Source organism: Microbacterium saccharophilum, assembly GCF_007992455.1.
Taxonomy (GTDB): Bacteria; Actinomycetota; Actinomycetes; order Actinomycetales; family Microbacteriaceae; genus Microbacterium; species Microbacterium saccharophilum.
Genome location: NZ_BKAH01000003.1, coordinates 280,869 through 336,678, shown reverse-complemented (window position 1 = coordinate 336,678; position 55,810 = coordinate 280,869). Strand labels below are relative to the sequence as shown.

Genomic DNA, 55,810 nt, shown 5'->3' with positions numbered 1-55,810 from the left:
CTGTGCGGGCAGGGGGCTCTCTTCCACGGCATCCTCCGGTCCTCGTGCGCGACCCATCGTATGCGCGACCGACTCCGCGCGTGTTCAGTCATGACTTAACACAACCGTTACACCGCCTTCATGGCGAGCGCGACCGCGCTCGCTTTACTGGGGCCACACAGTACCTCGCACCGTCCGTCGGCCGTGTCGACGGCGGACCGAACCCGGGAGTCCTTCACATGGCACGATTCCGTCCTCGCATCGCCGCCGCGCTGGCCGTGGCATCCGTCCTCATCCTGTCCGCCTGCAGCTCGGGTGACACGACACCCGCGTCGTCGGATGCCGCCGAGACCGTCACCGTCAAGATCGGCACCCTGCGCGGCCAGCCGCACTTCTACCAGCCGTTCCTCTACGACGACCACGCCGTCGACGGTGTGAAGTTCGAGGTCGTCACGCTCGACACGACGCCCGCCCTGTCCGACGCGCTCGTGTCGGGGTCGATCGACTTCGCCATCTCGGGTGTCACCCCGACGATCTCCTCCATCGCGCAGGGCCGCGACCTCAAGATCATCGCGAGCGCCGCCGACGGCGGATCCGGCTTCATCGGCAACGGCGAGTCGAGCCTCGACGAGCTCGTCGGCAAGAAGATCGGCATCGTCCAGGGTTCGGCCCAGGAGGTCGCCCTCCGCCTGCTGATCGATGAGGCCGGCCTCACCCCCGAGGACTTCGAGCTCTCGGTGATCCCCGTGCCCGAGATGGCGTCGGCGTTCATCGCGGGCGACATCGACGCGTTCATGGGCGTCGAGATCGGCGTCTCGATCGCGAAGAACGCGGGCGGCACCGAGGTCGTCGATCCGTACTCGACGCCCATCGGCAAGGTCAACATCGGCCTGGTCACCACCGGCAAGCTCATCGAGGAGAACCCCGAGCTCGTGCAGAAAGTCGTCGACACGCACGCCGCGACGACCGCCTACATGGCCGACAACATCGAGGAGTGGCTGCCCGGCATGGTCGAGGAGTTCGGCGGTGACGAGGACGTGTTCACGTCGGCGCTGGCGAACTTCTGGCTGCGCTCGGATCTGTCCGACGAGTACGTCGGACAGCTCTCCGCCCTCGCCGAGGCGATGGCCTCGATCGGGCTCATCACCACGACGCCCACGGGCGACGACATCGTGGACACCTCCTTCACCTCGTGATCGCGCGTGCGGGGGCGGCTGCGGCCTCCCCCGCACGCCAGAAGGGCGGCCGCATGGCCACGCAGACGACGGCGCGACCCGTGCGCCGACGCCCTCCCGCGCAACGACCCAATCAGCGCGCACTCCTCACGCGGATCCTCCTCGGGATCCCGATCCCGTTCCTGTTCCTCGTCTTGTGGCAGGTCGGGCGCGACCAGGCGTGGGAGATTCCCCTCATCGGCATCCGGATGGGGTACCTGCCCGCCCCCGGCGACGTCGTCGCGTCGCTGTGGGACTACGCATTCGGGGGCATCCACGACGACGCCTTCTCCGGCGACCTGTGGGTCAACCTCGGGGCGTCGTCGCTGCGGGTGCTCATCGGCTTCCTCATCGCGTCGGTGCTGGCCATCCCCCTCGGCATCCTGATGGGCCGCTACTACAAGATGGACGCGATGTTCGATCCGTTCATCAACCTGTTCCGGCCGATTCCGGCGACGGCGTGGGTGCCCCTCGTCGGCCTCCTCATCGGCTGGGGCGACCAGGCGACGATCTTCCTGATCGCCCTCTCGTCGTTCTTCCCGATCGTGCTCGGCGCGATCAGCGGATCCAAAGAGGTCCCGGGTCGGCTCATCGAGGCCGGGCAGATGCTCGGCGCCAGGCGGTGGGAGATCCTCGGCCAGATCGTCGTGCCCGCCTCGGCGGCAGCCGTCATCAACGGAATGCGCGTCGGGCTCGGGCTCGCCTGGGTCGTGCTCGTGCTCGGCGAGAGCGTCGGCGTCAACGTCGGCCTCGGCTCTGCGATCATCCTCGCCCGCGACGTCGTGCGCACCGACATGATCGTCGTCGGCATGATCGTGATCGGCCTCGCCGGCTTCCTCTCCGACCGCATCCTCGTCGGAGTCTTCCGCCTGCTCACGCGCGGGCGCCCCCTGGTGAAGTGACGGGAGCACAGCACATGACCGATCTGACCACCGCCGACGTCGTCCTGCAGGATCTCGGCAAGCGCTACGGTCCGGAATGGGCCGGCGTGCAGGCCGTCGCCGACGTCGACATCGACATCGCGGCGGGCGAGTTCATCGCCGTCGTCGGCGCATCCGGCTGCGGCAAGAGCACCGTGCTGCGCATCCTCGCCGGATTCGAGCCCGCCACGAGCGGCAGCGTCACCGTCGGCGGGCGGCCCGTGACCGCCCCCGGTCCGGACCGCGGGGTCGTCTTCCAGGACTACGGGCTGTTCCCCTGGCTCACGGTGCGCGAGAACATCGCCTACGGCCCGAAACGGCGGCGCCTGCCGCGCGCACGTGTGCGCGAGCTTGCGGACCGGTTCACCGAGACCGTCGGGCTCAGCCGCTTCGCCGACCGGTACCCGGGCGAGCTGTCCGGCGGCATGCAGCAGCGGGTCGCGATCGCCCGCGTCCTCGCGAACGAGCCGAGCGTGCTGCTGATGGATGAGCCGTTCGGCGCGCTGGATGCGCTGACCCGCTCGGACCTGCAGGCCGAGCTCAAGCGCATCCACCTCGAGACCCGCACAACCGTCGTCTTCGTCACGCACTCGATCGAAGAGGCCGTGTTCCTCGCCGACCGCGTGGTGGTGATGACCGGTGGGGCCTCGCACGGCGTGCCCGGGCACATCGCGCGCATCGTGCCGATCGACCTGCCCGAGCCGCGGGATGTCACGACCCCCGCGTTCAACGCGTACAAGCGCGAGATCTCCGACCTGGTGCACGGCGCAGGCGATCACGCGTGACCCCGGCCGCGGGGCAGCGCCTCACACAGCGACGAGGCGGGGCGGGCTCACGTACTCGCTGCGCTTGCTCGTCTTCAGCCCCATCCGCACCATCGCGGTCGCGAGGCCCACAGCCGACGCGACACCGTCGACCCGGGGCGCTGAGCGCACGTTACGGGGCCGAAACGCCGCGGCGATACGGTCGGTGCATGAGACTCGACGAGTTCAACGCCACCGACCGCGAGACGGCCACGGCGACGGTCGCGGTGTGGGCGGCGGTACCCACGTGGGTCGACGCGGTCGTCGCAGCACGTCCGTACGCCTCGGTCGGCGAGGCTGCCGCGCGCGCCGACGCGCTTGCCCGACGCTGGAGCGACGCCGACCTGGATGCCGCGCTCGCTCACCACCCGCGCATCGGGCAGAAGCCCGCGGGGTCGGGGGCGGAAGCCGCAGCGAGCACCCGCGAGCAGGCGGCGATGGCGACGGCATCCGTGTCGGCGACGGATGCCATGGCACAGGCCAACGCCGACTACGAGGCCCGGTTCGGGCGCGTGTTCCTGATCCGCGCCGCGGGCCGCAGTGCCGAAGAGATGCTCGCCGAAGTGCGCCGCCGCCTGGGCAACGACGACGCCGCGGAGGCCGCCGAGGCGCGCGATCAGCTGCGCCAGATCGCGCTGCTGCGCCTGCGCTCAAGCCTGGAGGACTGACATGAGCCACCTGACGACCCACATCCTCGACGCGACCGCGGGTGTGCCGGCGACGGGCGTCGCGGTGACCCTGGCGGGACCCGACGGCGTCGCCGTCGCGTCGGGACAGACCGACGCCGACGGGCGGCTCGCGCTCGGTCCGGACGTGCTGGAGCCGGGCGACTACTCGCTGAGGTTCGACACCAGGCCGTACTTCGCGGCGCAGGGAGTCGAGACCTTCTACCCGTCGGTGACGGTCGCGTTCACCGTCGCAGACCGTCCGCACTACCACGTGCCGTTGCTGCTGAGCCCGTTCGCGTACTCGACGTATCGCGGGTCGTGACGGCGTAACGCCCCGGTAGCGCGACGAAACCTGACGGTGACACAGCCTCCGTAGCCTGCGGATGTGAAGGTCATCATCGTGGGCGCGGGCATCGGCGGGACGAGCGCGGGGATCGCGCTCGCACGACTCGGACACGAGGTCGTCATCTACGACCGGATGCGTGAGAACAAGCCGGTCGGCGCGGCGCTGTCGCTGTGGTCCAACGGCGTCAAGGTGCTCAACTGGCTCGGCGTCGGCGCCGAAGTCGCCGCCCTCGGCGGCGACATGGCCGACATGGTCTACCTCGAGGGACACACCGGTGAGACGATGTGCGACTTCTCGCTCGCCCCGGTCACGGCGATGGCAGGGCAGAAGCCCTACCCCGTCGCCCGCGCCGACTTGCAAGCGCTGCTGATGGAACGCGTCGGCATGGATCGCATCCACCTCGGGCGCCAGGTGGTCGGCATCGCCGATGACGGCACGAAGGTCACGGTGACGTTCGCCGACGGCACGACCGACACGGGCGACCTGCTGATCGGCGCCGACGGCGCTCGCTCGATCACGCGCGACTACGTGCAGCCCGAGGGCGCACCCGAGATCGTGCGCGAGTACTCCGGGTACACCAACTTCAACGGGCTGATTCCGACGGATGCCGCAGTCGGCCGCGCCACCGCGTGGACGACCTACGTCGCCGACGGCAAGCGCGCGGCGGTCATGCCCGTCGCGGGCGACCGGTTCTACTTCTGGTTCGACGTGCCGCAGCCGGCGGGGCTCGAGTACGACCGCGCCGACGGCGTCGCACCGCTGCGTGCGGCGTTCGACGGGTGGGCTCCCGGCGTGCAGGCACTGGTGGATGCCATCGATCCCGAGGCATCCCTCAATCGCGTCGAGATCTGGGACATCACGCCGTTTTCGACGTGGGCGAAAGGGCGCGTCGCGATCCTCGGCGATGCGGCGCACAACACGGCGCCCGACATCGGGCAGGGCGCGTGCTCGGCGCTCGAGGATGCCTTCGCGCTCGGCATCGCGTTCGCGACGAACACCGTGAGCGTCGAAGACACCCTGAAGCGGTACGAGCAGATGCGCGCGGAGCGCGCGGGCGACCTCGTGCTGCGGGCGCGCAAGCGCGGCTACGAGACGCACGCGTTCGACGTGGACGCCACCGAGGCCTGGTACGAGAGCCTGCGCGGCGCCGACGGTGTTGGCATCATCCGCGGGATCGTGGGCAACATCGACGGCACCCCCGTCGACCTCGGCGGCGGGTTGCGCGCGGTCTGAGCCGCGGGGCGCGGGCGGTGCTCGGCCCGCATCCGTTCATCCGGCCCGTCGTACCGCTACGCGTGCGCGGAAGCGACCCCGAGGGACGGATGAACGCGGGTCGCGGGTCAGAGCCGCTGGGCGATCGCGGCGGCGGCGGTGAGCCACGCGTCGCGGGTGTCGCCCGACAGGGCGTCGAAGTCGATCGGTCCGCCGTCGACGAGGGCCGCGTCGAACGGCACGTGCACGACGGCGGAGGTCACCTGCGCGAAGTGGCGCTCCAGTCGCTCGGCGAGCTTGCGATCGGGCTTCGCCGAGGGGGCCGCGAGGATCGTGACGGCGTCGTCGATCTTGTCGTCGAAGCCCTTCTCGCGCAGCCCGTCGAGCAGCCACGCGGCGCTCGCGGCGGTGTCCTCGCGCACGGTCGAGACGATCACCAGCTGGTCGGCCGCGGCGACGGCGGCGACCCAGTTCGACGCGCGCATGTTGTTGCCGGTGTCGATGATGAGCAGCCGGTAGTAGCGCGAGAGCACCCCGTGCAACCGGTCGAAGGCGGCGGCGTCGATGGTGGAGGATGCCGCGGCATCCTCGTCGGAGGCCAGCACATCGAACCGGGCATCGACCTGCGTGCGGACGTAGGTGTCGAGGGCGGCGAGGCTGGACTGGTCGGGTGTCGTGAACCGGTCGAGGTCCTCGAGCAGGTCGACGGCGGTGCGGTGGTGCGGAGCGTTCTGCGCCCGCCAGCCGAGCGTGCCCCGGGTCTCGTTGTTGTCCCACGCGAGCGTCGCGCCGCCGCGCTGCGTGCCGAAGGTCGCGGCCAGCAGCAGCGTCGAGGTGGTCTTGTGCGCGCCGCCCTTGGGGTTGAGCACGACGATCGTGCGGGGTGCGTCGAGGCGCCGCTGCACGATGCGCTCGCGATCCAGTCGCGACTGCTCGGCCTTTCCGGGGCGCGGCGAGATCGCCCCGCCGGTGGCGCGGCGCACGGCACCCTGCCAGCCCTCGGTGGCCCGTGGCTTCGCGCGGTCGGCGCGGGAGTTGAGCAGGTCTTCGACGGTTGGCGTCGCCCGCTGCGCGGGATCGCGGTGCGCGCTCTCGCGACGCGCGAGGTCACTGCGGGACAGATCGCTGCGGAGGGGTCCGACGGGAGCGGGCTCCGGCTGCGCCGCCACGGAGACCGGCGCGGGCTCCGCGACGGGCTCCGGCTGCATCGCCACGGGTGCGGGCTCCGCGCCGGGCCCCGGCTCCGCAACGGGTGCCGGCTCCGCGACGGGTGCGGGCTCGTCGGCGACCGCGGCGGGCTCGGCGGCGCTGACCGCAGCATCCGCGCTGCTCGCAGCATCCGCGCTGTCCGCAGCATCCGCGCTGTCCGCAGCATCCGCGACGACGGGCACCTCGCCGGTGCGCACGGGGTGGGGCGCCGGGGCCGGCTCGCCGTTCTCGCGCTCGGCCAGGGCCGTGGCCTCGATGAAGGCGCCGTCGGGGTGGACGATCAGCGGCCAGCGCACGTCGCCGTCGACGACGATCGCCGTCACGGGCTCACCGGCCGACGCCGCGAGCTGCCGGATCGACTCGACGATGCGGCCGCGCAGCCCCTCTTCCGTCGAAGCGAAGACCTCGTCGACCTCCCCGGCCACGTGGATGCGGGCGAGCGTGTTCGAGGTGAGGTGAACGAGAGGTTCGGTGGCGGTTCCCACGGGAGCCTTTCTGTCGGGTGCGCTGCCGCTGGAGGCTGCGCTGTCGAGTATCGCATCCGGAGGGACGCGGACCCGGCATCCCCCGCCGCGCGGCCGTCCGGCCTGTCAGACGCGGAAGACGGCGTGCACGGGACCGGCGACCTGCTGGCCGCCGAGCGCCTCGAGCTCCATCAGCACGGCGGTGCCGGCCAGCACGTAGCCGAGCTCGGCGAGCACGGCGCGGCCGGCGCGCAGCGTGCCTCCGGTCGCCAGCACGTCGTCGACGAGCAGCACGCGGGTCCCCTCCGGGAGGTCGGCGGCCATCTCGATCGTTGCCTTCCCGTACTCGAGGTCGTAGGAGACGGATGCCGCGGGACGCGGCAGCTTGCCGGCCTTGCGGATCGGGACGGTGCCGACGCCCGCCGCGACGGCGACGGCCCCCGCGAGCAGGAAGCCGCGCGCCTCGACGCCGGCCACGACGTCGAAGGTGCCGGCGAACGGCTCGATGAGCGCATCCACGACGGCGCGCAGCGCCGCGGCGTCGGCCAGCAGCGGCGAGATGTCGCGGAAGAGGATGCCGGGCTCCGGGAAATCGGGCGTCAGGGCGATGAGGGATTCTGCGCGGGCGAGGGCATCGGAGGGCACCCGCCGAGCTTACGCTCCCGCCGGCGGCCCACCGGGGACGGCACGGCCCGCTGCAAGCGCTTGCAGTAGACTTCCGCGCATGACTTCTCCCCTCACCTCGACCCTCGAGCCCATCGGCGAGAGCCGGCCCGGCTCCGAGTGGTGGCGCACCGCCGTGATCTACCAGATCTACCCCCGCTCGTTCGCCGACGCGGACGGCGACGGCATCGGGGACCTGGCGGGCATCACGGCGCACCTCGACGACCTCGCCGCGCTCGGCGTCGACGCCGTCTGGCTGAGCCCGTTCTACCGCTCCCCGCAGAAGGATGCCGGCTACGACGTCGCCGACTACTGCGACGTCGACCCGCTGTTCGGCACCCTGGCCGACTTCGACGACATGCTCGCCCGCGCGCACGCCCACGGCATCCGCGTCATCGTGGACCTCGTCCCCAACCACAGCTCCGACCAGCACGCCTGGTTCCAGGAGGCCCTCGCCGCGGCCCCGGGCAGCGCCGCCCGCGCCCGCTACATGTTCCGCGACGGGCAGGGCGAGCACGGTGAGCTCCCCCCGAACAACTGGGAGTCCGTCTTCGGCGGCCCGGCCTGGACGCGCGTGCCGGACGGTCAGTGGTACCTGCACCTTTTCGACACGTCGCAGCCCGACTTCGACTGGGCCAATCCCGAGGTGCAGGAGGAGTTCCGCCGCATCCTCCGCTTCTGGCTCGACCGCGGCGTCGACGGGTTCCGGGTCGACGTGGCGCACGGGCTGGTCAAGACCGACGGCCTGCCCGACCACCTGCCGACCGTCGACGCGGACCCCCTCACGGCGGATTCGATGGGCGGCGGCGACGAGGACGTGCCGTACTGGGGCCAGGACGGCGTCCACGAGATCTACCGCGACTGGAACCGCGTCCTCGCCGAGTACGACGGCGACCGGGCCCTCTGCGCCGAGGCGTGGCTCCCGACCGTCGACCGGACGGCCCTGTGGGTGCGCCCCGACGAGATGCACCAGGCGTTCAACTTCCCGTACCTGATGACCGGGTGGGATGCCGCGGAGCTCCGCGAGGTCATCTCGGAATCGCTGCGCGCCTTCCCCGCCGTCGGCGCACCGGCCACCTGGGTGCTCTCCAACCACGACGTCGTGCGGCACGCGTCGCGTCTCGCGCTGACCGCGGAGAACCCCCAGGGTCACGGCATCGGACCGGACTCCCCGGGCCAGCCGATCCCCGAGGTGGGCCTGCGCCGCGCCCGCGCCGCGACGACGATCATGCTGGCGCTGCCCGGCTCGGCGTACGTCTTCCAGGGCGAGGAGCTGGGCCTCCCGGAGGTCATCCACCTCCCGGACGAGACCCGTCAGGACCCGACCTGGTTCCGGACGGACGGCGAGCGCTACGGCCGCGACGGCTGCCGTGTGCCGATCCCCTGGGTCGCCGACGCCCCCGCCTACGGCTTCAGCCCGAGCGGCGCGTCCTGGCTGCCGCAGCCGGAGGAGTGGGCGACGCTCGCGCGCTCCGTTCAGGAGGCCGACCCCGACTCGACCCTGTGGCTGTACCGGAGCCTGCTCGCAACCCGCCGCGCCCACGCACTCGGCACCGGCGCGCTGGAGTGGCTGACCGGTTACGGCGACGACGTCGTCGCGTTCCGCAACGGCGACGTCACGGTCATCGCCAACCTCGGCAGCGAGCCGGTCGACCTGCCGGCCGGCACGCTGCTCGTCGCGAGCGAGGAGTTCGACGGCACGCACCTTCCCGCCGACACCGCGGTCTGGCTCACGGCAGACTGAGCCCCATGGTCGGCATCGACGAGGTGGCCCGCCGCGCGGGGGTCTCGACGGCGACCGTCTCGCGTGCCCTCAGCGGCCGCGGGACGGTCTCCGCCGCCACCCGCGCGCGGGTCCTCGCCGCCGCCGACGAACTCGGCTACGTCGTCTCGGCCGCGGCGTCGAGCCTCGCGACGGGGCGCACCCGCAATGTCGGGGTGCTCGTGCCGCTGCTGGACCGCTGGTTCTACGCCCAGGTGCTGAGCGGCATCGCCACGCGCCTGTCGCCCGAGGGCTACGACCTCACGCTCTACAACCTGCCCGACGCGCATGCGCCGCGCCGCGACGTGCTCGCCCGGTCGCTGCGACGCAACCGCGTGGACGCGGTCATCGCCCTGTCGGTCTTCCTAGACGACGAGGAGGTGGCCGAGCTGCAGCGCCTGGGCAAGCCCGTCATCGCGATCGGCCGGCAGAGCCCGCAGCTGGTCGCCCTCACGGTCGACGACCGCGCCGTCGCGCGGCTCGCGACCGCGCATCTTCTGGAGCTCGGGCACACCGCCGTCGCGCACATCGGCGAGAGCCGCGGCCGGCACGGCGAGGTGCACGTGCCGACGCTGCGGCGCCGCGGATTCGAGCAGGCGATGACGGATGCCGGCATCCCCGTGCACGGCGACCTGCTCGAGCCCGCCGACTTCACGATCGACGGCGGCTATCGCGCCGCGGGGCGGCTCCTCGATCGCGCCGACCGGCCGACGGCGATCTTCGCGGCGTCCGACGAGATGGCCTTCGGGGCGATCTTCGCCGCGCGCGAGCGGGGGCTGCGCGTCCCCGAGGATCTGTCCGTCGTGGGCGTGGACGGACATGAGATGAGCGGCTTCTTCGCCCTCACGACGGTCGACCAGTTCCCGCACGCCCAGGGGGAGCGCGCCGCGGAGGCGGTCCTCGCGGTCCTCCGCTCCGGCGACGCCCCGGAGCCCGCGTCCCTCGCGTTCGAACTCGTGGTCCGGAACTCGACGGCGCGGCCCGCGTAGGCTCGAGGCCATGACGATCGACCTCGAGGCCCTCTACATCGACCTGCATCGCCACCCCGAGCTCTCCTTCCAGGAGACCCGCACGGCCGGCGTGATCACGCGGGAGCTCGAGGCTCTCGGACTCGAATTCGTCGAGGGGCTCGGCAAGACGGGCGTCGCGACGGTCATCCGCAACGGCGACGGGCCGGTCGTGTGGCTGCGCGCCGACATGGACGCCCTCCCGGTGCCGGAGCAGACCGGCCTGGACTACGCGAGCACGGCGCGCGGAACCGACCCCGCCGGCCTCGACGTCCCCGTCATGCACGCGTGCGGGCACGACATGCACGTCACGGCGATGCTGGGCGCCCTCGAGCGCCTCGCCGCGACCCGCGCGGAATGGAGCGGCACGATCGTCGCGGTCTTCCAGCCCGCCGAGGAGTACGGCGCCGGCGCGCAGGCGATGATCGCCGACGGCGTGCTCGATCGCTTCCCGCGGCCCGACGTCGTGCTCGGCCAGCACCTCACGCCGCTCCCCGCCGGTGTGATCGGGGTCCGTCCCGGGACGCAGATGGCGGCCTCCGACGGGCTCACCGTCACGCTCCTCGGCCGCGGCGGCCACGGCTCCCGCCCGCACTCGACGATCGACCCCGTCGTCATGGCGGCCGCGACCGTCATGCGCCTGCAGACCGTCGTGTCCCGCGAGATCGACCCGCGCGAGATGGGCGTCGTGACCGTCGGCTCGATCCACGCGGGCCTCAAGAACAACATCATCCCCGCCGAGGCGAAGCTCGAGCTGAGCCTGCGCTACCCGGACGAGGAGGCGCGCACGAACATCCTCGGCCGCGTGGAGCGGATCATCCGCGCCGAGGCGCAGGCATCCGGCGCGGAGGAGGCCCCCATCATCACGGTCGATCACTCCCTCCCGCCGACCATCAACGACCGCGCCGCCACGGCCCGGCTCACGGCGGCCTTCGACGCGGCGTTCGGCGACGGGACGGTCGTGGACCCCGGCATGTTCACCGGCAGCGAGGACGTCTCGTGGTTCGCCCGAGAGGCGGGCGTGCCGCTCGTCTACTGGTTCTGGGGCGGGGTCGACCCGCAGATGTACGCGGATGCCGTCAGCGCCGGGACCGTGGAGAAGGACATCCCCACCAACCACTCGCCGTTCTTCGCCCCCGTGCTGCACCCCACGATCGAGCGCGGCGTGGACGCGCTCGTCGTCGCCACGCGGGAGTTCCTCGAGGAGGTCTCCGCGTGACCGAACCGCACAGCCCCGACGGCGAGCGCCGCGACAGGACCCCGATCGTGCTCGGCATCATCGCCGGCATCCTCGCGGTCGTCGTGGGCGTGACGCTCACGATCGCCCTCACGCGGGGCGGGCCGTCCCAGGGCGCACCCAGCCCGAGCACGCCGGCGCAGACGACCGCACCGGAGCAGGACCCCGCGCCGTCGGCCGAGCCGACCGACCCGGCCGAGGAGCCGGCGGGCGTGCAGCTGGCGGCCACGGGCTTCGCCCTCGTGGACGACAGCGGCGCCGAGACGTTCGGCTACGGCTGGTCAGACCCGAGCGCGCCGGCGGTCGCCGCCCTCACCGAGGCGTTCGGCGCCGCGCCCGAGCAGCGCACCGAGAAGGGCGACGGCACCCACTATCCGGACTACACCGTGTACCAGTGGCGCGGTTTCGCCCTCTACGACATGGTGCCCATCGACGGCGGCACTCCGCGCGAGGAGTACACGCAGCCGTCGTGGGCCCGCGTGACCGCGAACACGGTGGGGGAGGTCGCGGTGACCGGCGAGTTCGGCATCGAGATCGGGACGACGGTCGACGCGGTGCGGGCCGCCGGACCGGATGCCGAAGTCGACCGGAACGGCGTCACGCGCTACGTCTTCGCCGCCGACCGGTCGTCGATGGCCGGCGGGGTCCCGTCCTACAGCATGATGGCCGACACCGACGGCACCGCCGTCACGGCGATCCTGTACTACTTCTACGCCGAGTTCTGACCGCCCTGTGCGGCTTCCCTCCCCCCGGAAGAGAGCCGCATTGCACGCCGTGGGGCACAGGCGTAATGTCGCCCGCCGTGGCTACCGACATCGGCGAACCGGCCGACGATTCCCCCGTCGTCAAACGCATCCTCATCGGCGATCCCCTCACCAGCGAGACGCTCGACGATCAGCTGCTCCCGAAACGGCGTGCGCTGCCGATCTTCGCCTCCGATGCGCTCTCCTCCGTGGCCTACGCGCCGCAGGAGCTGCTGATGATCCTGCTGATCGGCGGCACGGCGTTCCTGGCCTTCAGCCCGTGGGTCGCCGCGGCCGTCGTGACGCTGCTGGTCGTCGTCGTGCTGAGCTACCGGCAGCTCATCAAGGCGTACCCGTCCGGCGGCGGCGACTACGAGGTCGCCCGCACGAACCTCGGCGAGGTGCCCGGTGTCGTGGTGGCATCCGCCCTGCTCGTGGACTACGTCCTGACGGTCGCGGTGTCGGTGGCATCCGGTGTCGACAACATCATCTCCGCCCTGCCGGGACTGGACCCGTGGCGGGTGGAGTTCGCGGTCGGATTCGTCGTGCTGATCATCGTCGTGAACCTCCGGGGCGTCCGGGAGGCCTCGTCGGCGTTCGCGATCCCCACCTACGTCTTCATCGGGTCCGTCGCCGTCATGATCGTGACGGGTCTCGTCCGCTGGGGTCTCGGCGACGCCCCGGTGGCGGAGAGCGCGCAGTACGCGGTGCAGGCCGAGGACCTCACCCAGGTGGCCGTCATCCTGCTGATCCTGCGCGCGTTCTCCAGCGGCTGCTCCGCTCTCACGGGCGTCGAGGCCGTGTCCAACGGCGTGCCCGCGTTCCGCGAGGACAAGGTGCGCAACGCCCAGACGACGCTCGTCCTCATGGGCTCGATCGCCATCGGGCTCTTCGCCGGGCTCACGCTGCTGGCACTCGTCACCGGCGTCCACTACGCCGAGAACCCGTGCAGCCTGGTCGGGTTCGACTGCACCGCGCCGCAGCCCTCGCTCATGGCGCAGGTCGCCGCCGCGACCTTCGGCGGCGGCTCACTGCCGTTCTTCGTCATCCAGGCGGCGACCGCGTGCGTGCTGCTGCTGGCTGCCAACACGGCGTTCAACGGCTTCCCGCTGCTGGGCTCCGTGCTCGCGCGCGACGGCTACGCCCCCAAGGCGCTCAACACGCGTGGCGACCGCCTCGTCTACTCCAACGGCATGATCCTGCTGGGCCTCGCCGCGATCGCCGTGCTCGTGGTCTTCCAGGCACGGCTGACGACGCTCATCCAGCTCTACATCATCGGCGTGTTCGTCTCGTTCTCGCTCGGCCAGCTGGGGATGGTGCGCCACTGGCGTCGCGAGCTGCGCCTGCTGCCGGCCACGCGGCGGCGGGAGCGGCGCGAGTCCTCCATCGGCCTCGTCATCAACTCGCTGGGCGCGACGTTCACGATCCTCGTGCTGGTCATCGTCACGGTGACGAAGTTCACGCACGGGGCCTGGCTCGTCTTCCTCGCGATTCCGCTCCTGGCCGTCCTCATGGTCGGCGTGAACCGCTACTACCGCGATGTCGAGCACGAGATCACGATGGACGACGAGGTGCGGTTCGGCTCGTCCGGCGATCTCGCCCTGATCCTCGTCAGCCGTCTGCAGAAGCCGGTCGCCAAGGCCGTGGACTACGCGCTGGCCGCGCGCCACGACAAGACGCTCGCGGTGCACGTGGCGGTGACGAAGGAGGACGCCCTCGCGGTGCAGACCGACTGGGAGGTGCATGGGATGCCGATCCCGCTCGTCGTCATCGAGTCGCCGTACCGGCACTACGCGTCGCCGCTCGTCCAGTTCATCGAGAAGTACCGCGAGACGCACGGATCGTCGGTCGTCACCGTCTACCTGCCGCAGTACATGGTCGGCCACTGGTGGGAGTCCCTGCTGCACAACCGCCGCGCGCGGCGCATCGCCCAGCAGCTCCTCATGGTGCACGGCGTGACGGTGACCCTCGTTCCGTGGCTGCTGGACTCGTCCGAGCTCGTCTATGGCCGCCGGTCGCGCCCGCTGCCGGGCGACGACCGCGGCGGCCGGCTCGCGACGTACGGGCTCGTCGCGCACACCGACGAGGAGCCGTAGGCCGTAGCCGCCGGAGCCCGGCGGGCGTGCACGGCGTAGCCTAGAGGGGTGACTTCCGCCCTCCCTCAGACGATCCCCGGTCTGGATGCCGCCGCGCTGCGCGCGGACTTCCCGATCCTGGGCCAGCAGGTGAACGGGCGCCCGCTCATCTATCTCGACTCCGCCGCCACGAGCCAGAAGCCCCGTCAGGTCCTGGACGCCGAGCGGGACTTCCTCACCCACGCGAACTCCGCCGTGCACCGGGGGGCGCACACGCTCGCCGCCGAGGCCACCGATCTCTTCGAGGACGCCCGCGCCACCGTCGCAGGTTTCGTCGGGGCTGCCCCGGAGCAGCTGGTCTGGACGAGCGGCGCGACGATGGGCCTCAACCTCGTCGCCTACGCGATCGGCAACGCGACGCTCGGCCGCGGCGGCGCGTCCTCCGCGCGCTTCGCGCTGCAGCCCGGAGACGAGATCCTCACCACGGCGATCGAGCACCACGCGAACCTCATCCCGTGGCAGGAGCTGGCCGCCCGCACCGGCGCCGTGCTGAAGCACATCCCCGCGCGCGACGACGGGACGCTCGACCTGGACGCCGCGGCATCCCTCATCGGACCACGGACGCGCATCGTCGCCTTCACGCACGTCTCCAACGTCCTCGGCATCGTGAACCCCGTCGCCGAGCTCGTCGCGCTCGCCCGCGAGGTCGGCGCCGTCACGGTGCTGGACGCCTGCCAGTCGGCGCCGCACCTGCCGCTGGATCTCCCGGCCCTCGGGGTCGATCTCGCGGTCTTCAGCGGCCACAAGATGCTGGGACCCTACGGCGTCGGCGGCCTGTACGGTCGCGCCGAGGTCCTCGAAGCCCTCCCGCCGTTCCTCACCGGCGGCTCGATGATCACGACCGTCACCCTCGACGGCGCCGAATACCTCCCGCCGCCCCAGCGGTTCGAGGCGGGCACGCAGCCGGTGGGGCCCGCGATCGGCCTCGCCGCCGCCGTCCGGTACCTCGACGGCGTGGGACTCGGCGCGATCCACGCGCACGAGAGCGCGCTCGCGACGCGCCTGGGCGACGGCCTCCGCCGGATCCCCGGCATCCGCCTCCTCGGCGATGCCGCCGGGGTCGAGCGCGTCGGGCTGTGGTCCTTCGACGTCGACGGCGTGCACGCGCACGATGCCGGACAGTTCCTGGACGCCCGCGGCATCGCGGTGCGCGTGGGCCACCACTGCGCCGCGCCGCTGCACCGGCAGTACGGCATCACGGCATCCGTGCGGGCGAGCGCGGCGCTGTACAACACCGCGGACGAGATCGACGAGCTGCTCGACGCGGTCTCCGGCATCCGCGCCTATTTCGGAGCGGCATCATGAGCGACCTCGACGGCCTGTACCGCGAGCTGATCCTCGATCACTCGAAGCACCCGCAGCACTTCGGCCTCGCCGACCAGGACGGCGCGCACGCCACCTCGCACCAGCGGAATCCGGTGTGCGGCGACGAGATCACGCTGCGCGCGCGGATCACGACCGACGGCGACGCCATCCGCGACGTCACGTGGGAGGGGTCGGGCTGCTCGATCTCGCAGGCGTCGGCGTCGATGCTCTCCGATCTCGTCGAAGGGATGCCGCGCACCGAGGCGCGCACGCTGATCGACGGCTTCCGCGAGGCGCTCCGCTCGCGCGGACAGCTCGAGCTCGACGAGGACGTCTACGGCGACGCGGCCGCCCTCACCGGCGTCTCGAAGTTCTCCGCGCGCGTGAAGTGCGCGATGCTCGCCTGGGTCGCACTGGAAGACGCCCTCGCCCGCGCGTGAGCGCAGGGAGGGCGCCGTCCGCCGTCGTCAGGCGCGGATGACCTGCTCCTCGAGGCGCGCGTAGCTGGCCTCCATGCCGTCGGTCATCCCGGTGGCGAGGATCATGTCGCGCGTGTCCTTGTCCGGGTACTCGATGAGCAGCGTCAGCAGGGTCGCCCCCTCCTCCTCGTAGAGCGTCATGTCGTTGAGGGTCGAGGGTCCGTCCATCCCGATCATCTTCTCGGTCGTCACGGCCCGCCGCGGCGGCTCGCTCAGGAGCGACTCGCCTTCGAAGCCGAAGCCGCTGTCCGGCACGCCGTCCTGCTCCCACACGTACCGGTAGCGGTCGCCGGCCCCCTGGGCGATCTCGCACTCCGTCATCGACCAGCCGTCCGGACCCAGCAGCCACTTCCTCATGAGCTCGGGGTCATGGTGGGCGCGCCACACGACGTCACGGGGACCGTCGATGAGCCGCGTGATCCGCACGTGCGTGTCGTCGAGCAGCTCCGTGCGGGTGCCCTTGCCCTGCGCGTACGCGCGGAGGTCCTGAAGGACCGCGTCGAGCTGGCTGATCGCCTGGCGAGCGCCCTCGACGCCGCCCATCGCCACGATCTGCTCCAGCGCCTCGAGCGAGGTGAAGTACGACACGTTCGTGAGGCGCGAGCCGTCCCCCGCGTCGGCGACCGCGAACGTCATGCGCATGGCGGGGAAGCCGTCCAGCGCCGCGCCGTGCTCATCGACGAACGCGTCGATGACCTCAAACGACGAGCCATCGTCGATGCGCAGGAACTCCCACGCGCCCCGGGACGCCTCGCCGCGGGGACTCGTCATGTGGTACCTCGCGCGGCCGCCGACGGTGAAGTCGAACTCCGTGAAGGTCGCCGGCCATCCCGGCGGGCCCCAGAACCGCTCGAGCTGCCGCGGGTCGGTCAGCGCATGCCAGAGGCGGTGCGCCGGTGCGGCGAACTCCGCCACGAGCGTCATCTCGAGCTTCTCGGGATCGGTGGTGATATCGGTGACAGGCATGTCGGTCTCCTTCGTCCGGTGGCGGTGTCAGCGTTCGGGGTGTTGCGGGTGTTCCGGGTTTTCCGGGTGGGTCAGCAGGGCGTCCAGGCGATCGACCCGGCTGCGCCAGAGGTCTTCGTAGCGCGCCAGCAGCGCCCGGGCGCGGGCGATCATGACGGGGTCCGCACGCACGAGGCGCTCACGTCCCTCGGCGCGCTTGACGATGAGGCGGGCGGCCTCGAGGACCGCGACGTGCTTCTGCACGGCCGCGAACGACATGTCGTAATCCGCCGCGAGCGCCGAGACGGACTGCTCGCGCTCCACGGTGCGCCGCAGGATGTCACGGCGCGTCGCCGCCGCGAGGGCGTGGAACAGGCGATCGGTTTCATCATCGGTCAACTCTCGGTGTCGCGGAGAGTGCTGGGGCATGTCATGTACAACCATTTGGTTGTAGATTAGACCCGCGGATGCCGCCCGTCAAGACGTTTTTCTGCCGGACACCTCGGCCGCCCGGCGGGCCTCGCCACCCGGCGCCCGTAGGATCCGATCATGAAGCACCGCATCCTCCTCCCGATCGCGCTGGCCGCGCTCCTGCTCACGGGGTGCTCAGGCAGCCCCTCGACCCCGGCCGGGGAAGGAAGCGGAGGCAGCAGCTCCGCGTCAGCGACCCCTGCGGAGCCGACGACCCCGGCCGCGGAGCCGACGCCTCCCGCCGCGGACCTGGACCTCACGGGCGAGTGGAAGCAGACGAACTCGGACTCGGCCACCTCATACCAGACCGCCACGATCGCCGGTGACGTGATCACGGTCAACTGGGTCAACGAGGCGGAGTCCACGACGGCGCTCTACTGGATCGGCACCTACGAGGCACCCACCGGCGCGACCGACACGTTCACGTGGACGTCTGTCGGCGACGTCGAGAAGATGGATCCCGCGCTCCTGGCCTCCGGCGACGAATCGAAGGTGTTCACCTACGAGGACGGCACGCTGAAGTACGAGCTGACCGCGATGAGCGTGACGATGACCGTGGAGATGGCGAAGCAGTAGGTCCGCCGCCGACTCGCGCTCAGGCGCGCTGCGCGCAGGCGACGCAGAGCGTCGCCATCGGCCGGGCCTCGAGCCGCGCCGGCGGGATCGGCCGTCCGCACGACGCGCACACGCCGTAGGATCCGTCGGCGACGCGCTGCAGCGCGGCATCCACGTCCGCGCGCTCGGCGCGGGCCGCCCGGCGGAGGGCCTCGACGCGCTGCCATTCGCCGGAGAGCGTCGATCCCTCCGGGTCGTGCTCGTCGTCGGCGGTGGCGTCGGCGCGGTCGACGCGGATGCTCTCCTCGTCGCGATCGAGCCGCGCGAGCATCTCATCGAGCTCGCCCGCCCGCGCGCGCAGCGCGCGCTCCGCCTCCCCGCCGATCATCGGACGTCAGCCCAAGCCGTGCCGGTCGTCGGGCCCACCGGCATCCGTCCCCGCGACGGGGCGACCCGACAGTCCCACGGAACCGGCGCCGGGGTCGGTCGAGGTCGCGGCACGGACGGCCACGGACTCGTCGATCGCCGGATAGGTCGGCCGCAGCCGCACGGGGCCGGAGGAGCGGGCGGCGTCGCGACGCCGCTTGCGTGCCGCGGCAGCCAGGTTGAGGCCTTCGACGAAGATCGCGAACGCCATGGGGCCGTAGATGAGCGCCTTGTCGATCTTGATGTGGAAGCCCTCGGCGATGAGGAACACGCCGATGAGGAGGAGGAACGACAGGGCCAGCATCTTCACGGTCGGGTGCGCGTTGACGAACGCGAAGATGAAGCGCGAGGCGAACAGCATGATGCCGAAGGACAGCACGACGGCCGCGATGATGACGATCATGTTGCTCGTCATCCCGACGGCGGTGATGACGGAGTCGAGGGAGAAGACGAGGTCGAGGAGCAGGATCTGCACCAGCACGCTGCCGAAGGTCGCCGTCGCGACCTTCTCGCCGGGACCGTGGTGCTCCTCGGCACCCTCCAGCTTCTGGTGGATCTCGTGCACGGCCTTGTAGACGAGGAAGAGCCCGCCGACGATGAGGATGAAGTCCTTCACCGAGAACTCGAGCTCGCCGAGCGTCACGATGGGCTCGGTCAAGGTGATGATCCAGCCGGCGAAGAACACCAGCAGCACGCGCATGAGCATCGCGAGCGTCAGCCCGAGGTTCCGCGCCCGTGCCTGCTGGGCGACCGGGAGCCTCGAGGAGAGGATCGAGATGAAGATCACGTTGTCGACGCCGAGCACGAGCTCGAGGACGAAGAGCGTGAGGAAGACGGCGATCAGGTCGGGCGAGAGCTCGAGCGAGAAGTCCATCACCCCAGCGTAAACGGCTACCTTCCGGATCCTGAGCGGTCAACCCCCTGGGCCCGGCGCGCCGCACCGGGGATGCTGATGGTGACGAAAGGAGTCGCCATGTCCGATGCGACCCAGGGCAACACCGACATGCCCGGTGACGAAGCGCCCTCCGGCGCCGAGCACGCACCCGACGACGAGCCGACCACGGAAGAGCTGGAGGAGCCGAGCACCGAGAAGAACCCCGGCGAGGAGCCGAAGGCGCCCGAGGCGAAGGACGGCGAGCCGAGCCACCACGCCGTCGGCATCGGCATCCTCGACGACGAGGAACCGCACCGGGACTGAGCCCCCGGCGCCCGGCGCCCGGCGTCCGGCGCCCCGCGCAAGAAAGGTGGCGCTTCGCGCCGCCTCATCACGCCCGGAGCGGCGCATCGTGACCCCTTTCCCAGGCCCGGCGCCCAGGCCCGGCGCCCGGCGGAAAGGTGGCGCTTTGCGCCGCCTCAGCGCGCCCGAGGCGGCGCATCCCGACCCCTTTTCCAGGCTCGGCGCAGAAAGGTGGCGCTTCGCGCCGCCTCAGCGCGCGCGAGGCGGCGCAGCCTGACCCCTTTTCCAGGCCCGCGGCGGAATGGGGGCGCTGCGCGCCGCCTCAGCGCGCGCGAGGCGGCGCATCCTGACCCCTTTCCCGGCTAGCCGCATCGCCGGGAGGGGGTGCGAGCGGCGCCGGTAGGATGAGACCATCCCCGGCACCCGAATCTTGGAGCCCAGCCGCGTGAGCACACCTGTCGCAGACACCGTAGAGAACGCCGTCGCCACGCCGGAGAAGGAGCAGCCGTACGCGGCGCTCGGCCTCAAGCCCGACGAGTACGACCGCATCCGCGAGATCCTCGGGCGCCGCCCGACCTCCGGCGAGCTGGCGATGTACTCCGTCATGTGGAGCGAGCACTGCTCGTACAAGTCGTCCAAGAACTACCTCCGCCGCTTCGGCCAGAAGGTGTCCGAGGAGATGAAGACGCGGCTTATGGTCGGCATGGGGCAGAACGCCGGCGTCGTGGACGTCGGCGAGGGCTGGGCCGTGACCTTCAAGGTTGAGTCGCACAACCACCCGAGCTACATCGAGCCGTTCCAGGGCGCCGCGACCGGCGTCGGCGGCATCGTGCGCGACATCATCTCGATGGGCGCGCGTCCCGTCGCCGTCATGGACCAGCTGCGCTTCGGCGCCATCGACCACCCCGACACGGCGCGCGTCGTGCACGGCGTCGTCTCCGGCATCTCGTTCTACGGCAACTGCCTCGGCCTGCCCAACATCGGCGGCGAGACGGTGTTCGACGCCGTCTACCAGGGCAACCCGCTCGTCAACGCCCTCGCGGTCGGGGTCATGCGCCACGAGGACATCAAGCTCGCCAACGCGACGGGCGCCGGCAACAAGGTCGTCCTCTTCGGCGCCCGCACGGGCGGCGACGGCATCGGCGGCGCCAGCATCCTGGCATCCGACACCTTCGCCGACGGCGGACCCACGAAGCGTCCCGCCGTGCAGGTCGGCGACCCGTTCGCCGAGAAGGTGCTCATCGAGTGCTGCCTCGAGCTCTACAAGGGCGAGCTCGTCGAGGCCATCCAGGACCTGGGCGCCGCGGGCATCTCGTGCGCCACGAGCGAGCTGGCCGCCAACGGCGGCTCCGGCATGCGCGTCGACCTCGAGAGCGTCCTGCTGCGCGACCCCTCGCTCACGCCCGAGGAGATCCTCATGAGCGAGAGCCAGGAGCGGATGATGGCGATCGTCGCGCCCGAGAAGCTCGACGCCTTCCTCGCCGTGACCGGCAAGTGGGATGTCGAGACGTCCGTGCTCGGCGAGGTCACCGGCGACGGGCGCCTCCAGATCTTCTGGCACGGCGAGGAGATCGTCGACGTCGACCCGTCGACCGTCGCCGTCGACGGCCCGGTGTACGAACGCCCGGTCGCCTATCCGACGTGGATCGATGCGCTGCGTGACGACTCGGCATCCGCTCTGCCGCGCACGAACGACCCCGAGGCGCTGCGCGAGCAGTTCCTGCAGCTCGTGTCGAGCCCGAACCTCGCCGACACGTCGTGGATCACCAACCAGTACGACTACTACGTCATGGGCAACACGGCCCTGAGCTTCCCCGACGACGCCGGCATGATCCGCGTCGACGAGGAGTCGGGCCTCGGCTTTGCGATCGCGACCGATTGCAACGGCCGGTTCTGCCAGCTCGACCCGTACGCGGGTGCGCAGCTGGCCCTCGCCGAGGCGTACCGCAACGTCGCCGTCACGGGCGCGGTGCCCACGGCCGTCACCGACTGCCTCAACTTCGGCAGCCCCGAGAACCCCGAGGTCATGTGGCAGTTCGGGCAGGCCGTCGACGGCCTCGCCGACGCGTGCCTCGCCCTCGGCGTTCCCGTCACGGGCGGCAACGTCAGCTTCTACAACCAGACCGGTGACGTCCCGATCTTCCCGACGCCCGTCGTCGGCGTGCTCGGGATCATCGACGACGTCGCCCGCCGCATCCCGTCGGGGTGGCAGGATGCCGGCGAGAACATCTACCTGCTCGGCGTCACCTCCACCGAGCTCAGCGGCTCCGCGTGGGCCGGCACCGTGCACGGGCACCTCGGCGGCCGCCCGCCCGCCGTGGACCTGCAGAACGAGAAGAAGCTCGCCGAGCTCATCCACGCCGCCTCCCACCAGGAGCTCATCGCGTCGGCGCACGACCTGTCCGCCGGCGGCCTCGGCCAGGCTCTCGCCGAGGGCGTGCTGCGCTTCGGCGTCGGCGCGCGGGTGTGGCTGCGCGAGATCATGGAGCGAGACGGCGTGGATGCCGCGACGGCCCTGTTCAGCGAGTCCACCGGCCGCGTCATCGTGTCGGTGCCGCGCGAAGAGGATGTGAAGTTCCGCGGCCTCTGCGAAGGACGCGGCTACCCCGTCCTGCGCATCGGCGTGACCGATCCCGCGGCCGTCGGAGAAGAGCCGGCCCTCGAGGTCCAGGACCTGTTCACCGTGCCGCTCTCCGAGCTGCGCGCGGAGTCGCGGGGGACGCTGCCGGCGGCCTTCGGGGCGATCATCGAAGAGATCCCCGTGGAGGCCGGCGCATGAGCGACCAGGACGAGTACGCCGGCTTCGGCGACCGGCGGGCGACCCGCATGAAGATCGTCGCGTGGACGGTGATCGGCGCCCTGGTCATCGTCGGCGGCGGCGCCACGGTCCTCGCCCTCCTGTTCGGCTGACCCCGCCCGCTCGATCCCCGCTGCACTCCCAGGCGGAGTGGCTAGCATGACGACGTGGACCTCTGGGTGGCGATCGCCGAGTTCTGGTGGGTGGCCCCGGCCGTCATCGGCACGGGGGCCGTCGGCTGGTTCGGCGTGCGCCGGCAGCGGGCCGCGCATGCCCGGCGGCTGGCCTACGACGCGGCCCGGCACGAGCTGCGGGATGCGCGCACGACCGCGGCGGGCGCCCGCGCAGAGGTGCGCGTCGCACGCGCCGACCTCGCCCGCGTCCAGGCCGAGCGCGCCGCGGGACGGGCGTCGTCGAGCGATGTGACCCGCGCCCGGAACGAGCTCATCCGCGCCCAGCGCGACGCGCGGGCCCTGGCCGCCGGCGTGCGTGCCCAGCGTGCCCGCGTCGCCGCCGCGCGCGCCGTGCTGCCGGGTGCGGCATCCGACCCCGCACGACTGCCCCTCGCGCAGCTCATGACCGCGCACGACACCGTCACGCGACGCTGGCTCGACTACGAGACCGACCCGGCCAAGCTCATCGCCTTCCCGGTCATGAGCGACGTCCGCGCGCCGCTGACCGCCGTGTACCTCGCCGAGCGCGCCACGGCGCAGCGCCTGCGCCCCCGATCGGCGCAGACCCCGATGTCGCCGGGCGAGTTCGCGGCGTACCGCGACGCCGTCCGCCGGCTCGAGGCGAGCTTCGACGCCGCGGAGAAGGAGGCGTGGCGCCACGCGCGCGCGAGCGGCGCCGTGCCGCCTGCCGAAGACGAGCCGTCGGCGCCGCGGTGGACCCAGGTCGCGCAGCGCGTCACCGAGACCGTCATCGCCTCCTCGGCCGACGTCATCGCCCGCGTGGGCGACGCCGCGCGTTCCGCCGCGCGCAGCGATGCGCCCGGCGACGCTCCGGTCGACCCCACGCCGCCGCGCACGACGCCTTCGTCGCCCCCCGCCCCTCCCGCCCCCGACGCTCCCCCGCCGCCGGTGTGGCCCGTGCCGTCGCGTTCGAGCAGACGGCCGCCTCGTCCGTGACGCCTGCCGCGGTTGCATAGCATGGCACCGTGGACGCCTTCTTCGACTTCCTCCGCGGGTACTGGTGGCTGGCGTTCCCGCTCATCGGAGCCGCGGGCGGCATCGCGCGCGGCTGGGAGAGCGCCGCGCGGCGGCGGCACAAGCGGCGCCTGGAGTTCATCCGCGCCAAGAGCGAACTGAAGGCCGCCTCGCGCGTCACCGTCGCGACGGCCTCGGTGCCGAAGCCCATCACGCGCGCCTCGCCGGTGCCCACGCAGCTCGAGCAGCTGTTCCATGCGCACGACGCGGTCACGGCCCGCTGGCTGGAATACGAGCTGGATGTCGCGAAGCTCATCGCCTTCCCGACGATGAGCGACGGCCGGCAGGACCTCACCGCCGCCTTCCTGCGGGCGAAGAAGACGGCCGACAATCTGCGTCCGCGCTCGGCCGACGAGCGCATCAGCGCGGGCGACCTCGCCGCGTATCGCGCGGCCGTGACCGACTTCGAGGTCGCCTTCGACATCGCCGAGCGCGATGCGCGGCGCGTCCGCGACTCCTCGTTCACCGAGGGCGAGCGGAAGCGGCTGAACACCGCGAAGCAGCTCCTCACCGTCGCGATCGATCAGGCTGCGACGCCTGCCGAGCGCTAGCTGGCGTACCGGCGCGTCCGCGAGGAGCTCGACGGGCTCCTCTCGATCTCCGACGAGGCCATCGAGGTGCTCGAGAAGAAGGTCGCCCTCGAGCTGGACGCCGGGCACTCGGCGAGCGACAAGCCCGCCGACTGAGCGCGCCGCACAGCCCGCCGCACGCCGGGGGTTGACACGCGCGCGCGTTCCATGGTTACTTAGTCAAGTAACTAACCAACACACTCGGAGGTGCGGGTGATCGACGAGGGCCGGGCGCTCTTCCTGCAGATCGCGGAGAGCGTGGAGGACTCCATCATCGACGGCAGCCTCGCGCCCGAGGCGCAGGCGCCGTCGACGAACGAGCTCGCCGCCTTCTATCGCATCAACCCCGCCACCGCGGCGAAGGGGATCGCGATGCTGACCGACAAGGGCGTGCTCTACAAGCGCCGCGGGATCGGGATGTTCGTGGCGCCCGGCGCGCGCGACCTGCTCCTGGCCGAGCGCCGCAGCGCGTTCGCCGACCGCTACATCGACCCCCTCCTGGTCGAGGCCCGCAAGCTCGGTCTCGGCCCCGACGACCTCGGCCGCCTCCTCACGGAGCGCGCCGCCACGACGGAAGGAACCGCACGATGACCACCGTGATCGAGGTGCAGAACCTCACCAAGCAGTACCGCGACACGCTCGCCGTCGACGACGTGAGCTTCTCGGTCGAGGAGAACACGATCTACGGCCTCCTCGGCCGCAACGGCGCGGGGAAGACGACGATCATGTCGATCCTCACGGCGCAGAACTTCGCCACCCATGGGGACGTCCGGATCTTCGGCGAGGACCCCTACGAGAACGCCCGCGTGCTCGCGCGGATGTGCTTCGTCCGCGAGAGCCAGAAGTACCCCGAGGATGCCACGGCGCGGCATGCCTTCCGCATCGCCCGCCTGTTCTACCCGAACTGGGACCAGGCTCTCGCCGACCGGCTGGTCGAGGACTTCCAGCTGCCGCTGCGCAAGACCATCAAGAAGCTCTCCCGTGGGCAGCTGAGCGCCGTCGGCGTCATCATCGGCCTCGCCGCGCGCGCCGAGATCACCTTCTTCGACGAGCCGTACCTGGGGCTCGACGCCGTGGCCCGGCAGCTCTTCTACGACCGGCTGCTCGAGGACTACGCCGCGCACCCGCGCACCGTCATCCTCTCCAGCCACCTCATCGACGAGGTGTCGAACCTGCTCGAGCGCGTCCTCGTCATCGATCGGGGCCGGATCATCCTCGACGAGGAGACCGACGCGCTCCGCGATCGCGCCACGCACATCGTCGGCGACTCCGCCGCAGTGGATGCCTTCGCCGCCGGTCGTGAGGTGATCCACCGGGAGAGCCTCGGTCGGGTGTCCGGCATCACGGTGCTCGGCGGGCTGACCGCGGCGGACCGCGCCGGCCTGGCGGGAGCGGGCCTGGATGTCACGCCCGTCTCCCTCCAGCAGCTGATCGTCCGTCTGACCCAGCACGCGACCGCCGATGCGACGGCGGCCTCGAACGCCGAAGAAGGAGCCCTGCGATGAACCGCACACTCAACGTCATCCGCATGCAGCTGGTCAACCGGCAGACCTATATCTGGGTCCCCCTGCTCGTCCTGGCCGGATCGTTCGTTCTGACGCTCGCCATCTACGGCATCCTCGCCAATGCCGGCGTCGCGACGGCGATGTACGGCGGTGGCGCCCAGGCACCGCTGTGGTACTTCGCGGTCGTCGGAGCTCAGGCCCTCACCCGCACCTTCCCCTTCTCGCAGGCGATGAGCGTCACGCGTCGTGAGTTCTATGTGGGAACGATGCTGACCGCCGCACTGACCTCCGCCATCCTGGCGCTCGTCTTCGTGCTCGGCGGTCTCCTGGAGAAGGCCACGGGCGGCTGGGGGCTGAACGGCTACTTCTTCTACCTGCCGTGGATCTGGGAAGGCGGGCCTGCGGTCGCCGGGCTCTTCTTCTTCGCGCTGGCGATGCTGTCGTTCGCGGTCGGCTTCTGGGGTGCGACGATCTTCAAGCGCTGGGGCAACCTCGTCCTGACCGCCGTCATCGTGGGCCTGGCGCTCGTGTTCGTCGGCCTGCTCTGGCTGGCGGGGAGCATGAACGCCTGGGCCGACATGTTCGTCTGGTTCGCCACGCAGGGCGCTCTCGGGCTCGGCCTCTGGTCGCTGCTCGTGATCGCCGTGCTGGCAGCGATCAGCTATCTGACACTGCGGCGCGCGACGCCCTGACCTGAATCACTCGGCCTCGGCCGCGGCGGTGTGGTGGCGGATCACTTCGGCCACCACGAAGGTGAACCACTTCTGTGCGAACTCCGGGTCGAGGTCGGCGTCGGCGGCGAGGCGGCGCAGGCGCTCGAGCTGCTGCTCCTCACGGGCGGGATCGGAGGCCGGCATCCCGTGCTGCGCCTTCAGGACGCCCACCTGCTTCGTGCAGCGGAAGCGCTCGGCGAGCAGGAAGATCAGCGCGGCATCGATGTTGTCGATGCTCGCGCGCAGGTCGTGCAGCCGCACGGTGGCGTCTTCGGGGGTGGCGTCGCTCATGGTGTGTCCTCCTCGTCCGAGGTTACCGGGCGGGCGGACGCGCCCCGGCCTCAGCCCGCGTCCGCCAGGATGCAGGACGGCGACGGCGCGACCGTGCGGTGGCGCACCCGCCCGGGCACGCCGATGCGCTCGTCGAGCGTCAGCGAGGCCACCTCGTCGGAGTGCTGCCCGGCCACGAGCAGGGTGTCGCGGACCACGACATGGTGCCGCGGACCGCGCACGCCCGCTTCGGCGAGCGCGACCGGCGTGAACGCGGCACCGGTGTCGCGCACCCGCACCGAGGCGATGGCATCCGTCCCCCGCACGCCGGCGTACACGAACTGGGCGTCGCGGGAGAGCGCGACCTCCGCGGCCGCGTCACCGGCCGACACGGCCGGCGAGAGCGGCGTCCCGCCGACGAGACGCCACGCGCCGGCGGCATCCGGAGCCAGCGCCAGCAGCTCGAGGGAATGCTCCGTCACGACGTACAGGTGACCGCTCGGATGCCACACGGTGTGCCGCGGCCCGGATCCGCGCGGAAGGACGACGCGGCCGCGTTCGCGCAGCCGGCCGCCGGCCGTGCTCCAGAACCGGACGAGATCGAACCCGGCATCCGTCGTCACGAGCGTGTTGTCCGGGAGGAATCTCGCCTGGTGGGCGCGGGAGGACCGGCCCTCCGGCGCGGAACCCGGGACGTCGGCCTGGTCGGGCTCGTCGGGCGCATCGGCGAACGGCACGAGGTGCGCGAACTCGGCCCCCGCGGCGTCGCGGAGCGCCCGCGCCGCCGCGGCGAGGTCGATGCCCCCGACCGGCCCGAGCGCGCCCGTCCCGGGCTCCGGCGCCCCAGCGCCCGAGCCGCACGGGTCGTCCGCCGCAGCCGCGATCTCCGGCGCGGCGGGCGTGCCGTCGGCGGCGAGCGCGATCCGCACGACGCGTCCATCGCCCCAGCACGAGGCCACGAGCGAGGCGCCGTCCGGGGCGACCGCGACATGGCAGACCGCGTCGCCGGCGGTGACCGCCGCGCCGAGCCGGACGAAGGACTCGACCCCGGTCCGCCGGAACGCCTGCACGACGCCGGCGCCCTCGAGCGCGGCGTAGAGGACGTCGCCGTGCGGATGCCAGGCGATCCAGGACGGCGAGCCGCCCACCGTCACGGCATCCGGACCCGTCCCGAGCGGGCCCCCGGCGAGCACGTCGTGGGGCGTCCCGGCATGCAGCACGCCCATACCGGTCGCGTGCCCGTCCCGGTCGGCGGTGTACCCGCCCAGGAAGAACCTCACACGAGGTCGTGGCGCACGATGACCGCGTCGCGCGCGGCCCCGACGCCGATGACGGAGATGCGGGTGTTGCTCATCTCCTCCAGCGCCAGCACGTAGTCCTGCGCCTCGAGCGGGAGGTCCTCGAACGTGCGCGCCGTGGAGATGTCTTCCTTCCAGCCCGGGAAGTACTCGTAGATCGGCTTCGCGTGGTGGAAGTCGGACTGGTTGACGGGGACTTCGTCGAACCGCACGCCGTCCACGTCGTACGCGACGCAGACGGGGATCCGGTCGAGGCCCGTGAGGATGTCGAGCTTCGTGAGGACGAGGTCGGTGATGCCGTTGATCCGGGTCGCGTAGCGCGTCACGGGGGCGTCGTACCAGCCGACTCGGCGCGGGCGACCGGTCGTCGTGCCGAACTCGAAGCCGCGCGAGCGCAGCCAGTCGCCGGACTCGTCGAAGAGCTCCGTGGTGAACGGGCCCGACCCGACGCGGGTCGTGTAGGCCTTGACGATCCCGACGATGCGGTCCAGCCGGTTCGGGCCGACCCCCGAGCCCGTCGAGGCGCCGCCGGCCGTGGCCGAGGAGGAGGTGACGAACGGGTAGGTGCCGTGGTCGACGTCGAGCATCGTGGCCTGGCCGCCCTCGAAGACGACGACGTCACCGGCGTCCAGCGCGTCGTTCAGGAGGAGCGCCGTGTCGGCGACCATGGGGCGCAGCCGGTCGACGTAGGACAGCAGGTCGTCGACGATCTCGTCGACGGCGATCGCGCGGCGGTTGTAGACCTTCAGCAGCAGGTGGTTCTTCTGGTCGAGGGCGCCCTCGACCTTCTGGCGGAGGATGTTCTCGTCGAAGAGGTCCTGGATGCGGATGCCGACCCGGTTGATCTTGTCTGCGTAGGCGGGGCCGATGCCGCGCCCCGTCGTGCCGATCATCCGCTTGCCGAGGAAGCGCTCCGTGACCTTGTCGAGCGTGCGGTGGTACTGCGTGATGACGTGCGCGTTCGCGCTCACGCGCAGTCGCGACGTGTCGAGGCCGCGCGCGTGCAGCGCCTCGAGCTCGGCGAAGAGCACCTCGAGGTCGATCACGACGCCGTTCCCGATGACCGCGTTGACGCCCGGCGAAAGGATGCCGCTCGGCAGCAGGTGCAGCGCGTACTTCTCGTCGCCGATGACGACGGTGTGGCCGGCGTTGTTGCCGCCGTTGAACTTGACGACCCAGTCGGTCCGGTCGCCGAGGAGGTCGGTGGCTTTGCCCTTGCCCTCGTCTCCCCACTGGACGCCGACGATCACGATGCCTGGCATGGGTGCTCCCCCGTTATCGGACGGTTACACCCCATCCTATCGAGATGGCGCCGAGGAGCCGCCCGCAAAGGGGCCCGGGCCCGCTCGGTAGACTGGATCCCATGTCCAAGGTCCTCGAGTCCCTGCCCGTCGGCGAGCGCGTCGGCATCGCCTTCTCGGGGGGCCTCGACACCTCCGTCGCGGTCGCCTGGATGCGCGACAAGGGCGCTGTCCCCTGCACCTACACCGGCGACCTCGGTCAGCCCGACGAGGACGACATCGCCGCGATCCCGGGGCGCGCGCTCGAGTACGGCGCCGAGGTCGCCCGGCTCGTGGACTGCAAGACGGCCCTCGTCGAGGAGGGCTTCGTCGCCCTCGCGTGCGGCGCGTTCCACATCCGCAGCGGCGGCCGCACCTACTTCAACACGACCCCGCTCGGGCGTGCCGTCACCGGCACCCTGCTGGTGCGGGCCATGAAGGAGGACGGCGTCGACATCTGGGGCGACGGCTCGACCTACAAGGGCAACGACATCGAGCGGTTCTACCGCTACGGCCTGCTCGCCAACCCCGCCCTGCGCATCTACAAGCCCTGGCTGGATGCCGGCTTCGTCACGGAGCTCGGCGGCCGCAAGGAGATGAGCGAGTGGCTCGTCGAGCACGGCTTCCCGTACCGCGACTCCGCGGAGAAGGCCTACTCGACCGACGCGAACATCTGGGGCGCGACGCACGAGGCGAAGACGCTCGAGCACCTCGACGTCTCCCTGGAGACCGTCGAGCCCATCATGGGCGTGAAGTTCTGGGATCCGGCCGTCGAGATCGCCACCGAGGACGTCACCGTCACGTTCGATCGTGGTCGCCCCGTGGCGCTGAACGGCGTCGACTTCTCCGATCCGGTCGAGCTCGTCTTCGAGGCGAACCGGATCGGCGGCCGCCACGGCCTCGGCATGAGCGACCAGATCGAGAACCGCATCATCGAGGCGAAGAGCCGCGGCGTCTACGAGGCCCCGGGCATGGCGCTGCTCTTCATCGCCTACGAGCGCCTCGTCAACAGCATCCTGAACGAGGACACCCTCGCGACCTACCACGAGCAGGGCCGGCGCCTCGGGCGCCTCATGTACGAGGGTCGCTGGCTCGAGCCGCAGTCCCTCATGCTGCGCGAGTCGATCCAGAAGTGGGTCGGCTCCACGATCACAGGCTCCGTCACGCTGCGCCTGCGTCGCGGCGAGGACTACACGATCCTCGACACGACAGCGCCGCACATGTCCTACGGTCCGGAGAAGCTCTCGATGGAGCGCGTCGGCGACGCCGCGTTCGGCCCCACCGACCGGATCGGCCAGCTGACGATGCGCAACCTCGACATCGCCGACTCGCGCTCCCGCCTCGAGCAGTACGCGGGTCTGGGGCTCATCGGCGGCGCGACCGCGGAGCTCGTCGGCGAACTCGCCGGCGGCCACGCGGACGACATCACCGAGCGCGCGGAGCCGCAGGATGCCGCCGACGCCCAGCTGGCCGATGCGGTCGAAGAGGCCTCCGACTCGGCATCCTTCGACTTCGGCGCCGACTGAGCGCCGACCGGCTACGATTCCAGCACGGTCCCGTCCGTGCTGGGGGCAGGGCCCGTCACCGGCCCGCTTTCGGGGCAGCCCCCGGAGAGCGCTTCGATGACGATGCCCGACACCCTCGCGACCCCTGACGCGCCGCCGCGCCCGCGACGATCACTGCGCAGAAGGGTCGCGATCGCGGTGGTGAGCGTCGTCACGGTGGTCGTCGTCATCGCGCTCGTGGCCGCGGGGTTCGTCGTCTGGACGATCCAGCGCTCGTTCCCGCAGCAGGACGGCACCGTCGAGGCCGCCGGGCTCACCTCCGAGGTCACGGTCCACCGCGACGATCTCGGCGTCCCGACGATCGTCGCCGACAGCACGCACGACCTCTTCTTCGCGCAGGGCTACGTGCACGCCCAGGACCGCTTCTGGGAGATGGACTTCCGCCGCCACGTCACGAGCGGCCGGCTGTCCGAGCTGTTCGGCGCCTCCCAGCTCGGCACCGACGCGTTCCTGCGCACGCTCGGCTGGCGCCGCATCGCCGAGCAGGAGGTGACGGCGCTCGACGATCGGTCGCGCGGGTACTACGACGCCTACGCGGAGGGCGTGAACGCCTACCTGGCCGATCATGACGGCGCAGACGTCTCGCTGGAGTACGCGCTCCTGGGCCTGCAGAACGCCGACTACGAGATCGAGCCGTGGACGCCGGCGGACTCCGTCGCCTGGCTGAAGGCGATGGCGTGGGACCTTCGGACCAACGTCGAGGAGGAGACCGAGCGCGCCCTGCTGAGATCGGCCTACACGCCGGAGCAGATCGCGGAGCTCTATCCGGCCTACCCGTACGACCGCAATCCCGTCATCGTGCCGACCATCGCGGCGACGGGGGATGCCACGACGGATGCCGCCCGCGCCGGCGCCCCCGGCATCGCGTGGGAGGAGGTCGACGGCGTCCTCGAGGCCGTCGCGGCGCTCGTCGGCGACGCCGGCGAGGGGATCGGGTCGAACTCATGGGTCGTCTCGGGTGCGCTCACCGAGAGCGGCCTGCCGCTGCTGGCCAACGATCCGCACCTCGGCGCGTCGCTGCCGAGCGTGTGGCACCAGGTGGGTCTGCGCTGCCGCACCGTCACGGGCGCGTGCCCGTTCGAGGTGACCGGCTTCGGCTTCGCCGGGATGCCGGGGGTCATCATCGGCCACAATGCCGACATCGCGTGGGGCTTCACCAACCTCACGACCGATGTCACCGACCTGTACGTCGAGGCGATCGAGGGCGACGCGTACTGGCGGGGCGGCGAGCTCGTCCCGCTCGAGCGACGGACCGAGATCCTGCGGGTCGCCGGCGGCGACGATATCGAGCTGGAGATCCGCGCGACCGGGCACGGTCCCCTCGTATCGGGCCTGACCGAGGACTTCACGGCGATCGCCGAGCAGCCGGTCGAGGGCGCCCCGGGCGGCGAGCCGGCGGTGAGCCTGCAGTGGACGGCGCTGGAGCCCGGCACCACGGCGCGCGCACTCTTCGCACTGAACACCGCCCGCGACTTCGCGGGGTTCCAGGCCGCCGCGGCGCTCTTCGACGTGCCGGCGCAGAACCTCGTGTACGCCGACCGCGCCGGGAACATCGGCTATCAGACGCCCGGCAGGCTCCCGATCCGCGGCGCCGGCGACGGTTCGCTGCCGCAGCCCGGCTGGGATCCGGCGTACGACTGGCGCGGCTACATCCCGTCCGGCGAGCTCCCGATGCTCTACAACCCCGAGGCGGGCTACATCGTCACGGCCAACAACGCCATCGTGGGTGAGTCGTACCCGCACGAGCTCACGGTGGACTGGGACCACGGCTGGCGCGCCGCGCGCATCGTCGACCTCATCGAGCGGACGGCGGCGGCCAAGAAGCTGACGGCCGACGACATGAGCGCCATCCAGGCCGACCAGGAGTTCTGGATGGGCACGCGCCTCGCCGTCGCCTACGCCGGGATCGAGGTCGACGACGCGGCGACGCGGCGCGCGCTCGGCCTCCTCGCCGACTGGGACGCGCAGAACCTGGACCGCTCCCCGGCCGCCGCGTACGCGAACGTCCTGTGGGACGAGCTCGTGCAGGACCTCTTCTCCCGCCGGCCCGACCCGGCCCCGGTGTCCGGGCAGGACCGGCTCTTCACCCTCGTCGACCGGCTGCTCGACGACCCGGGGTCGTCCTGGTGGACGAACGAGCAGATCGGGGTCGCGGGTCGCGACGAGATGCTGGCGCGCGCCGCGGAGGACGCCTCCGACCGGCTCACCGCGCTGCAGGGCGAAGACCCCGCGCAGTGGCGCTGGGGGACCCTGCACGCCCTGCCCCTGACGCACGCCAGCTTCGGCACGAGCGGCATCGCGCCCATCGAGGCGCTGTTCAACCGCGGACCCGTCCCGGTCGGCGGCGGCACATCGGTCGTGGACGCCACGGGCTGGACGATCGGCACCGGCAGCTTCGCGACCGTCACGGTTCCCTCGATGCGCATGACGGTCGACCTCGCCGACCTCGACGCCTCCCGCTGGAACCAGCTGACGGGCGTGAGCGGCCACGCCTTCCACCCGCACTACATCGATCAGGTCGAGGCGTGGCAGGAGGGCCGGCAGACGCCGTGGCCGTTCACCCTCGACGCCGTCCGGGAAGCCGCCGCGCACACCCTCGCGCTCGTCCCGGCGGACTGACTCAGCCGCCCGCCGCGGGCGGCGTCTGCTTCGACTCGGCGAGCTCGTCCACGACGAGCGACTGCTCGTCGACGGTCCCGTTGCGGTATGCCTGCCGGCCCACCATGTGCGCGGACAGCGGGGCCGTGGCGAGCTGGATGAGGATCACGGGGAGGAGGAAGGCCGCCGCCTGCCAGGACCGCAGCCCGATCACGACGGCCAGGCAGATGAGGATGAACCCCAGCACCTGGGGCTTCGTGGCGGCGTGCAGGCGGGTCGGAACGTCGTGGAAGCGCAGGAGCCCGATCGCGGCGGTGACGCACAGCAGCGCCCCGATGAGGATGAGGACGAGCGCCACGATGTCCAGAATCTCGTTCATCGTCCCTCTCCGTCCCGCCGGGCCACGAACCGCGCGATCGAGATCGACCCGAAGACGCCGACCGCCGCCACGATGAGGAGCACGGGCAGGGTGCGGGTGTGGCCGTTGACCGCCATCTCCGCGCCGAGCGCGCACATCACGAGCGTCAGCAGCACGTCGGATGCCACGGCACGGTCGAGGATCGACGGACCGAGGATGATCCGCCACACCGTCAGCAGCCCCGCGACCCCGAAGGCCGCGTAGATGGCGATCAGCAGCACGTCGCTCATCGGCGTCCCTCCTCGGCCGCACGGATCTTCTCCACCTGCGTGCGCGAGCCCACCACGCGCACGATCCGCTTCTCCCAGTGCATGACCGAGCGGCGCTGCGCCTCGATGTCGGCGGCATCCCGCACGCCGATGATGTGCAGGTAGAGGATGCGGCGATCACGGTCGACGTCGACGATGAGGGATCCCGGGATCAGCGACGCCGTGACGCCGACATGCGACATGATCAGGTCGTCGTCCGTCACGAGGGGGACCCCGATGATCGCGGTCCCCGGATAGCGGGCGGGGTTGATCACCTGCCAGGCCACGAGGAGCGACCCGCGGACGACGGCCAGGAGGAACTCCGAGACGAAGACGAACCCCCACCAGAGATTCACGCGCCCCGACAGCTCCACCGGGGGGAGGCGGAAGATGCGGGTGACGAAGATCGCGACGACGATGCCGGTGAGCAGGGACAGGACCGTGAACTGCGCCCAGAGCAGCATCCACAGCGCGACGAGCCAGATGAAGAACGGCAGCTGGCGCCAGATCGCGGAGAGGACCGTGGGGCTCATCGCTCCCCCTCCAGCTCGCTCAGGCTGATCGGATCCTGCAGCGCGTCGCCGATGCTGGCGCAGAGGTCGTAGAGGGGCCCCGCGAACACCGTGAGGGCGAGGGTGACGCCGACCATGCCGGTGGTCGCCGCCGTCATGATGCGCGGGATGACGCGGCGCTCGGTCTGCGTCGCGGCGGCCGGTGCGCCGTCGAGGTAGGAGATCCGCTCCGGCACGCCGGGGTCGTCGAGCTGATCGTCGTCCTCCCGCCAGAACGACAGGTTCCAGGCGCGCATGAGGGCATAGAGCGTCAGCAGGCTCGTGACGATGCCGCCGATGATGAGGACGTACATGATCGGCGTCCCGACCTGGGCTGCGGCTTCGAAGAGGGCGAACTTGCCGATGAACCCGGAGAACGGCGGCAGGCCGCCGAGGTTGATGGCCGGGAGGAAGTACAGCACGGCGATGACGGGCGCCGCCTTCATGAGCCCCTTGACCTTGAGGATCGACGTCGATCCGGCGCGACGCTCGACGAGGCCGACGGCGAGGAAGAGCGTCGTCTGCACCACGATGTGGTGGACCATGTAGTAGATCGTGGCGCCGAGGGCCGCGGGGGTCGCGACGGCGAGCCCGAACACCATGTAGCCGATGTGGCTCACGAGCGTGAACGACAGGATGCGCTTGAGCTCCGCCTGCGCGACGGCGCCGAGCACGCCGACGATCATGGTCGCCAGCGCGACCACGAGGAGCAGGAAGTTCACATCGTTGTCGCGGAAGATCTGCGTCTCGGTGCGGATCATCGCGTACACGCCGACCTTGGTCAGCAAGCCGGCGAACACCGCCGTGACGGGCGCGGGCGCGGTCGGGTAGGAGTCGGGCAGCCAGAAGGACAGCGGGAAGACGGCGGCCTTGATGCTGAAGGCGAGCAGCAGCATGAGGTGCAGCACGAGCTGCACGTCCTGCGGCAGCTCCGTCATCCGCTGCGAGAGCTGCGCCATGTTCACGGTGCCGAGCGCGCCGTAGATCGCGGCGATCGCGGAGAGGAAGAGGATCGACGAGACGAGCGACACCACGATGTACACGACGCCCGTGCGGATGCGGTTCTCCGTGGAGCCCAGTGTGATCAGCACGTACGAGGCCACCAGCAGGATCTCGAACCCGACGTACAGGTTGAACAGATCGCCCGCGATGAACGCCGTGAAGATGCCGGCCGCGAGGATCAGGTACGACGGGTGGAAGATCGACACCGGCGTCTCGTCGTCGCCGTCGGCGGCGCCCTGGCCGACCGAGAAGAGCAGGACGGCGAGCAGGACGATGCTGGAGACGACGACGAGGAGTGCCGAGAGGCGGTCGACGTAGAGGACGATGCCGAACGGCACGGGCCACCCGCCGACGGAGACGGCGAGGGGGATGCCGGTGCTGTGCACGTCGTAGAGGAGCACCGCGGCGACAGCCAGGACGAGGGTCAGCGTGATGATCGACACGCCGACCTGCACGCGCCGGCGGCGTCCGAAGATGAGTGCGACGGCGGCGCCCAGCAGGGGCAGCGTCGCCAGCAGCGGGACGAGGCCGCTCATCGGCCGTCCTCCCCGGGTCCGGTCGGCGAGTCCGTCGGGGCGTCGTCGCGGAGCGCATCGAAGTCGCGGCTGTGCAGGACGGTGATCGGGGCGGTGTCGAGGCCGACGAAGTCCGTCGTGGCGTCGTCGTCGGTGTCGCTGATCTCGTCGCCCATCGTGTCTTCGTCTTCGGCGGCGCGCACGCGGATCGCGAGGTCGGCCTCGTCGTCGTGCACCGTGTCGGCCTGGCCCAGCTGCCAGGAGCGGTAGATCAGCGCCAGGAGGAAGGCCGAGACGGCGAAGGTGATGACGATGGCCGTCAGCGTCAGCGCCTGCGGCAGCGGGTCGCTCATCTCCTCGGGCGAGTCGGCGGAGCCGAAGAACGGGGCGACGCCGGGGCGGCCCATCACGACGAGGAGGAACAGGTTCGCCGCGTTGCCGAGGAGGAGGAACCCGATGAGCACGCGCGTCAGGCTGCGCTCGAGCATGGCGTAGACGCCGGCGGCGAAGAGGGCGCCCATGATGACGATGAGGACGAGCGAGACGTTCACGCGACGCTCACCCCCCGCTCGCGGAGGTCCTGTGCCTGCCGGTCGACCTCGGCGCCGAGCGACCGCAGGACGTCGAGCACGAGCCCGATCACGACGAGGTACACGCCGATGTCGAACAGCGTCGACGTGACGAACTCGACATGGCCGATGAGCGGGAGCTCCGCCTCGAAGAACGCGCTCGTCAGCGGCGGGGCGCCGAAGAGCACCGGCGCGAGGGCGGTCACGACGGCGAGCGTCATCCCCGCCCCCAGGAGCCGGCCGGCATCCGTCGGCGCCGCGGCGCCCAGCTCGTAGCGGCCGCCCGCGACATAGCGCATGACGAGCGCCATCCCGGCGACGAGGCCGCCGGCGAACCCGCCGCCGGGGAGGTTGTGCCCCGCGAAGAGGAGGTAGATCGACACGACGATGATCGTGTGGAAGAGGATGCGGACGATCACCTCGAGCACGATGGACCGGTTCTCCGGTCGCACGCGCTGCCCGCCGATGAGCCACGTCTGGCGCGTGCTGTCCGGCGAGGCCGCGCGCGGCCGGGGGCCGTCGGTCGTCTCGATGAGCGGGCGGCGGTGGCGGATGACGCCCGTGGGCATCGACGCCGTGCCGGCGGACAGGTTGTCGGCGCGGTGCGTGACGAACACGAGGGATGCCACGCCCGTCGCGGCGAGGATGAGGACCGACAGCTCGCCCATCGTGTCCCAGCCGCGGAGGTCGACGAGCGCGACGTTCACGACGTTGCGGCCGTGGCCGAGCTCGTACGCGAGCTCGGGGAACCGGTCGGAGATGGGATCGGCCACCCGCGCCCCCGTGGCGACCAGCGCGATCATCGCCATCGTCACACCCACGGCGACCGCGATGACGGCGCGGACGACGGGCAGGACGGACGCGTTGTGCTCGCCCATCCGCGCCGGGATGCGCCGGAGCACGAGCGCGAACGCCACGAGGGTGACGGTCTCGACGAGGATCTGGGTGAGCGCCAGGTCGGGCGCCCCGCTCGTCGCGAAGAGCAGCACCATGCCGAGCCCGGTGACCGACACGAGGACGACGCCCGTGTAGCGCTTTCGCGCGCGGACCGCGACTGCACCGGCGAGGATCATGATCGGCGCGACGACGAGCTGCATCGTCGTGTGCCAGCCCTCGAGCTCGATCTGCCAGTCGCCACCGGAGAGCAGGGCCGTGGCCTCGGCCGCGACGAACACGACGAAGATCGTGCCGACGTAGACGGGGAGGGACCCGCGCTGCGTGAAGGTCGTCGTCGCGACGGCCGCGCGGGCGATGCCGCGGAGGACGAGGTTGTACGCGTCGGCGGACGTGAATGGGAGCACGCGGGAGTGCCAGTTCGTCACGCGCACGAGCCAGAACAGCAGGATGCCGGCGGCGATCGTCCCGAGCGAGAGGAAGAGGGCCGGCTCCAGGCCGTGCCACAGCGCGAGGTGCTCGACGTGATCCGCGTGCGCCGGATCGGCGGCCAGGTCGGCGTACCCCGCGAGCACGGTGTCGAGGGCGGGCGCCGCGACACCGCCGACGATCGCGAGACCGGCGAGGAGCACCGGTGCCGCGAGGAAGCCGAGAGGCGGGTCGGGCCACGCCGTGACGGGACGGGGCTGCCTGGCGGCATCCTTCTTGGTCCAGAACGCGCCCCAGATGAAGCGGATGCCGTAGGCCGCCGTCAGCGCCGATCCGAGCAGGATGCCGATCAGCGCGACGAGCGCCCACGCGTCGTCCCGGGCGTACTCCAGCAGCGCCGCGAGGGTCGTCTCCTTCGCGACGAAGCCGATGGTGGGGATGATCCCGATCATCGACGCCACCGCGATCATCGAGAACGCGGCGAGCGTCGGGGCCTGCCGGCCCACACCGGACAGCTCGCCGATGTCGCGCGTGGAGAGCTGGCGGTCGATGACGCCGACAACGAGGAAGAGTGCGGACTTGAAGAGGGCGTGCCCGAGCAGGAGGGCGAGGCCCGCGAGCGCGGTGTTGCGCGAGCCGTAGCCGAGGACGGCGGTCAGCATGCCGAGCTGACTCACGGTGCCGAACGCGAGGATGCGCTTGAGGTCGGACTCGCGCAGCGCCTGGATCCCGCCGAGGAGCATCGTGAAGACCCCGAGCGAGATGACGATCGGGCGCCACGGCTCGGCGAGCGCGAACGTCGGGGCGAACCGGGCGATGAGGTAGATGCCGGCCTTCACCATGGCGGCGGCGTGCAGGTACGCGCTCACCGGGGTGGGCGCTGCCATGGCCCCGGGCAGCCAGAAGTGGAACGGGAAGATCGCCGACTTGCTGAGGGCGCCGACGAGGATCATGACGATCGCCGCGTTGACGAGCGCCCCGCCCTCGCCCCGCCAGATCTCGCTCGTCGCGAGGATCTTCGACATGCTCGTCGTGCCGACGTGGACCGCGAGGAGCACGACGCCCACGAACATGACGAGCCCGCCGAGGGTCGTCACGAGCAGCGCCTGCAGGGCCGCACGACGGCTCGCGCCGCGGCGGTGGTAGAAGCCGATGAGGAGGTAGGACAGGACGCTCGTGATCTCCCAGAACATCACGAGCACGACGATGTCATCCGTCAGCACGAGCCCGTACATCGCGCCGGCGAAGGCGAGCAGCACGGCGGAGAACTGGCCGACGCCGTCCTTCTTGCCGTCGAAGTACCAGCGGCAGTAGACCATGACGAGCGCGCCGACGCCCGTGACGATGAGGGCCATGACCCAGCCGAGCGTGTCCATGCGCATCGACAGGTCGAGACCGAGCTGCGGGATCCACGCGTAGGTCTCGAACGGCGTGCGCCCCGCGAAGACGTCCGGCGCGACGAGGACGGCCTGGACGAACGCGGCGACCGGCACGAGGGCCGCGACGAGGAACGCGCGGGCCCCGATCCGTCCCACGAGCCACGGCAACGCCAGCGGGAGGACCGCGAACGCGCCGAGGAGGACCAGCAAGCGGGCCTCCTCAGAGCGGTTGTGGGGGGTCGTGGATCCCAGTCTACCGGCGCGAAGCGGCGATCCTCCGGTCAGGAGGGCACGGGACCGGTCGTGCTGCCCTCGCGGAATGTGCAGGTCAGGAGGATCGACGCGGGCTCGCGATCCTCGAGCATGGCGGCGATGGCGGCGCCCGTCGCGCGGCCTTTTTCCGCCGCCGCCTGCACGAGAGTCGTCAGCTCGTACGGGGCCAGGCCGTCGACCTGCACCCCGTCGAAGCCCGTGATGCTGACATCGGCCGGCACCCTGAGCCCGGCCTCCTCCGCGGCGCGGACGACGCCGGCGGCGAGCAGGTCGCTCTGCGCGATGACGGCCGTCGGCCGGTTCGCCGGGTCGGCGAAGAGCACGCGGCCGGCGGCGAGCCCCTCGTCGATGAAGCTTCCGGCCGCGGCGTAGGCGACGGCATCCGGGAAGACGTCGCGCGCCCCCGCGAGCCGCTCCCGCGTCACGTCGATCGCGATCTCCGCGTCCGCCGGCACCCAGCCGCGGCGGCGGCCGGCATCCAGCGGGAGGGTGAGGATCGCGACGGAGCGGTGCCCCAGACGGCGGAGGTGATCGGCGGCCTGGCGCTGGGCCTCGCGGTTGTCCAGCAGGATGCGGGGGACGCCGTCGCCCGCATCTCCCTCGACCACGACGACCGGCAGACCCCGCGCGCGGACGAGTTCGAGCGAGTCGCGGAGCAGTCCGCTGCAGCCGATCAGCACGGCGGCGTCGATGGGCGCCGTGGAGAGGGTGGGCGCGTTCTCGGTGAGCGCTTCGTCGCGCAGGAGCAGCAGGCCGGCGCCGAGGGGCGCGACGGCGTCGGCGAGGCCGTCCATCATGAGGGTCTTCACCGGATCCAGGAACGCCGCCCCCAGGTGCTCCTCGAAGACGACGCCCACGATGCCGCTGCGGCCGCGGCGGAGTGACGCGGCGAGCGGGTCCGGACCGGCGTATCCGAGCGAGGCCGCGGCCGCGCGCACGCGCTCGCGCGTGGCATCCGACACCGGCGTCTTGCCGCTGAAGACGACGGACGCCGTCGACGGCGAGACGCCGGCCGTGCGGGCGACGTCGGCGATCGTGGGACGGCGGGTCATGTCTTGATGGTAACCCGCGCCGTTTCCAGAGGTCGAATCGATTCGGTACGCTGTCCCGATGGACTCCGCCCTGACCTCGTCGCAGCTCCTGCGCTGGCGCCTCGCCATCTTCGCCATCTTCACCGCGAGCGGTTTGAGCATCGCCACCTGGGCGTCGCGCGTGCCGTCCATCAAGGCCGACCTCGGCATCGAGAACAGCGACATCGGGCTGCTCCTGCTCGGCATGGGCATCGCCTCGATCCTCGGCCTGTCCGCCGCGTCCGTCGTGATCGCGCGCTTCGGGACGCGTCGCGGGATGCTCGGCGCCATGCTCGTGTTCGCCGTCGGGGTCGCCCTCATCGGCATCGGAACCAACCTCGCGCCGTCGGTCGTGATCGTCGTGATCGGCCTCTGTCTCTTCGGCTTCGGCAACGGCGCGGTCGACGTCATGATGAACGTGGACGGCGCGGCGATCGAGATCCAGGTCGGGAAGACGATCCTGCCGCTCTTCCACGCGTTCTTCAGCTTCGGCACCGTGATCGGCGCGGGGTTCGGTGCCCTCGCCGCCGGCATCCGGCTGGACGTCTTCACGCACACGATGATCGTCGCGATCGCCATCGTGATCGTCGCCGTCGCGGCCTTCGCCAACGTGCCGCCCCGTGAAGCGGCCGGCGACCCCGCATCCGGCGACGCCGAGAAGCCGGCGCTGCGCGCGCGCATCGCCCTCGCGCTGTCGGCGTGGCGCGAGCCGCGCACCTACGCCCTGGGCGTCGTCATGCTCGGCATGGCCTTCGCCGAAGGCGGCGCGAACGACTGGCTCGCGCTGGGCGTGAGCGAGGACCACGGCGGCGGTGCGGCCCTCGGCGCCGCGGCCCTCACCGTGTTCTCCGTCGCGATGACCGTCGTCCGCGTGCTCGGCGGCCCGCTCGTGGACCGGTTCGGCCGCGTCGCGGTACTCCGCGTCCTCGCCGTGGCCGCGGGGGCGGGCATCCTGCTGTTCATCCTCGCGCCGAACCTGCCGCTCGTCTTCGTCGGCGCGGCGCTGTGGGGCGTGGGCGCGTCCCTGGGCTTCCCCCTCGGGATGTCGGCGGCCGCCGACGACCCTGCGAAGGCGGCGTCCCGCGTGAGCGCGGCCGCGACGATCGGCTACGTCGCGTTCCTCTGCGGTCCGCCCGTCCTCGGCTTCATCAGCGACCACATCGGCCTGCTGAACACCCTCTTCATCCTCGTGGCGCTCGTCCTCGCCTCCGGCTTCGCGTCGGGTGCAGCGCGGCCGATCGCCGGCTCGAAGGTCGGCGCCGGGCACCACTGACCCGCCCGACGAGCGTCAGAACAGGCGCGGCGCCCCCGAGTCGATGCCCTTCATCTCGTCGTAGTCGAGCGTGACGCAGCGGATGCCGCGGTCGGCAGCGAGGACCTTCGCCTGCGGCTTGATCTCCTGCGCCGCGAAGACGCCGCTGACCGGCGCCAGGTGGGGGTCGCGGCCGAGCAGCTCGAGGTAGCGGGTGAGCTGCTCGACGCCGTCGATGTCGCCGCGCCGCTTGACCTCGACGGCGATCGTGCCGCCCGCGGGATCGCGCAGCAGCAGGTCGACGGGGCCGATCGCCGTCGGGAACTCCCGGCGGACGAGCGTGAGCCCCGCACCGATCACCTCGACCTGCTCGGCGAGCAGGCGCTGAAGGTCGGCCTCGACGCCGTCCTTCACCAGACCCGGGTCGACGCCCAGCTCGTGCGAGGAGTCGTGCAGCACCTCGTAGAGGCGCACGGTCAGGGCGTCTCCGGTCTTCGTGTGGGTGACGCGCCACTTCTCCACGACGTCCACGTCGTCCTCGTCGGGGGTCACGACCGTGAGCGTGCAGGGCGGGCTCATCCAGTTCAGCGGCTTGTACGACCCGCCGTCGGAGTGGACGAGGAGGCTGCCGTCGCCCTTGTGGACGAGGAGGCGCGTGGCCAGCGGAAGGTGCGCGTTGAGGCGACCCGTGTAGTCGACGGAGCAGCGGGCAATGACGAGACGCACGGCGTCGAGCCTACCCGCCGGGCGGATCCGGGCCGGCCGGTCGCGACGGGGTTTGTAGGGTGGTCACCATGACGAGCCGATCACCGTGGAGCTGCATCCTGTGGGACGTCGACGGGACGCTCGTCGACGCCTCGGAGGGGATCCTGCGCCGGCTCACGCTGTGCCTCGCGGACTTCGGGCTGCCGGCGCCTACCCGCGCCGAGCTCGTGCACTGGATCGGGCCGCCCATGCACGAGTCGTTCCAGGCGAACGCGGGGATGACGCCGGAGCGGGCCGCGGAGGCCGTCGCGCACTACCGCGTGATCGGCAAGGCCGACGGGTACACGACGGGCGCGAAGCTGTATCCCGGGATGGGCGAGCTCATCGCGGAGCTCGCGGCGGCAGGCATCCCGCAGGCGACCGCGAGCTCGAAGCCCGAGGTGCAGGTCTCTGCGCTCATGGACCACTTCGAGCTGGCCGAGCACCTGCAGGCGATCGTGGGCGCGACGCCGGACGAGAAGACGCTGGCCTCCAAGGCCGACATCGTCGGCGAGGCGCTGCGCCAGCTCGCCGCGGCCGGCTGCGATACGAGCCGGCCGGTCCTCATCGGCGATCGCCACCACGACGTGGAGGGCGGCGCAGAGCACGGGGTGCCGGTCATCTTCGTGCGCTGGGGCTTCAGCTGGCCGCATGAGTCCGAGGGCGCGCAGGCCGTCGTCGACACCGCCGCACAGCTGCGGGCGCTGCTGCTCATCGAGGACGAGACGTGAACGGGGCCCCGGAGTCGTTCTGGCAGTGGGCCGTGCCCGCGCTGATCGTCTTCGGGGCCGCCGCGGCGCTCGCGGCCGCGGCGATCTGGGCGCTGCGGCGTGCGCGCCGCTCCCCGCGCGCCCGCGCCGCAGCCGAGCGGGAGCGGATCGAGGCCGGGTCCGCCCTCGTCCGGCTGGACGACGCCGTCGCCGAGCTGGACATCGAGGTGGAGCTGTCCGGGGCGCTCTACGACGGCACCGCCCCCGCAACGCTGCGGCGGGCGCGGATGGCGGCGCAGCACGCGCGCGACGAGGCGTTCGCGGAGTTCCAGGAGCTCGGCCCCGACACCCACCCCGATGAGGTGACGCGGGTAAGCCGGCGCATCCGCACGCGGACCGACGCCGCGACCGCCGCCATCGCGCACGCCCGCACGGAGCACGCGGACTGGATGACGGCCAACGTCACCGCGGCCGCGCAGGTGCAGGCCGCGCAGGAGCGCTGGGCGGCCCTCCGCGATCAGATCGGCGATCCGCAGCCCCTGCTGGATGACCTGGCGGCCCGGTTCGACGCGGCCGAGTGGGCCGACGCCGCGCGGGCGGCCGCGGACGCGCGCGCAGGGCTCGCCGAGGCGGGGCGGCTGCTGCGGGATGCCGCCGAGCGCGCGGCTGATCCGACGCGCAGCGCGCTGGCGTCGCTCACGCGCGCCGAACGGATGCTGCGCCGCACGCAGACCGCCGCGCGGACCCTCGAGGAGAATCACCGCGTCGTGGTGGATGCCGCGGAAGCCGTGGCGGGCGAGCTGGAGGCGGCCCGCGCGGCGCTGCGTCAGGCGACGACGGTGCGCGACGGTCTCGAACCCGCCGACGCGGCGCGGCTCGGCGGGCAGATGCGGGAGATCGAGGTGGCGCTGACGGCCGCGGAGGAGCACGCGCTCCGCCGTCCCACGGCGAGCGTGGCCGCCGTCGCGCGCCTCCGGGACCGGCTCGACCTCGCGCTCGGCGATGCGCGCACGGCGCAGCAGCGGCTGCGGGGTGCGCGGACGGCGCTGCCCGGGGCCCTGGCCGCGGCACGGCAGGCGATCGCCCACGCGGCTCCGGCGGTCGCGCAGGCCGGGGCCGACGCACGGGTGCGGCTCGCGGCTGCGGAGCAGCACCTCGCGCGGGCGCGCGGCGCCGACGATCCGGTGGCGGCCCTGGATGCGGCGCGTCGGGCGCTGCGGGACGCCGAGGACGCGTCAGCCCTCGCGGACTACGACCGTCTCACGAGGGGCTGACGCCGTCGATCACAGCGGGCGGATGTTCTCCGCCTGCAGGCCCTTGGGGCCCTGTGCGATCTCGAACTCGACACGCTGGTTCTCCTCGAGCGAGCGGTAGCCGCCCGACTGGATGGCGGAGTAGTGGGCGAACACGTCAGCGCCGCCCTCATCGGGTGCGATGAACCCGAAGCCCTTCTCCGAGTTGAACCACTTGACGGTACCGCTGGTGCTCATGAAACTGCCTTTACCTCCGCATGAGTCCGGCGCGTCCGCGCCGGGTGATCCCACGGTAACGGCCGTATGCCGGTGCAGGGAAGCACGTCTGCGATGGTTACGCAGATGTTGCACGCCGGCTCCCATTCGACGCCCGGGCGCCACGGCAGATGCAACGCTCGCCCGGGCGTCGACGGATCCCCCCGGATATGTCACGACGAGCGTGACGCTGGTCACTCTACTGATATATCGATTCCCTGGCGAGTGGGAGGATCATGAGAATCCGCCCCACGTCGGCCCTACACTGGAGCGGCCATGCGCACGAGACTCCCTCCCATCGACCTCACGAGCGGCACCATCCTCAGCGACGAGGTGTACGCGCGCATCGGCGACGCCATTCTGGGCGGCCGCCTGGCCCCGGGCGAGCGACTGCGCGACGTCGACCTGGCCGCCGACCTGGGCGTCTCCCGCACGCCCGTACGGGAGGCCCTCCAGCGCCTCGAGCGCTTCGGCCTCGTCGAGATCGCGGTCGGGCGCTACACGCGCGTCGCGGAGCACGACGACCACACACGCGGCGACATGGGCGCCTTCACGGTCTACATGCTCGGCAACATCATGCATCTCGCCCTCACACGCTGCACCGACGACGAGCTCGCGGGCCTCGTCGCGGCGGCGGATGCGGTCATCCGCGCGGTCGAGCACGACGGGCTCCAGCTGTTCGACGCGAACGCCGCTCTCTTCGAGAAGGTCACTGTGGCGGCGGCCAACCGGGTGTTCGAGGGCTTCGCCCGCGAGGCGTCGGTGACGATCCGGCACAGTCTGCGCGGATGGACGCCGTTCCTCCCCGCCGTGGAAGACCGCACCGAGGCCTACACGCGGCTGCGCGACTGCATCGCGGCGCGGGACGCCGCCGGCGCGGAGGAGACGCTCCGCCGCCTGCACAAGCTGATCTGAACCCGCGACCGTGCGGGTGGAAATGACACCGATTCCGTGACCTTGCCGGCCTGATGCCGGCGCAGACCCGCGCGTACGATGTGCGGTGGGTGGCCTGAACCCTCGAGGAGTGGGTCGCGATGAAGCGTTCCTTTGCACTATCGATGAGCATCCTGCTCGGCGCCGGCTTCCTGGTGTCTGCCGGCCCCGCGGCAACCGCCGCGCCGTACTGCGGCATCACGTGGGGATCGCTCGCGGAGTCCCATCTGATCGGCACGATGGATGCCTCACTGACCGGCGTGCGCGCCGGACGCCACGCATGCTTCGACAGGCTCGTCATCGACGTGCGGGGCGACATCCACGGATACGACGTCCGCTATGTCACCGAGGTGCGCACCGATGCCTCCGGCGTCCCGGTGCCGGTGCGCGGCGCGGCAGACCTGCAGATCGTCGCCTTCGCGCCCGACCACGACGTCGACACCGGAGGGCTCACGTACCGCCCGGCCGACAAGCGGGAGCTCGTCGACGTCGCAGGCTACTCGACCTTCCGCCAGGCGGCGTGGGCGGGAAGCAGCGAAGGTCAGAGCACGATCGCGCTGGGGGTGCGTGCACGCCTTCCGTTCCGGATGTTCATCCTCGACGGCCCGGGCACCGGCAGTCGGCTGGTCGTCGACGTGACCCACCGCTGGTGAGGCGCCGGTCCGGCCGGTCGCTTCACCGCCACCCCGGAGCGCCCGGCCGCCCGACATCCTCACCAGTCCGGAAAGCGAAGAACCCGGCCGGAGCACATTGCTCTGACCGGGTTCTTCGTGCGCTGTGCGCGAGGGGGGAGTTGAACCCCCACGCCCTTTCGGGCACTGGCACCTGAAGCCAGCGCGTCTGCCTATTCCGCCACTCGCGCGAATCCGGTAGCACCGGAATCAACTTCCCGAGGATATCACGCGGCACGGCGACGGCAGAATCGCACCCGCCGGGGCCCGGGTCCCGGCGACGCACAGGGTCACCAATTAGCATGTACCCACCGGCCGGCATGCCAGAGGAGCCCCGTGGGACTACTTGACAGCTTCGAGAAGGGACTCGAGCGCGCGCTCAACAGCGCCTTCGCGAAGACCTTCCGCAGCGGCGTGCAACCCGTCGAGGTCGCCGCCGCACTCCGCAGCGAGCTCGACGCGAAGGCCGCGGTCGTCAGCCGCGACCGCATCCTCGCCCCCAACACCTTCGAGGTGCGGCTGGCTCCGGCCGACGAGGAGCGCATGCGCTCGCTCGGCACGACGCTGGACGATGAGCTGCACCGCCTCGTCGACGCGCACGCCAAGGCGCAGGGCTTCAGCTTCGCGGGCCCCGTCACGATCGACATCCGCGCCGACGACCAGCTGGCCACGGGCACGCTGCGCGTCCAGTCCCGGACGGCCGCCGGTGAGGTCGCCTGGCGCGGCGTCGTGGAGATCGCCGGGAAACGGCATCCGCTCGTGAAGAGCCGGACGGTGATCGGGCGCGGCAGCGATGCCGACATCACGATCCCGGATGCCGGCACGAGCCGCCGCCACGTCGAGATCCTGTGGGACGGCGAGCGCGCCATGGTCCGCGACATGAAGTCCACGAACGGCACGACCCTCGACGGGCGTCCCGTCACCGAGGCGCCGCTCGCGCCGGACTCCGTCGTCCGGATCGGGCATACCGACATCGTGTTCCGCGTCGTCGCCCAGGCGACGCCGCCGCGGCCGCCCGCACCCGACGCGACGCGCGCCTTCGGCTACGGAGGGACCCCGTGAGCGAACTGACCCTCCTGCTGCTGCAGGTGGGCTTCCTCGTCCTGCTGTGGTTCTTCGTCTTCGCCGTCGTCTATTCGCTGCGCGCCGACCTCTTCGGCGTGAAGGTGCGGAAGATGCCCGAGCCCGGCCCCGCCCCCGTGCCGGCCGCCGCGGCCGGTGCCGCGACGGCGCCCGTCGCCCCGGTCGCCCCGCCCCGCCCGCCGCGCACGTCCGGCCCGGTCCCCGCGACCCGCGACGCGGTGTCCCGCATCGTCATCACGAGCGGCCCGAAGGCCGGGCTCGAGCTGCCGCTCGGGGGTGAGCCCCTCACGATCGGCCGCTCCAGCGAATCGGGTCTCGTCATCCGAGACGACTACACCTCCAGCCACCACGCGCGCCTGCTGCTGTGGGGCGACAAGTGGATGATCCAGGACCTCGACAGCACGAACGGCACCTGGCACGACGGCGCGCGCGTCACGACACCCGTCCCGATCGTCGTGGGCGCCCCCATCAAGGTCGGCGCGACGACGTTCGAACTGCGGAAGTAGCGGCCGCCCACCATGGTCTTCGAGGGCTCGAGCGCCGCCATCTCCCACACCGGGAAGGTGCGCTCCAACAACCAGGATTCGGGCTACTGCGGCGCGAACCTGTTCATCGTCGCGGACGGCATGGGCGGGCACGCCGGCGGCGACGTGGCCTCGAGCATCGCCATCCATCGCCTGAAGGACCTCGAGAACGGCTACATCGACACCGCCGACGCGGAGCGCGATCTCCGCGACGCGATCGCCGAGACGGCCGGGCAGCTCATCGAGACGGTCGCCGAGCGCCCCGAGCTCGCGGGCATGGGCACGACCGTCAGCGCCCTCATGATGGTCGAGGACCACGCGGTCATCGCGCACATCGGCGACTCGCGCATCTACCTCTTCCGCGACGGCGCGCTCACGCAGATCACGACGGACCACACGTTCGTGCAGCGGCTGGTCGACTCCGGGCGCATCACACCGGAGGAGGCGCGCTACCACCCGCGCCGCTCCGTGCTCATGCGCGTCCTCGGCGACATGGACCCCGACCCCGAGGTCGACACCTTCATCATGCCGACGCAGCCGGGCGACCGGTGGCTGCTGTGCTCCGACGGCCTCTGCGGCGTCGTGGACGACGCGCACACCTCGAAGACCCTCGACCAGGGCTTCGCCCCCGGCCGCACCGCCGACCTGCTCCTCAAGCAGGCGCTCGACGCGGGGGCCCCCGACAACGTCACGATCGTCATCGTCGACGTCGGCGGACAGCATCCCCTCGTCAGCGGAACCCCGACGATCGTGGGCTCCGCGTCGAACCCGCAGGGGATCGAGATCCCCGCGGCGCGCTCCGGGCGGACGGGCGGCGGGTGGTTCCACCCGGGCCGCGTCGCGGCCAACGAGCCCACCCACTACGAGCCGTCGTCGGAGTTCCTCGAGGAGCTCATCGAGGAGGACTGGCGCCGCGCCCGCCGCCGCCGCGTGTGGTGGATCGTCGGTCTCGTCGTGATCCTCGCCGCCTTCGCCGTGGCCCTGTTCGGCGCGTACTCCTGGACGCAGACGCGCTACTTCATCGGCGCCGACGAGGACACGGTCGTGATCTACCGCGGGATACAGCAGGACATCGGTCCCCTGAGCCTGTCCTCCGTGCACGACGACACCGGCATCCTGCTCGCCGACCTGCCCGCGTACCAGCGCAACGAGGTCGAGCAGACCATCTCGGCCCGCTCGCTGGCCGACGCCGTCGCGATCGTCGACAACCTCCGCCCCGTGACGGAGGTGCCATGACCGACACGCAGCTCTCGACCGACACGACGGTCATGAAGGCGCTCCGCCGCCTCCGGATGCCGCAGACGCAGCGCAACCGCGAGCTCGGACTGCTGCTGTTCGCCTTCCTCATCAACGGCGCCGCCGTCGCGCTCGTGCAGCTCGGCGCCCTCGGCGCGATCGACTGGACCTTCCTGTACTACTGCGGCGGCCTCACGGTCCTCGTGCTGGCCCTGCACGTCGTGCTCCGCTTCACGGCCCGCTCCGCGGACCCGTTCGTCGTCCCGATCGCGACGGTGCTCTCCGGCCTCGGTCTCGCGATGATCTACCGCATCGACATCGAGGACGAGCTGACCGGCTGGGAGGCGCTGTCGACCCGCCAGCTCGTCTGGGCGGCCATCGCCATCGCGGGAGCCATCGCCGTCGTGGTGTTCCTGAAGAACTACCGCGTGCTCTTCCGCTACACGTACCTCTTCGGGCTCACCGGCATCCTGCTGCTCCTCCTGCCGTTCGTGCCGGGTCTCGGCACGGATGCCGGCGCCGACGTCTGGGTCTCGATCGGCGGGATCTTCTCGTTCCAGCCGGGCGAGCTCGCCAAGATCGCGCTCGGCATCTTCTTCGCCGGCTACCTCGTGCGCACGCGCGAAGCGCTCACCTCCGTCGGCACCCGGTTCCTCGGGATGACCTGGCCGCGCGCGCGGGAGCTCGGCCCGCTGCTGATCATGTGGCTGGCGTCGATGGCGATCATCGTGCTGCAGCGCGACCTCGGCACGGGGCTGCTGATGTTCGGCATGTTCATCGCGATGATCTACGCCGCGACCGGGAAGACCAGCTGGGTCGTCCTCGGCGTCACCCTCGCCGTCACCGGTGCGCTCGCGGCATCCCAGGTGCTGCCCTACGTCGGCGCGCGCTTCACGAACTGGCTCGACGCGTTCAACCCCGAGCTCATGGACAACTCGAGCATGCAGCTCGTCAGCGGCATCTTCGGACTCGCGCACGGCGGGCTCCTCGGCACGGGCCTCGGTCAGGGCCGCCCGGGCCTGACGCCCCTCGCGCACAGCGACTACATCTTCCCGAGCCTCGGGGAGGAGCTCGGCCTCATCGGCGCCTTCGCGATCCTGTGCCTCTACATGGTGTTCACGAGCCGCGGCATCCGCATCGGCATCGCCGGTCAGGACGACTTCGGCAAGCTCCTCGCGACCGGACTGTCCTTCACGATCGCGCTGCAGGTGTTCATCATGGTCGGGGGCGTCACGCGCCTCATCCCGCTGACCGGCCTCACGACGCCGTTCCTCGCCGCCGGCGGGTCGTCCCTCGTCGCGAACTGGCTCATCGTCGCCCTGCTGCTGCGGGTGTCGGATGCCGTCCGCTCCCGGCCCCGGGTGGTGATCGGCTGACATGACCAAGGAACTGCGCCGCCTCAGCATCGTCATGCTCGTGATGTTCCTCGCCCTGTTCGGGTCCACGACCTTCATCCAGGTCCTCGGCGCCGGCGACCTCACCGCCAACCCGCAGAACCGCAGGGCCCTGTACGACTCGTACGAGGTGCAGCGCGGGTCGATCATCGCCGGCGGGAGCGTGATCGCCGAGTCCGTCCCGAGCGACGACGTGTTCAGCTGGATGCGGACGTACACCGACGCGGAGATGTGGGCACCGGTCACGGGGTACATCAACCCCGTGCTGGGTGATCGGACGGGCCTCGAGCAGGCCATGAACTCCGTCCTCGCGGGCACCGACGACTCGCAGTTCCTCGCGCGCATCGAGCGGATCATCACGGGTCAGGCCCCGCGCGGCTCGAACGTGATCGTGAGCCTGGACCCGGAGCTGCAGCGCGTCGCCTACGACGCCCTCGCCGGCTACGAGGGCGCCGTCGTCGCGATGGACCCGAGCACGGGGCGCATCCTCGCGATGGCCACGAGCCCCAGCTTCGACACCAACCGCCTCGCCACGCACGACACCCGGGCCGTGAGCGCGTCGTACGACGAGCTCGTCGCCGACGCGCGCAATCCGCTCTACAACCGGGCGATCGGGGGCAACCTCGAACCCCCGGGGTCGACGTTCAAGCTCGTCGTCGCCGCGGCCGCGCTGTCCTCGGGCCAGTACACGCCGGCGTCGACGTTCCCGAACCCGGCCACCTACACGCTGCCGGGCACCGACACCGCGATCAGCAACTTCGACCGCGGCACGTGCGGCGAGGGCGAGACCGTGACGCTCGCCGACGCGCTGCGGCTCAGCTGCAACATCCCGATGGCGCAGCTCGCGATCGCGCTGGGTGACGACGTCATCCGCGCGGAGGCGGAGAAGTTCGGCTTCAACTCGTCGTTCGAGATGCCGTTGGACTCCACGCCGTCGGTGTACCCGCCGGCGCTCGACGACCCGCAGACCGGGCTCAGCGGGTTCGGTCAGGGCGACGTCATCGCCACGCCCCTGCAGATGGCCATGGTGGCGGCGGGGATCGCCAACGGCGGCGTCGTGATGAACCCGCGGATGGTGGACACCGTCGTCGCCCCCGATCTGACCATCCAGCAGACCTTCGACGACACGGAATTCCGCCGTGCGCTGACCGAGGAGATCGCCGCCCAGATGACCACCATGATGACCGCCAACGTCGCGAACGGCGCGGCGAGCGGTGCAAGAATAGACGGCGTCGACGTCGCCGGGAAGACCGGCACCGCGGAGCACGGCCCAGGCGATCCGTACACGCTCTGGTTCACGGGATTCGCTCCCGCGGAAGACCCCGAGATCGTCGTCGCCGTGATGGTCGAAAACGGTGGTGGGCTCGGTCAGAACGGCACGAGCAACGGGATCGCGGCCCCCATCGCGAAGAAAGTCATGGAGGCGGTGCTGAGCAGATGAGACCGACACAGGGTGTGAGCTTCGGCGGGCGCTACGAGCTGGACTCGCGGATCGCCGTCGGCGGCATGGGCGAGGTGTGGGAGGCCACGGACCACGTCATCGGCCGCACCGTCGCCATCAAGATCCTCAAGGACGAGTACATGGGCGACCCGGGCTTCCTCGAGCGCTTCCGCGCCGAGGCCCGCCACGCCGCCCTCGTCAACCACGAGGGCATCGCGAGCGTCTTCGACTACGGCGAGGAGAACGGCTCCGCCTTCCTCGTGATGGAGCTCGTCCCGGGCGAGGCCCTGTCGACGATCCTCGAGCGGGAAGGCCCGCTCTCCACCGACAAGACGCTCGACATCGTCGCGCAGACGGCCGCCGCCCTGCAGGCCGCGCACGCCGCCGGTCTCGTGCACCGCGACATCAAGCCCGGCAACCTGCTCATCACCCCCGACGGCCGCGTCAAGATCACCGACTTCGGCATCGCCCGGATCGCCGACCAGGTGCCGCTGACGGCGACCGGCCAGGTCATGGGGACGGTGCAGTACCTCTCCCCCGAGCAGGCCTCGGGCCATCCGGCATCCCCCGCCACCGACACGTACTCGCTGGGGATCGTCGCGTACGAGTCCCTGGCCGGCAAGCGCCCCTTCACGGGCGAGTCGCAGGTCGCGATCGCCATGGCGCAGATCAACGACGCCCCGCCGCCGCTGCCGCCGACGGTCTCCGAACCCGTGCAGAACCTCGTCATGAGCATGATCGCGAAGAAGCCCGAGGATCGGCCGGCGTCCTCCTCCGCCGTCGCGCGCGCGGCCTCGGCTCTCCGTCGCGGCGATGTCGCGGGCGCCGCCGCCATCGTGCCCGCGATCGCCGGCGCCGCGAGCGTCGACGAGGTCACCCGGTTGCTGACCGCAGGGGTCGCCACCGAGGACGCGACCCGCATCATGCCGACCACGGCCGTCATCCCCGAGGAGCAGCCGGTCGCGGAGAAGAAGAAGCGCAGCCCCTGGACCTGGCCGCTCGTCGCGCTCATCGCGCTGCTCGTGCTCGTCCTGGGCGGCACGCTGTTCGCCCTGTTCGGCCAGGGTGGCGCCCAGGAGACGCCGACGCCCAGCGACACCGCGACGCAAGCCGAGCCCACTCCCTCGGACACCCCTGTCGCGGAGCCCACGAGCATCGATCTGGCCTCGGTCGGCTTCCTCGGCAAGACGTGCGAGGAAGCGCTCGCCCTGGCGACCGAGAACGAGCTGACGAACGTGTCCTGCGGCATCGGCTCGCCCGCGCCGAGCGACGACCAGGTCGGCAAGGTCTACGAGATGAACCCGGTCGGCGGCAACGTCGACCTCGACGAGCGCATCACGCTCACCGCCTACGACGCGGCCACCGAGCTCACGACCCCCACGCCCGCCCGCATCCAGGTCGACGGCACGACGGCGGAGACGGTCGAGCAGGGCGCCGTCGTCCAGGTCGTGTGGGACGGGTACACGTGCCCGTCCGGCACGGGTTCGGTCGCGTCCTACGACCTGACGCTCATCAACGGCACCTTCTCCAACGGCGGCACGACCGGCTCGTTCCAGGGCGGCGACCGCCCCGTGGCGGTGACCGTCACGGGCGAGCCGACGCAGCTGCTCATCGTCTCGTACACCGTGAGCTGCGACGGCGCGCAGCGTCCGTCGGGGCCCGCGCCCGAGGCATCCTCGACGATCACGGCGCCGGCCCAGGAGAACCCGACCCCCGGCACCGAGGGCTGATCTCCCGGAGGCTCCCAGGCACGGTCGGTTACGCTGGGTTGTTGTCCAGCCCAGGGAGTGAAGTGTCTGCAGAGCAGCGTGTGCTGTCCGGCCGCTACCGCATCGATGAGCTCATCGGGCGAGGCGGCATGGCGAGCGTCTACCGGGGCCAGGACCTCACCCTCGGGCGCGCGGTCGCGATCAAGATCCTCAAGCCCGAGCTCGCCGCCGACAGCGCCTTCCGCACCCGCTTCCGTCTCGAGGCGCAGGCCGCCTCGCGCATGGCCCATCCCGCGGTCGTCCGCGTCTTCGACGCCGGTGAAGACGTCGAGACGAGGCCGGACGGGTCGACGGAGCCGCTCCCGTACATCGTCATGGAGCTCGTCCGCGGGCGTCTCCTGAAGGACATGATCTCGGCGGGCGGTGTCACGGTCCCCGACGCGCTCCGCTACACCGACGGCATCCTCGAGGCCCTCGAGTACTCGCACCGCGCCGGCGTCGTGCACCGCGACATCAAGCCGGGCAACGTCATGGTGACCCCGCAGGGCCAGGTCAAGGTCATGGACTTCGGCATCGCCCGCGCCGTGTCGGACTCCTCCTCCACCGTCGCGGAGACGACCGCCATCATCGGAACGGCCGCCTACTTCTCGCCCGAGCAGGCCAAGGGCGAGCCCGTCGACGGACGCGCCGACCTCTACTCGGCGGGCGTCGTGCTCTACGAGCTGCTCACCGGGCGTGCGCCGTTCCGCGGGGAGACGCCCGTCGCGGTGGCCTACCAGCACGTCAGCGAGGCTCCGCTGCCGCCGTCCGACGTCGTCGAGACGATCCCGCGCGCCCTGGATGCCATCGTGCTGCGCGCCCTCGCGAAGGACCCGTTCCAGCGCTTCCAGGACGCCGCGTCGTTCCGCGAGGCCCTGGATGCCGCGGTCGACGGCCGCTCCCCGAGCAAGCGCCACGTCGGTCAGCTCACGAGCGAGCTGTACGGCGCGAACCCGCGCCAGGCGGCCGAGACCGCGCGGTCGCTGCGCCAGCTCAGCACCGACACCACGATGCGACGGACCCAGGCCGGTCCGCCGGTGGCGTTCATCTGGTCGGGCGTCGCGGTGCTCGCCGTGCTCCTGATCTCGGTGCTCATCTGGGTCATGACGATCCGTCCCGGCACCCAGATGCCCGCGAACGCGCGGATCGTGCCGGACATCGTCGACATGTCGTGGGACCGCGCCGAGGAGCTCCTCACCGAGGAAGACCTCGAAGCCGTCCGCCTCGAGGAGAGCAACGACACGATCGCCGAGGGCAACGTCATCCGCACCGACCCGAGCACGGGCACGTCGGTCGCGGTGGGTCAGAAGATCCGCGTGTACGTGTCGACCGGCCAGGAGATGGCGGCCGTGCCGCCGCTGCAGGGTCTCACCCGCGCCGAGGCCACCGCCGCGCTCGAGGGCGCGCGTCTGCGGCTGGGCCCCGTCACGACGGCGAACGACCCCGATCTGCCCGCCGACACCGTCATGAGCGCCGGGTACGCCCAGGGCGAGGAGGTGCCCCTCGGTACGAGCGTGTCGCTGCAGGTCGCCAGCGGCCGGGTGACCCTCGTCAACCTGGAGGGCTACTCGCTCGAGGGCGCCGAGCGCGAGCTCGCCGGGATCGGCCTCACGGCCACGCGCATCGACAACCCGGATTGCGCCGGCGATCCCGCCGCGCCCGTCGTGACGGCGCAGTCGCTCGCCGCGGGGGACG

Annotated in this window: 56 protein-coding genes and 1 tRNA gene (2 of these 57 only partly in view); 36 read left to right on the top strand and 21 right to left on the bottom strand. The window is 71.4% G+C overall.

Annotation, left to right across the window (positions count from 1 at the left end; translation table 11 throughout):
• Positions 1-27, bottom strand: the start of a protein-coding gene (locus tag MSA03_RS05445; RefSeq protein WP_036273144.1) for a helix-turn-helix domain-containing protein. 594 nt of this gene lie to the left of the window's left edge; only the first 27 of its 621 coding nucleotides appear in the window; it begins with the start codon at positions 25-27; its stop codon lies beyond the left edge, outside the window.
• Between the two features lie 191 nt (positions 28-218).
• Here MSA03_RS05445 and MSA03_RS05440 point away from each other — a divergent pair, with 191 nt between their 5' ends.
• The 3 genes from MSA03_RS05440 to MSA03_RS05430 are packed head-to-tail and all read left to right on the top strand — an operon-like array spanning position 219 to position 2,898.
• Positions 219-1,175 carry an ABC transporter substrate-binding protein gene (locus MSA03_RS05440; protein WP_028497146.1) on the top strand — a complete coding sequence of 319 codons (957 nt, stop codon included), beginning with the start codon at positions 219-221 and terminating at the stop codon, positions 1,173-1,175.
• A gap of 53 nt (positions 1,176-1,228) precedes the next feature.
• Positions 1,229-2,095 carry an ABC transporter permease gene (locus MSA03_RS05435; RefSeq protein WP_051526407.1) on the top strand — a complete coding sequence of 289 codons (867 nt, stop codon included), beginning with the start codon at positions 1,229-1,231 and terminating at the stop codon, positions 2,093-2,095.
• A 14-nt stretch (positions 2,096-2,109) separates the two neighbouring features.
• A complete protein-coding gene (locus MSA03_RS05430; RefSeq protein WP_028497145.1) occupies positions 2,110-2,898 on the top strand; it encodes an ABC transporter ATP-binding protein in 789 nt (262 codons plus the stop codon).
• Positions 2,899-2,919: 21 nt separating this feature from the next.
• Here MSA03_RS05430 and MSA03_RS14630 read toward each other — a convergent pair whose 3' ends face one another.
• The gene (locus MSA03_RS14630) at positions 2,920-3,048 is read right to left on the bottom strand and encodes a hypothetical protein (RefSeq protein WP_261798687.1); all 129 of its coding nucleotides are present in this window, start codon (positions 3,046-3,048) and stop codon (positions 2,920-2,922) included.
• A gap of 38 nt (positions 3,049-3,086) precedes the next feature.
• Here MSA03_RS14630 and uraD point away from each other — a divergent pair, with 38 nt between their 5' ends.
• The 3 genes from uraD to hpxO all read left to right on the top strand — a co-directional run bounded on the left by uraD (position 3,087) and on the right by hpxO (position 5,163).
• Positions 3,087-3,584 carry a 2-oxo-4-hydroxy-4-carboxy-5-ureidoimidazoline decarboxylase gene (uraD, locus tag MSA03_RS05425; RefSeq protein WP_147049933.1) on the top strand — a complete coding sequence of 166 codons (498 nt, stop codon included), beginning with the start codon at positions 3,087-3,089 and terminating at the stop codon, positions 3,582-3,584.
• Between the two features lies 1 nt (position 3,585).
• Positions 3,586-3,906, top strand: a complete 321-nt coding sequence (uraH, locus tag MSA03_RS05420; RefSeq protein ID WP_028497143.1) for a hydroxyisourate hydrolase — start codon at positions 3,586-3,588, stop codon at positions 3,904-3,906.
• 63 nt (positions 3,907-3,969) lie between these two features.
• Positions 3,970-5,163: an FAD-dependent urate hydroxylase HpxO gene (hpxO, locus tag MSA03_RS05415; RefSeq protein ID WP_028497142.1), complete on the top strand. Its 1,194-nt coding sequence runs from the start codon at positions 3,970-3,972 to the stop codon at positions 5,161-5,163.
• 107 nt (positions 5,164-5,270) lie between these two features.
• Here the strand turns inward: hpxO and MSA03_RS05410 are convergent, their stop codons facing one another.
• Both MSA03_RS05410 and MSA03_RS05405 read right to left on the bottom strand, forming a co-directional pair.
• Positions 5,271-6,836, bottom strand: a complete 1,566-nt coding sequence (locus MSA03_RS05410) for a chromosome partitioning protein (protein ID WP_028497141.1) — start codon at positions 6,834-6,836, stop codon at positions 5,271-5,273.
• 105 nt (positions 6,837-6,941) lie between these two features.
• Complete coding sequence (locus tag MSA03_RS05405; RefSeq protein WP_028497140.1) at positions 6,942-7,460, bottom strand: adenine phosphoribosyltransferase; 519 nt, start codon at positions 7,458-7,460, stop codon at positions 6,942-6,944.
• A gap of 79 nt (positions 7,461-7,539) precedes the next feature.
• On the opposite strand from MSA03_RS05405, the gene MSA03_RS05400 reads away from it, so the two are divergent.
• From MSA03_RS05400 to sufU, 7 genes are all read left to right on the top strand, one after another.
• Positions 7,540-9,222, top strand: coding sequence for a glycoside hydrolase family 13 protein (locus MSA03_RS05400; protein ID WP_147049932.1), 1,683 nt, complete (start codon positions 7,540-7,542; stop codon positions 9,220-9,222).
• A gap of 5 nt (positions 9,223-9,227) precedes the next feature.
• On the top strand, positions 9,228-10,229 hold the full coding sequence (locus MSA03_RS05395) for a LacI family DNA-binding transcriptional regulator (protein WP_147049931.1): 1,002 nt from the start codon (positions 9,228-9,230) through the stop codon (positions 10,227-10,229).
• Positions 10,230-10,239: 10 nt separating this feature from the next.
• Positions 10,240-11,466, top strand: a complete 1,227-nt coding sequence (locus MSA03_RS05390; RefSeq protein WP_147049930.1) for an amidohydrolase — start codon at positions 10,240-10,242, stop codon at positions 11,464-11,466.
• The gene (locus MSA03_RS05385; protein WP_147049929.1) at positions 11,463-12,209 is read left to right on the top strand and encodes a hypothetical protein; all 747 of its coding nucleotides are present in this window, start codon (positions 11,463-11,465) and stop codon (positions 12,207-12,209) included. The genes MSA03_RS05390 and MSA03_RS05385 overlap by 4 nt, the downstream gene beginning before the upstream one ends.
• A gap of 65 nt (positions 12,210-12,274) precedes the next feature.
• On the top strand, positions 12,275-14,323 hold the full coding sequence (locus MSA03_RS05380; RefSeq protein ID WP_147049928.1) for an APC family permease: 2,049 nt from the start codon (positions 12,275-12,277) through the stop codon (positions 14,321-14,323).
• A 48-nt stretch (positions 14,324-14,371) separates the two neighbouring features.
• Complete coding sequence (locus MSA03_RS05375) at positions 14,372-15,667, top strand: aminotransferase class V-fold PLP-dependent enzyme (protein WP_174799847.1); 1,296 nt, start codon at positions 14,372-14,374, stop codon at positions 15,665-15,667.
• Positions 15,664-16,107 (top strand): Fe-S cluster assembly sulfur transfer protein SufU, encoded by a 444-nt coding sequence (gene sufU / locus MSA03_RS05370; protein ID WP_147049927.1) that lies wholly within the window; start codon positions 15,664-15,666, stop codon positions 16,105-16,107. Before MSA03_RS05375 ends, sufU begins: the two co-directional genes overlap by 4 nt.
• 27 nt (positions 16,108-16,134) lie before the next feature.
• Here the strand turns inward: sufU and MSA03_RS05365 are convergent, their stop codons facing one another.
• Together MSA03_RS05365 and MSA03_RS05360 are read right to left on the bottom strand one after the other, a co-directional pair.
• Complete coding sequence (locus MSA03_RS05365; protein WP_147049926.1) at positions 16,135-17,112, bottom strand: SRPBCC family protein; 978 nt, start codon at positions 17,110-17,112, stop codon at positions 16,135-16,137.
• A 27-nt stretch (positions 17,113-17,139) separates the two neighbouring features.
• The gene (locus MSA03_RS05360; RefSeq protein ID WP_147049925.1) at positions 17,140-17,520 is read right to left on the bottom strand and encodes an ArsR/SmtB family transcription factor; all 381 of its coding nucleotides are present in this window, start codon (positions 17,518-17,520) and stop codon (positions 17,140-17,142) included.
• A gap of 120 nt (positions 17,521-17,640) precedes the next feature.
• Here MSA03_RS05360 and MSA03_RS05355 point away from each other — a divergent pair, with 120 nt between their 5' ends.
• On the top strand, positions 17,641-18,138 hold the full coding sequence (locus tag MSA03_RS05355; RefSeq protein ID WP_147049924.1) for a hypothetical protein: 498 nt from the start codon (positions 17,641-17,643) through the stop codon (positions 18,136-18,138).
• A 19-nt stretch (positions 18,139-18,157) separates the two neighbouring features.
• Here MSA03_RS05355 and MSA03_RS05350 read toward each other — a convergent pair whose 3' ends face one another.
• Together MSA03_RS05350 and MSA03_RS05345 are read right to left on the bottom strand one after the other, a co-directional pair.
• Positions 18,158-18,505, bottom strand: coding sequence for a TraR/DksA family transcriptional regulator (locus tag MSA03_RS05350; RefSeq protein ID WP_028496175.1), 348 nt, complete (start codon positions 18,503-18,505; stop codon positions 18,158-18,160).
• Positions 18,506-18,511: 6 nt separating this feature from the next.
• Positions 18,512-19,417 carry a TerC family protein gene (locus tag MSA03_RS05345; protein ID WP_147049923.1) on the bottom strand — a complete coding sequence of 302 codons (906 nt, stop codon included), beginning with the start codon at positions 19,415-19,417 and terminating at the stop codon, positions 18,512-18,514.
• Positions 19,418-19,516: 99 nt separating this feature from the next.
• On the opposite strand from MSA03_RS05345, the gene MSA03_RS05340 reads away from it, so the two are divergent.
• The 8 genes from MSA03_RS05340 to MSA03_RS05305 all read left to right on the top strand — a co-directional run bounded on the left by MSA03_RS05340 (position 19,517) and on the right by MSA03_RS05305 (position 26,491).
• Positions 19,517-19,741, top strand: coding sequence for a hypothetical protein (locus tag MSA03_RS05340; protein WP_244946329.1), 225 nt, complete (start codon positions 19,517-19,519; stop codon positions 19,739-19,741).
• 424 nt (positions 19,742-20,165) lie between these two features.
• A complete protein-coding gene (purL, locus tag MSA03_RS05335) occupies positions 20,166-22,499 on the top strand; it encodes a phosphoribosylformylglycinamidine synthase subunit PurL (RefSeq protein WP_244946328.1) in 2,334 nt (777 codons plus the stop codon).
• Positions 22,496-22,630, top strand: coding sequence for a hypothetical protein (locus MSA03_RS14625; RefSeq protein WP_261798686.1), 135 nt, complete (start codon positions 22,496-22,498; stop codon positions 22,628-22,630). Before purL ends, MSA03_RS14625 begins: the two co-directional genes overlap by 4 nt.
• 54 nt (positions 22,631-22,684) lie before the next feature.
• Positions 22,685-23,647, top strand: coding sequence for a patatin-like phospholipase domain-containing protein (locus MSA03_RS05330; RefSeq protein WP_174799846.1), 963 nt, complete (start codon positions 22,685-22,687; stop codon positions 23,645-23,647).
• A 29-nt stretch (positions 23,648-23,676) separates the two neighbouring features.
• Complete coding sequence (locus MSA03_RS05320; RefSeq protein WP_307725227.1) at positions 23,677-24,276, top strand: hypothetical protein; 600 nt, start codon at positions 23,677-23,679, stop codon at positions 24,274-24,276.
• Between the two features lie 231 nt (positions 24,277-24,507).
• On the top strand, positions 24,508-24,885 hold the full coding sequence (locus tag MSA03_RS05315; RefSeq protein ID WP_028496179.1) for a GntR family transcriptional regulator: 378 nt from the start codon (positions 24,508-24,510) through the stop codon (positions 24,883-24,885).
• Positions 24,882-25,799, top strand: a complete 918-nt coding sequence (locus MSA03_RS05310) for an ABC transporter ATP-binding protein (protein WP_147049921.1) — start codon at positions 24,882-24,884, stop codon at positions 25,797-25,799. The genes MSA03_RS05315 and MSA03_RS05310 overlap by 4 nt, the downstream gene beginning before the upstream one ends.
• Positions 25,796-26,491 carry a hypothetical protein gene (locus tag MSA03_RS05305; protein WP_147049920.1) on the top strand — a complete coding sequence of 232 codons (696 nt, stop codon included), beginning with the start codon at positions 25,796-25,798 and terminating at the stop codon, positions 26,489-26,491. The genes MSA03_RS05310 and MSA03_RS05305 overlap by 4 nt, the downstream gene beginning before the upstream one ends.
• A 6-nt stretch (positions 26,492-26,497) precedes the next feature.
• Here the strand turns inward: MSA03_RS05305 and MSA03_RS05300 are convergent, their stop codons facing one another.
• From MSA03_RS05300 to MSA03_RS05290, 3 genes are read right to left on the bottom strand one after another with little or no spacing between them, the layout of a single operon-like run.
• Complete coding sequence (locus MSA03_RS05300; RefSeq protein ID WP_147049919.1) at positions 26,498-26,803, bottom strand: chorismate mutase; 306 nt, start codon at positions 26,801-26,803, stop codon at positions 26,498-26,500.
• Between the two features lie 50 nt (positions 26,804-26,853).
• On the bottom strand, positions 26,854-28,062 hold the full coding sequence (locus tag MSA03_RS05295; RefSeq protein WP_147049918.1) for a lactonase family protein: 1,209 nt from the start codon (positions 28,060-28,062) through the stop codon (positions 26,854-26,856).
• Positions 28,059-29,342: an adenylosuccinate synthase gene (locus MSA03_RS05290; RefSeq protein ID WP_147049917.1), complete on the bottom strand. Its 1,284-nt coding sequence runs from the start codon at positions 29,340-29,342 to the stop codon at positions 28,059-28,061. The genes MSA03_RS05295 and MSA03_RS05290 overlap by 4 nt, the downstream gene beginning before the upstream one ends.
• 101 nt (positions 29,343-29,443) lie before the next feature.
• Between MSA03_RS05290 and argG the strand changes: the two genes are divergently transcribed.
• Together argG and MSA03_RS05280 are read left to right on the top strand one after the other, a co-directional pair.
• On the top strand, positions 29,444-30,886 hold the full coding sequence (argG, locus tag MSA03_RS05285) for an argininosuccinate synthase (RefSeq protein WP_147049916.1): 1,443 nt from the start codon (positions 29,444-29,446) through the stop codon (positions 30,884-30,886).
• A gap of 96 nt (positions 30,887-30,982) precedes the next feature.
• The gene (locus MSA03_RS05280) at positions 30,983-33,544 is read left to right on the top strand and encodes a penicillin acylase family protein (RefSeq protein ID WP_244946327.1); all 2,562 of its coding nucleotides are present in this window, start codon (positions 30,983-30,985) and stop codon (positions 33,542-33,544) included.
• A gap of 1 nt (position 33,545) precedes the next feature.
• Here MSA03_RS05280 and mnhG read toward each other — a convergent pair whose 3' ends face one another.
• The 7 genes from mnhG to MSA03_RS05245 form a co-directional block, all read right to left on the bottom strand.
• Positions 33,546-33,902 carry a monovalent cation/H(+) antiporter subunit G gene (mnhG, locus tag MSA03_RS05275; RefSeq protein ID WP_028496187.1) on the bottom strand — a complete coding sequence of 119 codons (357 nt, stop codon included), beginning with the start codon at positions 33,900-33,902 and terminating at the stop codon, positions 33,546-33,548.
• On the bottom strand, positions 33,899-34,171 hold the full coding sequence (locus tag MSA03_RS05270; protein ID WP_028496188.1) for an MrpF/PhaF family protein: 273 nt from the start codon (positions 34,169-34,171) through the stop codon (positions 33,899-33,901). Before MSA03_RS05270 ends, mnhG begins: the two co-directional genes overlap by 4 nt.
• Positions 34,168-34,722: a Na+/H+ antiporter subunit E gene (locus MSA03_RS05265; protein ID WP_147049915.1), complete on the bottom strand. Its 555-nt coding sequence runs from the start codon at positions 34,720-34,722 to the stop codon at positions 34,168-34,170. Before MSA03_RS05265 ends, MSA03_RS05270 begins: the two co-directional genes overlap by 4 nt.
• Positions 34,719-36,278: a Na+/H+ antiporter subunit D gene (locus MSA03_RS05260; protein WP_028496190.1), complete on the bottom strand. Its 1,560-nt coding sequence runs from the start codon at positions 36,276-36,278 to the stop codon at positions 34,719-34,721. Before MSA03_RS05260 ends, MSA03_RS05265 begins: the two co-directional genes overlap by 4 nt.
• Positions 36,275-36,808 (bottom strand): Na(+)/H(+) antiporter subunit C, encoded by a 534-nt coding sequence (locus tag MSA03_RS05255; RefSeq protein WP_028496191.1) that lies wholly within the window; start codon positions 36,806-36,808, stop codon positions 36,275-36,277. The genes MSA03_RS05260 and MSA03_RS05255 overlap by 4 nt, the downstream gene beginning before the upstream one ends.
• Positions 36,805-39,738: a Na+/H+ antiporter subunit A gene (locus MSA03_RS05250; RefSeq protein WP_147049914.1), complete on the bottom strand. Its 2,934-nt coding sequence runs from the start codon at positions 39,736-39,738 to the stop codon at positions 36,805-36,807. The genes MSA03_RS05255 and MSA03_RS05250 overlap by 4 nt, the downstream gene beginning before the upstream one ends.
• A gap of 71 nt (positions 39,739-39,809) precedes the next feature.
• Entirely contained in the window at positions 39,810-40,853 is a 1,044-nt protein-coding gene (locus MSA03_RS05245; protein WP_147049913.1) for a LacI family DNA-binding transcriptional regulator, read from the bottom strand.
• Positions 40,854-40,911: 58 nt separating this feature from the next.
• Between MSA03_RS05245 and MSA03_RS05240 the strand changes: the two genes are divergently transcribed.
• Entirely contained in the window at positions 40,912-42,144 is a 1,233-nt protein-coding gene (locus tag MSA03_RS05240; RefSeq protein ID WP_028496194.1) for an MFS transporter, read from the top strand.
• Between the two features lie 15 nt (positions 42,145-42,159).
• Here the strand turns inward: MSA03_RS05240 and nucS are convergent, their stop codons facing one another.
• Positions 42,160-42,849 (bottom strand): endonuclease NucS, encoded by a 690-nt coding sequence (gene nucS / locus MSA03_RS05235; RefSeq protein WP_147049912.1) that lies wholly within the window; start codon positions 42,847-42,849, stop codon positions 42,160-42,162.
• Between the two features lie 68 nt (positions 42,850-42,917).
• On the opposite strand from nucS, the gene MSA03_RS05230 reads away from it, so the two are divergent.
• Both MSA03_RS05230 and MSA03_RS05225 read left to right on the top strand, forming a co-directional pair.
• Positions 42,918-43,598, top strand: a complete 681-nt coding sequence (locus MSA03_RS05230; protein ID WP_028496196.1) for an HAD hydrolase-like protein — start codon at positions 42,918-42,920, stop codon at positions 43,596-43,598.
• Positions 43,595-44,851 carry a hypothetical protein gene (locus MSA03_RS05225; RefSeq protein WP_147049911.1) on the top strand — a complete coding sequence of 419 codons (1,257 nt, stop codon included), beginning with the start codon at positions 43,595-43,597 and terminating at the stop codon, positions 44,849-44,851. The genes MSA03_RS05230 and MSA03_RS05225 overlap by 4 nt, the downstream gene beginning before the upstream one ends.
• A 9-nt stretch (positions 44,852-44,860) precedes the next feature.
• Here MSA03_RS05225 and MSA03_RS05220 read toward each other — a convergent pair whose 3' ends face one another.
• Complete coding sequence (locus MSA03_RS05220; RefSeq protein ID WP_028496198.1) at positions 44,861-45,067, bottom strand: cold-shock protein; 207 nt, start codon at positions 45,065-45,067, stop codon at positions 44,861-44,863.
• Between the two features lie 294 nt (positions 45,068-45,361).
• On the opposite strand from MSA03_RS05220, the gene MSA03_RS05215 reads away from it, so the two are divergent.
• Entirely contained in the window at positions 45,362-46,000 is a 639-nt protein-coding gene (locus tag MSA03_RS05215; protein ID WP_147049910.1) for a GntR family transcriptional regulator, read from the top strand.
• 119 nt (positions 46,001-46,119) lie between these two features.
• Complete coding sequence (locus tag MSA03_RS05210) at positions 46,120-46,671, top strand: AMIN-like domain-containing (lipo)protein (RefSeq protein WP_147049909.1); 552 nt, start codon at positions 46,120-46,122, stop codon at positions 46,669-46,671.
• Between the two features lie 125 nt (positions 46,672-46,796).
• On the opposite strand, the gene MSA03_RS05205 is transcribed toward MSA03_RS05210, so the two are convergent.
• A tRNA-Leu gene (locus MSA03_RS05205) sits at positions 46,797-46,880 on the bottom strand.
• 145 nt (positions 46,881-47,025) lie between these two features.
• On the opposite strand from MSA03_RS05205, the gene MSA03_RS05200 reads away from it, so the two are divergent.
• The 7 genes from MSA03_RS05200 to pknB form a co-directional block, all read left to right on the top strand.
• Complete coding sequence (locus tag MSA03_RS05200; RefSeq protein ID WP_147049908.1) at positions 47,026-47,751, top strand: FHA domain-containing protein; 726 nt, start codon at positions 47,026-47,028, stop codon at positions 47,749-47,751.
• Positions 47,748-48,278, top strand: coding sequence for an FHA domain-containing protein FhaB/FipA (locus MSA03_RS05195; RefSeq protein WP_028496202.1), 531 nt, complete (start codon positions 47,748-47,750; stop codon positions 48,276-48,278). The genes MSA03_RS05200 and MSA03_RS05195 overlap by 4 nt, the downstream gene beginning before the upstream one ends.
• A gap of 12 nt (positions 48,279-48,290) precedes the next feature.
• A complete protein-coding gene (locus tag MSA03_RS05190) occupies positions 48,291-49,532 on the top strand; it encodes a PP2C family protein-serine/threonine phosphatase (RefSeq protein WP_028496203.1) in 1,242 nt (413 codons plus the stop codon).
• On the top strand, positions 49,529-50,908 hold the full coding sequence (locus MSA03_RS05185; protein ID WP_028496204.1) for an FtsW/RodA/SpoVE family cell cycle protein: 1,380 nt from the start codon (positions 49,529-49,531) through the stop codon (positions 50,906-50,908). Before MSA03_RS05190 ends, MSA03_RS05185 begins: the two co-directional genes overlap by 4 nt.
• 1 nt (position 50,909) lies before the next feature.
• The gene (locus MSA03_RS05180) at positions 50,910-52,367 is read left to right on the top strand and encodes a peptidoglycan D,D-transpeptidase FtsI family protein (RefSeq protein ID WP_147049907.1); all 1,458 of its coding nucleotides are present in this window, start codon (positions 50,910-50,912) and stop codon (positions 52,365-52,367) included.
• Positions 52,364-54,097 carry a serine/threonine-protein kinase gene (locus MSA03_RS05175; protein ID WP_028496206.1) on the top strand — a complete coding sequence of 578 codons (1,734 nt, stop codon included), beginning with the start codon at positions 52,364-52,366 and terminating at the stop codon, positions 54,095-54,097. Before MSA03_RS05180 ends, MSA03_RS05175 begins: the two co-directional genes overlap by 4 nt.
• A gap of 62 nt (positions 54,098-54,159) precedes the next feature.
• On the top strand, positions 54,160-55,810 hold the 5' portion of the coding sequence (gene pknB / locus MSA03_RS05170) for a Stk1 family PASTA domain-containing Ser/Thr kinase (protein WP_147049906.1). Its footprint extends 50 nt past the window's final position; only the first 1,651 of its 1,701 coding nucleotides appear in the window; its start codon is at positions 54,160-54,162; the stop codon falls past the right edge of the window.

What these genes read in the sequence shown, in the direction of transcription:
- MSA03_RS05440 (WP_028497146.1), top strand. Translation starts at nt 219, where the DNA reads ATGGCACGATTCCGTCCTCGCATCGCCGCCGCGCTGGCCGTGGCATCC.
- MSA03_RS05435 (WP_051526407.1), top strand. Translation starts at nt 1,229, where the DNA reads ATGGCCACGCAGACGACGGCGCGACCCGTGCGCCGACGCCCTCCCGCG.
- MSA03_RS05430 (WP_028497145.1), top strand. Translation starts at nt 2,110, where the DNA reads ATGACCGATCTGACCACCGCCGACGTCGTCCTGCAGGATCTCGGCAAG.
- uraD (WP_147049933.1), top strand. Translation starts at nt 3,087, where the DNA reads ATGAGACTCGACGAGTTCAACGCCACCGACCGCGAGACGGCCACGGCG.
- uraH (WP_028497143.1), top strand. Translation starts at nt 3,586, where the DNA reads ATGAGCCACCTGACGACCCACATCCTCGACGCGACCGCGGGTGTGCCG.
- MSA03_RS05400 (WP_147049932.1), top strand. Translation starts at nt 7,540, where the DNA reads ATGACTTCTCCCCTCACCTCGACCCTCGAGCCCATCGGCGAGAGCCGG.
- MSA03_RS05395 (WP_147049931.1), top strand. Translation starts at nt 9,228, where the DNA reads ATGGTCGGCATCGACGAGGTGGCCCGCCGCGCGGGGGTCTCGACGGCG.
- MSA03_RS05390 (WP_147049930.1), top strand. Translation starts at nt 10,240, where the DNA reads ATGACGATCGACCTCGAGGCCCTCTACATCGACCTGCATCGCCACCCC.
- MSA03_RS05380 (WP_147049928.1), top strand. Translation starts at nt 12,275, where the DNA reads ATGTCGCCCGCCGTGGCTACCGACATCGGCGAACCGGCCGACGATTCC.
- sufU (WP_147049927.1), top strand. Translation starts at nt 15,664, where the DNA reads ATGAGCGACCTCGACGGCCTGTACCGCGAGCTGATCCTCGATCACTCG.
- MSA03_RS05365 (WP_147049926.1), bottom strand. Translation starts at nt 17,112, where the DNA reads ATGCCTGTCACCGATATCACCACCGATCCCGAGAAGCTCGAGATGACG.
- MSA03_RS05360 (WP_147049925.1), bottom strand. Translation starts at nt 17,520, where the DNA reads ATGCCCCAGCACTCTCCGCGACACCGAGAGTTGACCGATGATGAAACC.
- MSA03_RS05355 (WP_147049924.1), top strand. Translation starts at nt 17,641, where the DNA reads ATGAAGCACCGCATCCTCCTCCCGATCGCGCTGGCCGCGCTCCTGCTC.
- MSA03_RS05350 (WP_028496175.1), bottom strand. Translation starts at nt 18,505, where the DNA reads ATGATCGGCGGGGAGGCGGAGCGCGCGCTGCGCGCGCGGGCGGGCGAG.
- MSA03_RS05345 (WP_147049923.1), bottom strand. Translation starts at nt 19,417, where the DNA reads ATGGACTTCTCGCTCGAGCTCTCGCCCGACCTGATCGCCGTCTTCCTC.
- MSA03_RS05340 (WP_244946329.1), top strand. Translation starts at nt 19,517, where the DNA reads ATGTCCGATGCGACCCAGGGCAACACCGACATGCCCGGTGACGAAGCG.
- MSA03_RS14625 (WP_261798686.1), top strand. Translation starts at nt 22,496, where the DNA reads ATGAGCGACCAGGACGAGTACGCCGGCTTCGGCGACCGGCGGGCGACC.
- MSA03_RS05310 (WP_147049921.1), top strand. Translation starts at nt 24,882, where the DNA reads ATGACCACCGTGATCGAGGTGCAGAACCTCACCAAGCAGTACCGCGAC.
- MSA03_RS05305 (WP_147049920.1), top strand. Translation starts at nt 25,796, where the DNA reads ATGAACCGCACACTCAACGTCATCCGCATGCAGCTGGTCAACCGGCAG.
- MSA03_RS05300 (WP_147049919.1), bottom strand. Translation starts at nt 26,803, where the DNA reads ATGAGCGACGCCACCCCCGAAGACGCCACCGTGCGGCTGCACGACCTG.
- MSA03_RS05290 (WP_147049917.1), bottom strand. Translation starts at nt 29,342, where the DNA reads ATGCCAGGCATCGTGATCGTCGGCGTCCAGTGGGGAGACGAGGGCAAG.
- argG (WP_147049916.1), top strand. Translation starts at nt 29,444, where the DNA reads ATGTCCAAGGTCCTCGAGTCCCTGCCCGTCGGCGAGCGCGTCGGCATC.
- MSA03_RS05280 (WP_244946327.1), top strand. Translation starts at nt 30,983, where the DNA reads ATGACGATGCCCGACACCCTCGCGACCCCTGACGCGCCGCCGCGCCCG.
- mnhG (WP_028496187.1), bottom strand. Translation starts at nt 33,902, where the DNA reads ATGAACGAGATTCTGGACATCGTGGCGCTCGTCCTCATCCTCATCGGG.
- MSA03_RS05270 (WP_028496188.1), bottom strand. Translation starts at nt 34,171, where the DNA reads ATGAGCGACGTGCTGCTGATCGCCATCTACGCGGCCTTCGGGGTCGCG.
- MSA03_RS05265 (WP_147049915.1), bottom strand. Translation starts at nt 34,722, where the DNA reads ATGAGCCCCACGGTCCTCTCCGCGATCTGGCGCCAGCTGCCGTTCTTC.
- MSA03_RS05260 (WP_028496190.1), bottom strand. Translation starts at nt 36,278, where the DNA reads ATGAGCGGCCTCGTCCCGCTGCTGGCGACGCTGCCCCTGCTGGGCGCC.
- MSA03_RS05245 (WP_147049913.1), bottom strand. Translation starts at nt 40,853, where the DNA reads ATGACCCGCCGTCCCACGATCGCCGACGTCGCCCGCACGGCCGGCGTC.
- MSA03_RS05240 (WP_028496194.1), top strand. Translation starts at nt 40,912, where the DNA reads ATGGACTCCGCCCTGACCTCGTCGCAGCTCCTGCGCTGGCGCCTCGCC.
- MSA03_RS05230 (WP_028496196.1), top strand. Translation starts at nt 42,918, where the DNA reads ATGACGAGCCGATCACCGTGGAGCTGCATCCTGTGGGACGTCGACGGG.
- MSA03_RS05220 (WP_028496198.1), bottom strand. Translation starts at nt 45,067, where the DNA reads ATGAGCACCAGCGGTACCGTCAAGTGGTTCAACTCGGAGAAGGGCTTC.
- MSA03_RS05215 (WP_147049910.1), top strand. Translation starts at nt 45,362, where the DNA reads ATGCGCACGAGACTCCCTCCCATCGACCTCACGAGCGGCACCATCCTC.
- MSA03_RS05210 (WP_147049909.1), top strand. Translation starts at nt 46,120, where the DNA reads ATGAAGCGTTCCTTTGCACTATCGATGAGCATCCTGCTCGGCGCCGGC.
- MSA03_RS05190 (WP_028496203.1), top strand. Translation starts at nt 48,291, where the DNA reads ATGGTCTTCGAGGGCTCGAGCGCCGCCATCTCCCACACCGGGAAGGTG.
- MSA03_RS05185 (WP_028496204.1), top strand. Translation starts at nt 49,529, where the DNA reads ATGACCGACACGCAGCTCTCGACCGACACGACGGTCATGAAGGCGCTC.
- MSA03_RS05180 (WP_147049907.1), top strand. Translation starts at nt 50,910, where the DNA reads ATGACCAAGGAACTGCGCCGCCTCAGCATCGTCATGCTCGTGATGTTC.
- MSA03_RS05175 (WP_028496206.1), top strand. Translation starts at nt 52,364, where the DNA reads ATGAGACCGACACAGGGTGTGAGCTTCGGCGGGCGCTACGAGCTGGAC.